Annotated in this window: 51 protein-coding genes, 1 other RNA gene and 1 other annotated feature (1 of these 53 running past the window's edge); of the genes, 6 read left to right on the top strand and 46 right to left on the bottom strand. The window is 54.1% G+C overall.

Annotated elements, in window-relative coordinates:
- From QZQ46_RS05335 to QZQ46_RS05295, 9 genes are all read right to left on the bottom strand, one after another.
- Window positions 1–141 carry the beginning of an aspartate kinase gene (locus QZQ46_RS05335; protein ID WP_296827549.1) on the bottom strand. The gene continues 1,086 nt to the left of window position 1, outside the view, so 141 of the gene's 1,227 nt are visible here — the first part of the coding sequence; it begins with the start codon at window positions 139–141; its stop codon lies beyond the left edge, outside the window.
- A 167-nt stretch (window positions 142–308) separates the two neighbouring features.
- Window positions 309–655: RNase P RNA component class A (gene rnpB / locus QZQ46_RS05330), an RNA gene on the bottom strand.
- Between the two features lie 64 nt (window positions 656–719).
- Window positions 720–1,364, bottom strand: coding sequence for a thiamine phosphate synthase (thiE, locus tag QZQ46_RS05325; RefSeq protein WP_296827547.1), 645 nt, complete (start codon window positions 1,362–1,364; stop codon window positions 720–722).
- 44 nt (window positions 1,365–1,408) lie between these two features.
- Window positions 1,409–2,530 (bottom strand): Nif3-like dinuclear metal center hexameric protein, encoded by a 1,122-nt coding sequence (locus QZQ46_RS05320; RefSeq protein ID WP_296827545.1) that lies wholly within the window; start codon window positions 2,528–2,530, stop codon window positions 1,409–1,411.
- Window positions 2,515–3,204 carry a class I SAM-dependent methyltransferase gene (locus QZQ46_RS05315; RefSeq protein ID WP_296827543.1) on the bottom strand — a complete coding sequence of 230 codons (690 nt, stop codon included), beginning with the start codon at window positions 3,202–3,204 and terminating at the stop codon, window positions 2,515–2,517. The genes QZQ46_RS05320 and QZQ46_RS05315 overlap by 16 nt, the downstream gene beginning before the upstream one ends.
- Window positions 3,205–3,332: 128 nt before the next feature.
- On the bottom strand, window positions 3,333–3,662 hold the full coding sequence (locus tag QZQ46_RS05310) for a hypothetical protein (protein WP_296827541.1): 330 nt from the start codon (window positions 3,660–3,662) through the stop codon (window positions 3,333–3,335).
- Between the two features lie 82 nt (window positions 3,663–3,744).
- Entirely contained in the window at window positions 3,745–5,286 is a 1,542-nt protein-coding gene (locus QZQ46_RS05305) for a glycosyltransferase family 39 protein (protein ID WP_296827538.1), read from the bottom strand.
- Window positions 5,287–5,400: 114 nt separating this feature from the next.
- Entirely contained in the window at window positions 5,401–6,087 is a 687-nt protein-coding gene (locus QZQ46_RS05300; RefSeq protein ID WP_296827536.1) for a response regulator transcription factor, read from the bottom strand.
- Window position 6,088: 1 nt separating this feature from the next.
- The gene (locus QZQ46_RS05295; RefSeq protein ID WP_296827533.1) at window positions 6,089–7,564 is read right to left on the bottom strand and encodes a HAMP domain-containing sensor histidine kinase; all 1,476 of its coding nucleotides are present in this window, start codon (window positions 7,562–7,564) and stop codon (window positions 6,089–6,091) included.
- Window positions 7,565–7,732: 168 nt separating this feature from the next.
- On the opposite strand from QZQ46_RS05295, the gene QZQ46_RS05290 reads away from it, so the two are divergent.
- Entirely contained in the window at window positions 7,733–9,295 is a 1,563-nt protein-coding gene (locus QZQ46_RS05290) for a nitrite/sulfite reductase (RefSeq protein WP_296827531.1), read from the top strand.
- Window positions 9,296–9,424: 129 nt separating this feature from the next.
- Here QZQ46_RS05290 and trxB read toward each other — a convergent pair whose 3' ends face one another.
- Together trxB and trxA are read right to left on the bottom strand one after the other, a co-directional pair.
- Window positions 9,425–10,354 (bottom strand): thioredoxin-disulfide reductase, encoded by a 930-nt coding sequence (trxB, locus tag QZQ46_RS05285; protein ID WP_296827528.1) that lies wholly within the window; start codon window positions 10,352–10,354, stop codon window positions 9,425–9,427.
- Between the two features lie 24 nt (window positions 10,355–10,378).
- Complete coding sequence (gene trxA / locus QZQ46_RS05280; protein ID WP_296827526.1) at window positions 10,379–10,696, bottom strand: thioredoxin; 318 nt, start codon at window positions 10,694–10,696, stop codon at window positions 10,379–10,381.
- A 135-nt stretch (window positions 10,697–10,831) separates the two neighbouring features.
- Between trxA and QZQ46_RS05275 the strand changes: the two genes are divergently transcribed.
- On the top strand, window positions 10,832–11,164 hold the full coding sequence (locus QZQ46_RS05275; protein ID WP_044503483.1) for a helix-turn-helix domain-containing protein: 333 nt from the start codon (window positions 10,832–10,834) through the stop codon (window positions 11,162–11,164).
- A 64-nt stretch (window positions 11,165–11,228) separates the two neighbouring features.
- Here the strand turns inward: QZQ46_RS05275 and QZQ46_RS05270 are convergent, their stop codons facing one another.
- Window positions 11,229–12,578, bottom strand: a complete 1,350-nt coding sequence (locus QZQ46_RS05270) for an MATE family efflux transporter (RefSeq protein ID WP_296827578.1) — start codon at window positions 12,576–12,578, stop codon at window positions 11,229–11,231.
- A gap of 190 nt (window positions 12,579–12,768) precedes the next feature.
- On the opposite strand from QZQ46_RS05270, the gene QZQ46_RS05265 reads away from it, so the two are divergent.
- Window positions 12,769–13,266, top strand: a complete 498-nt coding sequence (locus QZQ46_RS05265; protein WP_296827524.1) for a hypothetical protein — start codon at window positions 12,769–12,771, stop codon at window positions 13,264–13,266.
- Window positions 13,267–13,458: 192 nt separating this feature from the next.
- On the opposite strand, the gene QZQ46_RS05260 is transcribed toward QZQ46_RS05265, so the two are convergent.
- The 7 genes from QZQ46_RS05260 to QZQ46_RS05230 form a co-directional block, all read right to left on the bottom strand.
- On the bottom strand, window positions 13,459–14,217 hold the full coding sequence (locus tag QZQ46_RS05260; protein WP_296827575.1) for a DNA repair protein RecO: 759 nt from the start codon (window positions 14,215–14,217) through the stop codon (window positions 13,459–13,461).
- Entirely contained in the window at window positions 14,207–15,556 is a 1,350-nt protein-coding gene (locus QZQ46_RS05255) for a hemolysin family protein (protein ID WP_296827522.1), read from the bottom strand. The genes QZQ46_RS05260 and QZQ46_RS05255 overlap by 11 nt, the downstream gene beginning before the upstream one ends.
- Before the next feature lie 12 nt (window positions 15,557–15,568).
- Window positions 15,569–16,462 (bottom strand): GTPase Era, encoded by an 894-nt coding sequence (gene era / locus QZQ46_RS05250; protein ID WP_296827521.1) that lies wholly within the window; start codon window positions 16,460–16,462, stop codon window positions 15,569–15,571.
- A gap of 18 nt (window positions 16,463–16,480) precedes the next feature.
- Window positions 16,481–16,954: an rRNA maturation RNase YbeY gene (ybeY, locus tag QZQ46_RS05245; RefSeq protein ID WP_296827519.1), complete on the bottom strand. Its 474-nt coding sequence runs from the start codon at window positions 16,952–16,954 to the stop codon at window positions 16,481–16,483.
- A gap of 47 nt (window positions 16,955–17,001) precedes the next feature.
- On the bottom strand, window positions 17,002–17,904 hold the full coding sequence (locus tag QZQ46_RS05240) for a PhoH family protein (protein WP_296827572.1): 903 nt from the start codon (window positions 17,902–17,904) through the stop codon (window positions 17,002–17,004).
- A gap of 71 nt (window positions 17,905–17,975) precedes the next feature.
- Window positions 17,976–18,926 (bottom strand): TIGR01212 family radical SAM protein, encoded by a 951-nt coding sequence (locus QZQ46_RS05235; RefSeq protein WP_296827517.1) that lies wholly within the window; start codon window positions 18,924–18,926, stop codon window positions 17,976–17,978.
- A complete protein-coding gene (locus QZQ46_RS05230; RefSeq protein WP_296827514.1) occupies window positions 18,923–20,674 on the bottom strand; it encodes a B12-binding domain-containing radical SAM protein in 1,752 nt (583 codons plus the stop codon). Before QZQ46_RS05230 ends, QZQ46_RS05235 begins: the two co-directional genes overlap by 4 nt.
- A 164-nt stretch (window positions 20,675–20,838) precedes the next feature.
- On the opposite strand from QZQ46_RS05230, the gene nadE reads away from it, so the two are divergent.
- Window positions 20,839–22,743: an NAD(+) synthase gene (gene nadE / locus QZQ46_RS05225; protein ID WP_296827513.1), complete on the top strand. Its 1,905-nt coding sequence runs from the start codon at window positions 20,839–20,841 to the stop codon at window positions 22,741–22,743.
- A 100-nt stretch (window positions 22,744–22,843) separates the two neighbouring features.
- Here nadE and QZQ46_RS05220 read toward each other — a convergent pair whose 3' ends face one another.
- From QZQ46_RS05220 to smc, 9 genes are all read right to left on the bottom strand, one after another.
- The gene (locus QZQ46_RS05220) at window positions 22,844–23,404 is read right to left on the bottom strand and encodes a hypothetical protein (protein ID WP_296827512.1); all 561 of its coding nucleotides are present in this window, start codon (window positions 23,402–23,404) and stop codon (window positions 22,844–22,846) included.
- 33 nt (window positions 23,405–23,437) lie between these two features.
- A complete protein-coding gene (locus QZQ46_RS05215; protein ID WP_296827509.1) occupies window positions 23,438–23,953 on the bottom strand; it encodes a hypothetical protein in 516 nt (171 codons plus the stop codon).
- Between the two features lie 387 nt (window positions 23,954–24,340).
- Entirely contained in the window at window positions 24,341–27,493 is a 3,153-nt protein-coding gene (locus QZQ46_RS05210; RefSeq protein WP_296827506.1) for an efflux RND transporter permease subunit, read from the bottom strand.
- A gap of 12 nt (window positions 27,494–27,505) precedes the next feature.
- Window positions 27,506–28,672 (bottom strand): efflux RND transporter periplasmic adaptor subunit, encoded by a 1,167-nt coding sequence (locus QZQ46_RS05205; RefSeq protein WP_296827504.1) that lies wholly within the window; start codon window positions 28,670–28,672, stop codon window positions 27,506–27,508.
- Window positions 28,669–29,265: a TetR/AcrR family transcriptional regulator gene (locus QZQ46_RS05200; protein ID WP_296827500.1), complete on the bottom strand. Its 597-nt coding sequence runs from the start codon at window positions 29,263–29,265 to the stop codon at window positions 28,669–28,671. Before QZQ46_RS05200 ends, QZQ46_RS05205 begins: the two co-directional genes overlap by 4 nt.
- Before the next feature lie 132 nt (window positions 29,266–29,397).
- Complete coding sequence (gene thiW, locus QZQ46_RS05195) at window positions 29,398–29,901, bottom strand: energy coupling factor transporter S component ThiW (protein ID WP_296827498.1); 504 nt, start codon at window positions 29,899–29,901, stop codon at window positions 29,398–29,400.
- Window positions 29,888–30,706: a hydroxyethylthiazole kinase gene (thiM, locus tag QZQ46_RS05190; RefSeq protein ID WP_296827495.1), complete on the bottom strand. Its 819-nt coding sequence runs from the start codon at window positions 30,704–30,706 to the stop codon at window positions 29,888–29,890. The genes thiW and thiM overlap by 14 nt, the downstream gene beginning before the upstream one ends.
- Window positions 30,707–30,772: 66 nt before the next feature.
- On the bottom strand, window positions 30,773–31,717 hold the full coding sequence (ftsY, locus tag QZQ46_RS05185) for a signal recognition particle-docking protein FtsY (RefSeq protein WP_296827570.1): 945 nt from the start codon (window positions 31,715–31,717) through the stop codon (window positions 30,773–30,775).
- A 2-nt stretch (window positions 31,718–31,719) separates the two neighbouring features.
- On the bottom strand, window positions 31,720–35,274 hold the full coding sequence (gene smc, locus QZQ46_RS05180) for a chromosome segregation protein SMC (protein WP_296827491.1): 3,555 nt from the start codon (window positions 35,272–35,274) through the stop codon (window positions 31,720–31,722).
- 244 nt (window positions 35,275–35,518) lie between these two features.
- On the opposite strand from smc, the gene QZQ46_RS05175 reads away from it, so the two are divergent.
- Window positions 35,519–36,472, top strand: a complete 954-nt coding sequence (locus QZQ46_RS05175) for a magnesium transporter CorA family protein (protein WP_296827488.1) — start codon at window positions 35,519–35,521, stop codon at window positions 36,470–36,472.
- Here QZQ46_RS05175 and QZQ46_RS05170 read toward each other — a convergent pair.
- The 9 genes from QZQ46_RS05170 to QZQ46_RS05130 form a co-directional block, all read right to left on the bottom strand.
- Entirely contained in the window at window positions 36,469–37,260 is a 792-nt protein-coding gene (locus QZQ46_RS05170; RefSeq protein WP_296827485.1) for a ribonuclease HII, read from the bottom strand. The genes QZQ46_RS05175 and QZQ46_RS05170 overlap by 4 nt on opposite strands.
- 1 nt (window position 37,261) lies before the next feature.
- A complete protein-coding gene (gene ylqF, locus QZQ46_RS05165; protein WP_296827483.1) occupies window positions 37,262–38,125 on the bottom strand; it encodes a ribosome biogenesis GTPase YlqF in 864 nt (287 codons plus the stop codon).
- 138 nt (window positions 38,126–38,263) lie between these two features.
- Complete coding sequence (gene thrS / locus QZQ46_RS05160) at window positions 38,264–40,171, bottom strand: threonine--tRNA ligase (protein WP_296827481.1); 1,908 nt, start codon at window positions 40,169–40,171, stop codon at window positions 38,264–38,266.
- A gap of 36 nt (window positions 40,172–40,207) precedes the next feature.
- Window positions 40,208–40,426 (bottom strand) — a binding site (T-box leader).
- 143 nt (window positions 40,427–40,569) lie between these two features.
- Window positions 40,570–41,586 (bottom strand): electron transfer flavoprotein subunit alpha/FixB family protein, encoded by a 1,017-nt coding sequence (locus tag QZQ46_RS05155; protein WP_296827479.1) that lies wholly within the window; start codon window positions 41,584–41,586, stop codon window positions 40,570–40,572.
- A gap of 20 nt (window positions 41,587–41,606) precedes the next feature.
- Window positions 41,607–42,422 carry an electron transfer flavoprotein subunit beta/FixA family protein gene (locus QZQ46_RS05150; RefSeq protein ID WP_044503461.1) on the bottom strand — a complete coding sequence of 272 codons (816 nt, stop codon included), beginning with the start codon at window positions 42,420–42,422 and terminating at the stop codon, window positions 41,607–41,609.
- A gap of 73 nt (window positions 42,423–42,495) precedes the next feature.
- A complete protein-coding gene (locus tag QZQ46_RS05145; RefSeq protein WP_044503460.1) occupies window positions 42,496–43,647 on the bottom strand; it encodes an acyl-CoA dehydrogenase in 1,152 nt (383 codons plus the stop codon).
- 350 nt (window positions 43,648–43,997) lie between these two features.
- Complete coding sequence (locus QZQ46_RS05140; protein WP_296827477.1) at window positions 43,998–44,612, bottom strand: CoA pyrophosphatase; 615 nt, start codon at window positions 44,610–44,612, stop codon at window positions 43,998–44,000.
- Window positions 44,613–44,721: 109 nt separating this feature from the next.
- Window positions 44,722–47,202 (bottom strand): leucine--tRNA ligase, encoded by a 2,481-nt coding sequence (gene leuS / locus QZQ46_RS05135; protein ID WP_296827565.1) that lies wholly within the window; start codon window positions 47,200–47,202, stop codon window positions 44,722–44,724.
- 83 nt (window positions 47,203–47,285) lie between these two features.
- A complete protein-coding gene (locus QZQ46_RS05130) occupies window positions 47,286–49,040 on the bottom strand; it encodes a glycosyl hydrolase family 18 protein (RefSeq protein WP_296827474.1) in 1,755 nt (584 codons plus the stop codon).
- A 126-nt stretch (window positions 49,041–49,166) separates the two neighbouring features.
- Between QZQ46_RS05130 and lgt the strand changes: the two genes are divergently transcribed.
- Window positions 49,167–49,961 carry a prolipoprotein diacylglyceryl transferase gene (gene lgt, locus QZQ46_RS05125; protein WP_296827472.1) on the top strand — a complete coding sequence of 265 codons (795 nt, stop codon included), beginning with the start codon at window positions 49,167–49,169 and terminating at the stop codon, window positions 49,959–49,961.
- Between the two features lie 98 nt (window positions 49,962–50,059).
- On the opposite strand, the gene sufU is transcribed toward lgt, so the two are convergent.
- The 9 genes from sufU to QZQ46_RS05080 form a co-directional block, all read right to left on the bottom strand.
- Window positions 50,060–50,494, bottom strand: a complete 435-nt coding sequence (gene sufU / locus QZQ46_RS05120) for a Fe-S cluster assembly sulfur transfer protein SufU (protein ID WP_296827469.1) — start codon at window positions 50,492–50,494, stop codon at window positions 50,060–50,062.
- A 17-nt stretch (window positions 50,495–50,511) separates the two neighbouring features.
- The gene (locus tag QZQ46_RS05115; RefSeq protein ID WP_296827467.1) at window positions 50,512–51,732 is read right to left on the bottom strand and encodes an aminotransferase class V-fold PLP-dependent enzyme; all 1,221 of its coding nucleotides are present in this window, start codon (window positions 51,730–51,732) and stop codon (window positions 50,512–50,514) included.
- On the bottom strand, window positions 51,695–52,831 hold the full coding sequence (locus QZQ46_RS05110) for a SufD family Fe-S cluster assembly protein (protein WP_296827465.1): 1,137 nt from the start codon (window positions 52,829–52,831) through the stop codon (window positions 51,695–51,697). Before QZQ46_RS05110 ends, QZQ46_RS05115 begins: the two co-directional genes overlap by 38 nt.
- 14 nt (window positions 52,832–52,845) lie before the next feature.
- Complete coding sequence (sufB, locus tag QZQ46_RS05105) at window positions 52,846–54,258, bottom strand: Fe-S cluster assembly protein SufB (protein ID WP_154651841.1); 1,413 nt, start codon at window positions 54,256–54,258, stop codon at window positions 52,846–52,848.
- A gap of 56 nt (window positions 54,259–54,314) precedes the next feature.
- Window positions 54,315–55,049, bottom strand: coding sequence for a Fe-S cluster assembly ATPase SufC (gene sufC / locus QZQ46_RS05100; protein WP_296827462.1), 735 nt, complete (start codon window positions 55,047–55,049; stop codon window positions 54,315–54,317).
- Between the two features lie 169 nt (window positions 55,050–55,218).
- Window positions 55,219–55,431 carry a hypothetical protein gene (locus tag QZQ46_RS05095; RefSeq protein ID WP_296827460.1) on the bottom strand — a complete coding sequence of 71 codons (213 nt, stop codon included), beginning with the start codon at window positions 55,429–55,431 and terminating at the stop codon, window positions 55,219–55,221.
- Window positions 55,418–56,854: a thioether cross-link-forming SCIFF peptide maturase gene (gene scfB, locus QZQ46_RS05090; protein WP_296827458.1), complete on the bottom strand. Its 1,437-nt coding sequence runs from the start codon at window positions 56,852–56,854 to the stop codon at window positions 55,418–55,420. Before scfB ends, QZQ46_RS05095 begins: the two co-directional genes overlap by 14 nt.
- A gap of 68 nt (window positions 56,855–56,922) precedes the next feature.
- Window positions 56,923–57,063 (bottom strand): six-cysteine ranthipeptide SCIFF, encoded by a 141-nt coding sequence (gene scfA, locus QZQ46_RS05085; RefSeq protein WP_014017076.1) that lies wholly within the window; start codon window positions 57,061–57,063, stop codon window positions 56,923–56,925.
- A gap of 73 nt (window positions 57,064–57,136) precedes the next feature.
- Window positions 57,137–57,532, bottom strand: coding sequence for a hypothetical protein (locus tag QZQ46_RS05080; RefSeq protein ID WP_296827455.1), 396 nt, complete (start codon window positions 57,530–57,532; stop codon window positions 57,137–57,139).
- Window positions 57,533–57,671 lie beyond the last annotated feature (139 nt).

Raw genomic sequence — 57,671 nt, 5'->3', positions numbered from 1 at the left:
CGTCGTGTCCCCCATTGCAGAAACGACGATGACGATTTTGTCTTCAGGCTTTTTCCCCTTCAAGACCCGTTGCACAATAGCACGCATTTTGTCCGGCGTAGCCACGGAGCTACCGCCAAACTTCTTAACGATTAATGCCAACTTAAATCCCTCGCTTTTGTTTGTTTAAGTATTCCTTGCCGTGGTAATTCATTCTTATGGTAAAGGCCAAGAGAATCCACTTATTGCAATAATATCATGGAAGGCCATAAATGTAAAGGGACTGCCGCATGCTGTCATATCACGCAACAGTCCCCTGTATTTCTACAGTGATGAGTAATCAATAAGCCGAGTTTTGTACTGCTTGCGCAGCAGCAATCATCTATCTAGACATACTGTTGCCAGCATGTTCAAGCGACACAACCCGGAAGATCAGCGGGCCGCTTCATCCCTTCCCTATTCGGTCTTGCTCCAGATGGGGTTTACCTAGCCGGTACATTACTGTACCGCTGGTGCGCTCTTACCGCACCGTTCCACCCTTACCACTTGCGTGGCGGTACACATTTCTGTGGCACTGTCCCTAAAGTCACCTTCGCCGGCCGTTAGCCGGCATCCTGCCCTGCGGAGCTCGGACTTTCCTCTAATGCAAAGCACTAGCGATTGCCTTTCATACTCAACGCCTTATAGAATATCATATTTTCCTATCGCCGTCAATGACGATGACCGATCTGTCCTTGCTTTTACTGCAAGATACGGCGGATGTCGGCAACGGCCTTATTCATGTCTTCTTTTCCGACGATGGCCGAAATCATGGCAAAGGAACGGAAGCCCTCATCGTAGATGCTGCGGATGTTGTCCAGGCTGATGCCGCCGATGGTGACGACGGGCAGGCTGAACTTCAAGGCAAAGGCCTTGGCTTCGTCGCTGACGACTTCATCGGCATCGGCCTTCGATTGGGTCGGGAACATAGGACCAAAGCCGACGTAATCGGCGCCGTCGGCCTGAGCCTGTTTCATTTCGTCGATGGTATTCGTCGAAACGCCGATAAAGACATCCGGCCCTGCCAATTGGCGAACGACTTCGACCGGGGCATCGTCCTGGCCGACGTGAATGCCGTCGGCACCGCAGGCGACGGCCAAATCCGTCGAATCGTTCATGATGAAGGTTACGCCCTGTTCATGGCAGAGCTCGGCAATGATTTTGGCTTCTTCATATTTAGCACGCCATTTCTTATGTTTTTCCCGGTACTGGATGATGGTAACGCCGGCGGCGATCAGCCCCTTGGCGACGTCGACATTGCTCCGGCCCAGGCAAAGTTCTTCATTGCCCATGATGGCATAAACAGGGTCTTCTAATAAATGTTTTACATGTTCTTCTTTAGTCATAATACATCTGCCTTCCTTATCGTCATCGGCTCTTAACGGAACCGTTAGATTAAATACTGAATCATATCCTGCGACGTCGGATCGCGCCGGCAGTCGATACCCCACTGCCGTTCCGCCGATGCAGCCTGAAGTCTCCGGCAGAGGTCGTCAACGACAGGCGATTCCGTTCCGAAGTGGCCGCCGTCGACGACGACGATGCCTTGTTTCCGGGCTTCCTGAGCGTCGTGGTATTTGACGTCCCCTGTGAGATAGAGGTCGGCACCGGCAGCTTTAGCGGCCTTGATGAAGCCGGCTCCGCCGCCGCCGAGGAGGGCGACGCGGCGAACGGTCACGTCCGTATCGCCGGCATAGGACAAGGCGTCGCGATGAAGAAGATTTTTTATCTTCTTCAGGACTTCCCCTGCCGGTTCCGGCGTCGGCCAATTGCCGACACGGCCCATGGTGAAGGGATGGCCGGCATTTTTCAAGGGATAGATGTCATAGGCCGGTTCTTCATAGGGATGAGCCGCAATCATAGCCTGCAGGACCTGATTCAAACCGCTTTCAGGAACGATGGTTTCGATCCGTTCTTCAGCGACGGTTTCAACTTTTCCGACACTGCCGATGAAAGGATCCGCCCCTTCATGAGCTTTGAACCGCCCTTCTCCCTTCGTCGTAAAGGAACAGTCGCTGTAATTTCCGATATAGCCGGCGCCGCTGTCGGCTAAGGCCTTGCGAAGGGCCTCGCTGTGGCTTTCCGGGACGTAGACGGCGATTTTATAGAGCTTGTCTTCCGAAACGGGAACAAAGCCTTCGATATCCGTAAGGCCCAGTAAATTGGCCAGGACATCATTGACGCCGCCGTCGGCACTGTCGAGGTTGGTATGGCCACTGTAGACGGCGATGTGGTGGGCCAGGAGCTTTTGGTACATGGCCCCGTCATAGGTATCGGTGCGCAGCGATTTAAGGCCGTCGAAGATGACCGGATGGTGGCTGACGATCATGGTGACGCCTTGTTCAATGGCGTAGTCGACGGTCTCCATCATGACATCCAGGGTCACCAGCACTTTGTCGACTTTTTCAGCCGGATTTCCAATGAGCAGTCCCGGATTATCCCACGATTCTTTCAGCTCCAAAGGCGCCCATGTATTCAATACCTTTACAATTTCTCCTACTGTAACTGACACTTCATTTCCCTCCAAAAGGACAATTCCTTTTCTAGTTCTTCAATTTGAACGTGCAGGTCGCGGCGGCTCTTCCGGAGGCCCGCTAAAATCCGACCTTTAGTCTCCATGAGGATCTCGATTTTGCGGACGAGGAGCCCGTCGCGGCGCTGCCAATTGACGGGCCCCACTTCATACTGCCAGTCCGGCAAGGCTTCCGCCCTTCCCGGCACCGCCCGCAGCATTTCGTAGAGGCGGCCGTCGTCGATGACCAACCGCTCGTCCTCGATGTGCCAGCCCTGGTCGTAGAGATAACGGCGCAGCACTCCGGCATCGCTTTGGGGCTGGACGACGACAAACTTCAAGGACTGCCAGACGTCATAGGACTGTTGAAGGATCTTGATCATCAGGGATCCCCCCATGCCGCAGATGACGGCCCCGTCGGCTTCACCGGCGGCAACGCAGGTCAAGCCGTCGCCGAGACGGCAGTCGATGCGGTCCGCAAGGCCCGCTCCTGCGACGTGGGCCTTGGCCGCTGCCAACGGTCCCGGTACGATATCGGCGGCAATGGCCGACGGGCACCACCCCGTTTCACAGGTATGGACCGGAATATAGGCATGGTCGGTCCCGATGTCGGCGATGACTGTCCCCTTGGGAATCAGAGACACGGCAGCCTCGAGGCGCGGCGTCAATTGCATAACAAACACATCCTTTATCGTTATATACTATTTTATTATACCCATCGGACCGTCCCTTGACAAGGACGGCCCCCAAAGGTTCCGGGCACAAAAAAGACTGCCCCAAAGGGACAGTCTTAGAATCAAGCTTATTTCGACAAGGCGACGATCGTTGCAATGGCAGCGACGCCGATGGCGATATTGGCTTTACGGTTAGCCTGGTCGACATCTTTTTTAGGATTCGATTTGCTGGGTTTTTCTTTTTCTTTCCAGTCGTTCTTATATTTCTTGTGGTTCTTATCGTTCTTATCTTTCTTGTCGTTGTGGTTGTCACGATGACGATCATTATCCTGATGTTCCCACTGCTGATTATACGGTCTCGGTTCTGCAGCCTGGGCCGTCAGGGCAGCGCCGCTGAAGGTTGCCACCGTAATCACCAGGACTAAGGCCATGCGCATTATATTCTGAAACTTTTTCATAATAATCAACCCCTTCATTTAAGATTGACTATAGTATACGCGCCGGCCGTTACAATTCAGTCACAAGGCCATTCCAGGGGGACTACAAATCGCTTTCTTTTTGGTAAACAGTCCAAATCCCCTTTTGCGTGACCCATTTCCACTTGCCGGGAACTTCCTGCAGGAAGTGGGCTTCATCGCGGTCATTGACCAGGGCCAGGACCTTGTCGTGATCGGGCAGGTCTTCGATAGCCATGAAAGGCATGACATTTTTCGCATTCCAGCTGATATCTCCGGGCAGGAGCTGACTGATTCGATCACCTTGGACCAGGCGATAGGCCGGGTGGCCGGAATAATAGGTCTGGGATACGGAATAGCGGCCGCCGTACATGACGACCGTCGTCTGATCGTCGGCCATGGTACGGACGACTTGGGAGACGCCGTAGGCCGAAGCCTGCTGGCACTGAGGGATGATGACCAAGTAGGTCACGGCCACGTAAAGGGCCAGGACGATGCCGGCCATATTGACGACCAAGCGGTCATACTTCTTTAAATACGAAGCAAAGCCGATGGCAATGGGAATCATATACGGGAAGGTATAGGTCATGTACTTCGTCGCCATGAGCTGATAAGTAACGAAGATCGTGACCGCCCAGACGATGAGGAACTGGGTCTTCATGGAAAGGGCTGGAAGATGCACTTTCTTTTCCTTCCAAAGGGCTGCCATTTTCCGGGTCAGGCCGTAGTCGCGCCAAGCCAGGGGCAGCGTGAATACCCAGGGGATGAAGCCGACTAAGAAGATGGCACTGTAGTAGTACCAAACGTCGTATCGCGGATGTTCCGATACAGTCGCCCGCAGGACGTTGTGGACGCCGATGAACTGGCTGATAAAATTGCTGCCGTGCATGAGGTACATGGGGACATACCAAATGGCTGTGATGGCCAAAAAGAGAAGCAGGCCGGAAATCATTTTAATGTGCAGCAAGGCTTTTAGGTCGCGGCGCCATAAGAGGAACACCAGGATAATGAGTCCCGGCTGCAAGAGGCCGATGGGGCCTTTGGTCAGGACGGCCAGGCCGGCAAAGGCGTAGGCTGCATAATAGAAGGCCGGCCGTTTTTCACTGTAGGCAATATAAAAGGCCATGAGGCAGGCCGAATAAAAGACGAACAGGGTCATATCGGTGATGACCGCCTTGGACAGGTAGAAATATTCGACCGTCGTCAGCAAGATGAGGCCCGTGAAAAATCCCGTTTTCTTGTCATAGAGCCGGGCTGCAAAGGCATAGGCCAAGAGGATGCCGGCAACGCCGAAGAGGGCTGGGAAGAAACGGGCGGCAAAGTTGCTGATGCCAAATAATTTAAAGGCAGCGATGAGCTCCCAATAGAAGAAAATCGGTTTATCATACCAATAATTGCCAAAAATGCGGGGCGAAAAATAGTCGCCAGAAGCCAGCATTTCCTTGGCCGTCAAAGCGTAATTCGATTCGACAGGGTCGGTAATGACCAGCAAGTAATTGGCTGCAAAACAAAGGATGGTCGTCATGACAGCCAGGACGACGGCCGGTTGTGACAAGGCTCTTTGCCAAAGCCGTTGGACGAAGCGAATCATCCCCGGCGTTTCATGTTTCGTCTGATAAGTCTCCATGATATCCTTTCCTTTCTATACCTCTGTGATGATGGCTACAGTATAGGGTGGAAAGTTAAACAAAGATTTAACAGACTGACAATAAATCAGGAATGATGTATAAAAAAAAGCGGCTTATCCGTGGAAGCGGTAGCCGGCCCCCCAGACCGTTTCGATATAGCGGGGTTTGGCCGTGTCTTCTTCGATCTTTTCGCGAATGCGGTTGACGTGGACCGAGACCGTCGCCGTTTCCCCCAGGGCTTCACTGCCCCAGACGCGGTCAAAAAGGGTCTCCTTGCTAAAGACGATGCCCGGATTCTTGGCAAAGAACAACAAGAGTTCAAATTCCTTATTGGGCAGGCTCACTTCCTGGCCTTTGACAAAGACGCGGTGACCGCTTTCGTCGATTTCAAGGCCGTCAAAACAGAGGGCATGGTGATGGACTTCGCGGGACGTCAATTGCTCATACCGGGCCAGGTGGGCCTTGACGCGGGCCACGAGTTCGTTGGGGCTGAAGGGCTTTACGATGTAATCGTCGGCACCGAGGCCGAGACCGCGAATCTTGTCGATGTCTTCCTGCCGGGCCGATACGAGGATGATGGGAATATCCTTGGCTTCGCGGATGGTGCGGCAGATCTGAAAGCCGTCGCGGCCGGGCAGCATGATGTCGAGGATGATGAAGTCATAGGCTTCCTGAAGGGCCTTCTTCTCCCCCGTATCGCCGTCAAACGCCATGTCGACGGCAAAACCGTTGGCTTCCAGGTAGTCCCGCTCCAATTCGGCAATACCCTTGTCGTCTTCAATGATTAAAATACGTTTCATCTTATGCCTCCCCTTTCGGTAATCGAATGCAGATGGTCAGTCCCTTGGGCTCGGTACGACGGGCCCAAATGGCGCCGCCCATGGCAAGGACGATCTGCTGCACCACAGACAGGCCCAGGCCGCTGCCCTTAGCGACGTTGCTGCGGGCCTTATCGGTACGATAAAAACTTTCAAAGATATTGGTCAAATCGCCGTCATCGACGCCGCGGCCGTTGTCGGCAAAGGTCAGGAGATAGTCCGTATCACCGTCAGCCTCGAGGGACACGGCGACCTCTCCCCTATCCGGATCCTTATATTTCAAGCTGTTGCCGAGGATGTTTTCAAGAACCCGCTGGAACTGGATTCGATCCAAGCGGACGACGGCCTCATCGAGAGATGAGGTAAAACGGACGGCAAGGCCCTGCTGTTCATAAAGGGGCCCCTGTTCACCGACATAATCGGCCACATAAGCCTTGACGTCGACTTGTTCCCAGTGGAAGGGAATCTGTCCCAAATCGAGCTTTGAAAAGAGGAACAGGGTCTGTACCAATTCCGCCATATGGCGCGACGTATCCTGGATCATAGTCAAGTAATGGTGCCGCTTTTCCGGCGTATTGGCAATGCCGTCCAAGATACCGCTGGCGTAGCCTTCAATTTTGGTCAGAGGCGTCGACAAGTCGTGAGAAATGCCGGCCAAGAGTTCCTTGCGGTTCTGATCGTATTTTTCCCGCGTGTCCCGAGCTGAGCGGAGCTGGAGCCGCATCTGTTCAAAAGACCGACAGGTATCACCGATTTCATCGCGGGATACGATCGGCACGGGATGGTCCAAATCACCCTGACTGATAGCATCGGCCATGTCCCGCAGCCGTTCGACGGGCTCGACAATCTGGCGGGCCATCCAACGCGATAAAGCGATGCCGACGGCAACGGTCAACAAAATAGCCAAGACGGCCAGGACGTAGAAGGCCAGTTTCAAGATTTCTTTGGAAGATAAATCGATGAATTCCGACTCGGGGTACAAGGGCACGGCACCGGAAACGGCCAAATGGACGTCCGTATGGGGTGAGACGTAGTAAAAGCGCAAGCCCTGGCCGGTCCAGGAAAAACTGGCGTGCCCACGGGCTTCCCCATCCGTCACCTGCCGGCGAAGGTAAGCCTTGTCGATGCCGGCCGTATCGTAGAGATCTTGTCCGTCCTTCCAAATAGACACATTGAGGCCCTGATTCTCCAAGTGATCGGCTACCAGCAGCAACGGCGCCACATTGCCGTCGTAGCGGTCAGCGCGGACGCGAAGGCGGCTCAGTTCAAACTGGATCGACATGTTTTGCCCGCTTTCAGGCCAAATAAAGGAAATGATGCCGGTCCGGTTGATGTTGCCGAATTGAAGGCCCAAGAGGATGACGATGCTGACCAGTCCCGTAAATAAGACGGGAATAAATATCATGATAAAGTTAGAAAATAAAAGCCGTTTGCGCAGCGGCCAATCGCGTAACTGCATATCCCTCACCTGATTTCACTCAAGATTCTTTCATGCTTATCTTATACGTATAGGTTAAACAAATTTGAAAGAAAATGCAATTTTTCTGACAAATATATTTTTGCCCCGACCTGTAAAGTCTGTTATAATAAGACAAAAATCTATTGTTTTATAAGGGGTGGTACTAACATGACTCAGATTACAGCAGAAACCAAGGAAGAAATACGCAGCCGCTTCCCCCAATTCGTCGAAGCGACCAAGGCTTTTTATGCCAAGGAACTGCCGCCCGGAAAATATAAAGGCATTTCCGGCAAATTCGGCAGCTACGGCGAACGAGGCGCTGACAGCAGCATGCTGCGCCTTCGCTTTTCCGGCGGTGCCATCGACCAAAAGCACATCGCCTTTCTGAAGGACGCCCTCGACAAATACGACACGGACCTCGTCCACTTCACGACCGGTGAAGCCCTGCAGATCCATCACCTCGGCCAGGAAGCCGTCCTCAGCCTCTATCAGGACTGTTTCGACCACGGCATCTACTGCATCGGCGCCGGCGGCGACAACCCGCGCAACATCACGGCCAGCCCGCTCCACGGTATCGCTCCCGGCGAATACTTCAACATGACGCCGTACATTAAGGCCGCCGCCAACTTCGTCATCAACCTCATTCCCGTCTTTAAACTGCCGCGGAAGTATAAAATCAGCTTCTCCAGCGGCCGCGACAACGAAGGCCATGCCACCTTCAAGGACCTGGGCTTCGTCGCTCGTCCGGACCACACCTTTGACGTCTATGCCGGCGGCGGATTCGGCGTCAACGGCTCGCGCTTCGGCATCCTCATCGACGAAGGCATCGATCCCATGGACATCCCCTACTACATCTTAGGCTACGGCCGCGACGTCTACATGAAGTACGGCGACTATGAACACCGGGCCAAGAACCGGTCGCGGTTCATCCTCGAACAGCTCGGCGAAGACGCCTTCCGCAAGGCCGTCCGCGACGCCGTCGCCAAAGCCCGTGAAGAAGGCATCCCCGACTTCTCCATCGAAGAAGAACAGCCTCTTGCCAAGAGCGGCGCCGACGATACGATCCTCGCCGATCCCCGCATCCGCAAGCAGAAGCAGGAAGGCCTGTACCACGTCGAATACAAGCCCTTAGGCGGCACGCCGAAGTTATCGGTCTTCAAAGACCTCTTAGGCCTGCTGTTGACCATGGAAGGCGCCGAAATCCGCCTCAATGCCGATGAAACGGCGTATATCATCAACCTTACGGCTGACGAAGCCCGGAAAGTTGCCGCCCTCACGGCAGACGACACGGCGACGACGGCCTTTGAACACTCGGTCAGCTGCATCGGCGCCACCGTCTGCCAGCAAGGCCTGCGCGACTCCCACGGCATGCTCGCCGAAATCGTCAAGACCTTGAAGGACCGCGGCGTCGACAGCCATTTCCTGCCGAAATGCCACTTCTCGGGCTGTCCGTCGAACTGTGCCGTCCAACAAACGGCTGCCCTCGGACTGCGCGGTGCTGCCAAAAAAGTAAACGACGCCATGGAACCGGCCTTCAACATCTATGTCGGCGGCAGTTATGCACTCGGAAAAGGCGTCGTCGGCGAACAAGTCGGTACGATCACCTCGAAAAACCTTCCGGCTTTCTTCCTGGCCTTAAACGAAACCCTCCTCAAAGCTGACCAGCCTTATGATGAATGGTATCCTGCCCATCAAGAAGAACTTCTGGCTTTGATCAACTCCTTCGAATAAAGAAGGCTCCCGGAAAGAGTTCCTTCACCTGAAACGCCCTGCATCTCTTATGACTGCAGGGCGTTTTTTTTTGCTGCAAAGCGCAAAAAAGGCACGCCGACCGTATTTAGTCAACGTGCCTGTCGTATCTTAGTGATTCAAGTAATGGTAAGCTGCCATGGCAGCGATGGCGCCGTCGGCAGCCGCCGTAACGACTTGACGCAGCGATTTATAGCGAATATCACCGGCGGCAAAGACGCCGGGAATGTTGGTGTGCATCTCTTCATCGGTCACGATGTAGCCGTCTTTCAAGGTCAGGACATCGGCAAACATGTCCGTCGAGGGTACGATGCCGAGGAAGACAAAGAGGCCCATGAAGCCGTCTTCTGCGGTTGCTTCTATTTTCGTCGTCTCACCGGTCTTTACATTGCGGACCGAAATCCACTGCAGTTTACCGTCGCCGCCGACATCGTCGATGACGGAATCCCAGATGAAGGACAGCTTCTCATTGGAAAAGGCCTGTTCCTGCAAGGCCGGTACGGCGCGAAGCGTATCGCGGCGATGGACGACGGTGACCTTACGGGCAAAGCGGGTCAGGAAGATGGCTTCCTGAACGGCACTGTCACCGCCGCCGGCGACGTAGACGTCGAGGCCGCGGAAAAATCCGGCGTCACAGGTAGCACAATAGGAAATGCCATGACCGACCATCGCTGCCTCACTGGGGATTCCCAGGGGACGATGGTTAGCACCGGAGGCGATGATGACCGTGCGGCCGCGGTAAGTATCGGACGTTCCGACCAGTTCCTTGACGTCGCCGGACAGTTTAGCTTCGACGATCGAATCGAGGACTCGCGTTACGCCGAAGTTCTTGGCCTGCTGAGCCATGCGCATGGAAAGGGACATACCGCTCTCCCCTTCCAGCATCTGACCGGGATAGTTTTCGATATCCGCCGTCAGCGAAATCTGTCCGCCGTCCTGTCCCTTTTCGATGAGCAGGACCGACTGATTGTTTCGGCCGGCATAGATGGCTGCCGAAAGACCGGCCGGGCCGGCGCCGAGGATTACTACATCATATATCATGGCGTTCCCTTCTTTCATCGGAAATTAAAGCAGTGCGTCGAGCTTTTCCTTCAAGGCGTCAGCCGATACGGCACCGATGGCCTGGTCGACGACCTTGCCGTCTTTGATGAAGACGAAGTTCGGAATGCTCATGACCTGGTAATCTTTAGCCAACTGCGGTTCTGCATCGGTGTTGACCTTGCCGATCTTTACTTTACCGGCATATTCTTCGGCAAAGTTAGCGACGACAGGACCCATCATCTGGCACGGGCCGCACCAGTCGGCATAAAAGTCGATCATGACCGGTTCTTTGCTTTCTAAGACTTCTTGCTGAAAATTAGCAGCTGTGAATTTGTATTCCATGAGGAAGACCACCTTTCTGTAATGACTTGATTTTTTCTTTTGATACGTATATTATACATGGTATGTAAAACTTATCAAGTACGAAGTTTTTTTGGAGGTAGTACGAAAAAACGGACTACGGAAGGAATGAATACCATGAATCACGAATCGATCTGTGAAAATATTGCCGGTCAAGGCTGCGGACTGAAAAAGGTCTTAAATATCATCGGCGGCAAGTGGAAAATCCTCTTGCTCTGCGTCATCGACGACAAGGGGGTCATGCGCTACGGCGAACTGCGCCGCGCCGTCTACGGCATTACCAATACGATGCTGGCCCAATCCTTAAAAGAAATGGAGGAAGACGGCCTCATCGAGCGCAAACAGTACCGCGAAATGCCGGTCCGCGTCGAATACTCCCTGACCGAAAAGGCTCACTCCATGATTCCCATCCTGCTGGAATTGAAGCACTGGGGTGAAAAACATCTCTGATACAAAAAGAATCCCGCCTCCTCTTTAGGAAACGGGATTTTTTTTTGCCTAAGGAATGATTCGGCTAGCCCATGACGCAGCGCTCCTTATTCTTCATGGAGTGCATGACCCAATAGTAGGAACCGCCCGTAAACAAGGCCGCCATGACCCAGCAGATCGGGCTGGCGCAGCAGATGCCGAAATAGCCCCACATGGCAGCCAGGACTAAGGCCGATACGCTGCGGCCGCCGAGTTCCAGCAAGCTGCTGATGAGGGGAACGCTGGAAATGCCCATCCCCTGCAGGGCATTGCGATAGACAAAGATTTGGCCTAAAAAGATGTAGAAAGGAACGGACATCTTTAAGTACAACAGGGCCTGTTCCATGAGGAGTTCATCGTGAACGGTCGTGAACAAGGCGATGACGTTGCGGCCGAAGAAATACATGGCAACGGCTGCGGCCGCACAGAAGGCTAAGGAGACCAGGGAGCATTGGCGAACGCCCTGTCGGATGCGCCCGTACTTTCCGGCACCGTAGTTCTGCGCCGAATAGACGGCCATGGCGATGCCGAAAGAAATCATGGGCTGGAGGGCCAGCTGTTCGATCTTCGTCGCCGAGACGAAGCCGGCAATCGTTTCCGGCCCGAAGGTATTGCAGACCGACTGGAGGATCAAGATCCCCATGGAAATGATGAGGAACTGGACCGCCATGGGAAGGCCCAGGCGCAGGTGCTGCCAGGCAAAGGCCCAGTCAAACTTCCAGTCGTCACGGGTCAGGCGCAGCATGGGAAAGCGCTTTCTCATAAAGGCAAAGCACATGACGGCCGATACGCCTTGAGCGATGACCAGGGCGATGGCCGATCCCGGCACACCCCAGCCGAAGACGACGATGAACAACAGGGCCAGGGCGATGTTCAAAAGGGACGATACGATGAGGAAATAAAGGGGCGTCCGACTGTCCCCCAAGGCCCGGCAGATACTGGACAGGAGGTTGTAAGCCATCATGGCCGCTAAGCCCAGGACGATGATAATCATATAATGGTAGGCATCGTCATAGAGGACACCGGAAATGTTCATGACCCTCAGGATCAAGGGCATGGCCAGACTTACGCCGGCCGTAACCATGAGGGTAATGGCAAAGGCCAGCATGGTCGACGTCGCTACCGACCGGCGCAGGCCGTCCATATCCTTGGCGCCGAAGCGCTGGCCGACGATGACCGAAAAACCGGCAGACAGGCCGATGGTCACCCCAAAGACAGACATATATACAGGCGCGACGGCACCGACAGCCGCTAAGGCATTGACACCAATCGTCCGGCCGACGATGATGATGTCGGCAATATTATAAAATTGCTGGAAGACGTTGCCGATCAGCAAGGGCACCGTAAAGGCTAAGATCAGGCCAATTGGATTGCCGGAAGTCATACTGCGAACCATCAAATCATCCTCTCTTTTCAGTACACAGAACCAAAGGTGAAATACTACTTATTATACCATCTTGCCTGCAAAAAACAAGATTTAATTCATTTTTAATCACAGTCCCGCCTGCACTTACCGTCTCCTCAGAATGGACGCGTACAATGGAAGCATGACAGCCCATCACCACTCTATGCAGGGAGGTATCTCTATGACCCTAAAAGCATTCTCACCGATTCCCTCCTGGCTGCCGCCCTTTTCGACAGTGCCCCGGGGACAGCTGATTACCTTATACAGCAGCGATACAGAAGCCCCTTTCGGAAAAATCCTGAACGACCGGGATCACCTCGTCTGGCAGCCGTCCCAATCGGGCGTAGCCGTAATCAAGGCCATCGACTTGATGAAGGAATCTAATAAAATCGCCGTCGTCGAAGGCTTCCGCATCATGCCCGACCGCATCCAAATCTTCATTCGCTACCGAAAGTACCACAAACGGCTGCCCGCGTGGTTCATCGACCGCTTAAAGAAATTCCTGGCCACGCACATCACGGGCGGAGAGAGCCCCTCATCGTCCATTTGGAAAAAAGAAACGCACACCCAATTAGTCTATGCCGATATGGCCCGGCAGGCCGTCATAGAAAGCCTGCACGATGAGCTCGAACACTGGAGATATAATGACGAGGCCGATGAAAAAGCAGCCAAAGCATAAAACTCCGGCGAAAGGCCGCCCCCGAGCGTCTGCGCTGAATGACCCTGATCTTTTCTTCGATCCTGTTTACGGAAATGATACGTTTTTATACTCGGCTGTCATACGTCGAAGAAAGGATCCGGACGTATACGACACCTCGAACCGTTACTGCAGATGCAAAAAAAGAGTCCGAAAGACGTTCTTTCGGGCTCTTTACGGTTGTGGCGGCAGGCCTGTTTTTAACAGCTCCGGCGTCTTCATTTGCCGCTCGCTGCACTGGTTGACGTAGTTATAGAGCAGGGCTTCTAAAAAGTGCAGGTCGCCGCTGCGCAGGTTTATCTTTTCGTCGGTTCCCCAAGGGTAGCCGATGAGAGTCTGCCACGTTTGGCGCACAGCCGGCGTCAAGGCCAGTTCGGCCATATCGTCCCTGTCTTGGTAGTCGATGTAGTAGACGGGCTGGTCACAGTAGCCCCGGCCGCGGTAAAAGATGCGGGCCTCGCCCGTTTCGGGAAGAAAACCCGTCAGGGCCAGGAGCTGCCAGCCGGCGATGACCGTGACGATGCGGACGTCTTTTACTTCGATGGCCCGCCCGTAAAGCAGGACCAGGCGGTACAATTCGTCATCCTTTTCACCGCTCGCCGTGAGGAAGAGGACCATTTCGACGAAGATCTGGGAATAGACGTAGCCGTCCCAAGTGAGGTCACGAAGGCGCCGATTGGCACGGCAGTCGTATTCGCTCAAGGTGTATACGCCGTCCTTTTCAAAGACGTCGAAGGAAATCTCTGCTAAGGGCGACAAGGAACCGTAGCCCATCTTGCCCTGGGTGCTGCGCCGGGCCAGGACGTGAAGCAGTCCTTCCTGGCGCGTCAAAACGGTCAGGACCAGCTGCTTGGCACTGGTCTTTTTTACAGCCAGGATGAGGCCTTCATAGGACCGCGACGGCTTTTGGCCATAGGAACGGCTATTCCCCATGGCTTTCACCGTCGGCGTCTCCCTGGTCAGCCTCTTCTTCAGGCGGCACGACGAGGGGCACGGCCTTGAGGCGGACGATGCGGAAACGCTGCATTTCAAGGACTTCAAAGCGGTAGTTGCCGATAGTGACCTCATCGTGGATGAGCGGCGTATGGCCTAAGGCGTTGAAGATGTAGCCGCCGATCGTATCGGTATCGACGTCCTCTTCGACGGGAATATGCAGCAGCTCTTCGACGTCGTCGAGGAGGACCGTCCCGGCAAATTCATAAGCTCCATCGGGCAGGGGCTGGATTTCTTCTTTTTCATGGGTGTGCTCATTCTGAATGGCACCGACCAATTCTTCTAAGATGTCTTCTAAGCCGATGAGGCCGACGGTACTGCCGTATTCATCGACGACCATAGCCAAATAGGTCCGGCGCATGCGCATGAGCTGGAGCAGCTTCGAGGCCGGCATGATTTCCGGAATGGTCAGGATAGGCCGCTTGATGAGATTGAGATTGCTGCGCTTATGGATGTAGAGATCCATGATGTCCTTGATGTGGACCAGGCCCAGGATATGGTCCTTGTCGTCTTCACACAAGGGATAGCGCGTGTGCCGCGACTGACGGATGGTCTGCAGATGCTGGTGCATCGTCTCTTCCGTATAAAGGCAGACGATATCCTGACGGGGAACCATGATTTCTTTGGCCAAGAGGTCGGCGAAGTCAAAGACGTTGCCGATGAGTTCGCTTTCGACCTGGTCGATCTTCCCTTCTTTATGGCTGGCCGTAATGAGCATGCGGATTTCATCTTCCGAATGAGCCATGTCGATTTCATTGGTGACGTCCAGGTCGCGGTCGGCCAGGATCAACCGTCCCAGCCCGTTGCCGAGAATGATGAAGGGCATCAGGGGATGACTCCAGGGATGGATGAGACGGTGGACGGCACGGAGGCTCTTTTCCGGACACTGAAGGCCGATGGATTTCGGAATCAGTTCGCCGAAGACCCAGAGGATGAAGCAGAGGATGACGGCCACGACGATGTCGATGAGCCACAACAGCCAGGTATGGCTAATATAGGGCTCGAGGAGACCGTAGAGGCTGTAGAGGATGCAGAACCCGGCAGCGCCGGCAATGAGGCCCGACAAGGCCATGCCGAGCTGAGCCGTGCCCAGAAAGATGATGGGCTTATCGTACAGCGACAGCAGCGGTTTTAAGGACACGTCGCCGTCGCGGATGAGTTCTTCCAGGTATTCCCGCCGCAGCTGGGCAAAGGCGAATTTCCCCGTAACGCAGACGGCACTGATGATCAGGCAGATAAGAAAAACAAGAAAACATTGGACGATTAGTTGTGCTTCCATCTGACCGGCCCCCTACTCGTTTTTATAGCCGAATTCACTGAGGGCTGCCGCTTTGTTGCGCCAGTCCCGCTTGACCTTGACCCAGACGTCGAGGTAGACCGAAGAACCGAGGAGGTTTTCGATTTCCTGACGGGCCAGGTTGCCGATTTCTTTCAGGACAGCCCCGTTCTTGCCGATGACGATGCGCTTTTGCGAATCCCGTTCGACGTATACCGTGACCCGGATGTAGACCTTATGGTTGCCCCGGTCCTTCATTTCTTCCGTAAAGACGGCGATGGCGTGAGGTACTTCGTCGCGGGTGCAGCGGAACAGTTTTTCCCGGACGATTTCCGCAACCAGCAGCCGTTCGGGCTGGTCGGTAATCATGTCATCGGGGAAGTATTTCGGTCCTTCCGGCAAAATCTTGCGCAGTTCTTCGACGACGGCGTCGACGTTGTCCCCGTTGAGAGCCGAAATGGGAATGACCTGGGCAAAGGGATAGAGTTCAGCATATTCGGCAATCTTGCCTAAAATCTCTTCTTTGCTCATGAGGTCGACTTTATTGATGATGAGGAAGACGGGAACGCCCGTATCCTTTATCTTTTCCAGGACGAATAAGTCGCCGGGCCCCTTCTTTTCATTGCCCGAAATGAGGAACAGGACGGCATCGATATCGCGCAGGGACTGGTACGCCGCTTCATCCATGAATTCCCCCAGTTTATGCTTGGGCTTATGGATCCCCGGCGTATCGAGGAAGACGATCTGGCAGGCATCGTCCGTATGGATGCAGAGGATGCGGTTGCGCGTCGTCTGGGCCTTGTCGGAGACGATGGATACTTTATGCTTGATAATACGGTTAATTAGGGTCGACTTGCCGACGTTGGGGCGGCCGACGACGGCGACGAATCCTGATTTAAACGATTCCATAACGATAGAATTTCCTCCTTATAATTCTTCGCCTTGACGGACATAATCGAGACGCTGTAAGATGAATTCTTCTTCTTTGCGCATTTCGGCCTTGTCTTCCGGTTCCATGTGGTCGTAGCCTAAGATGTGCAGCATGCCGTGGATGGTGAGATAGGCCAGTTCCCGTTCAAAGGAATGGCCGTATTCGTCGGCCTGTTCCTGTACTTTTTCGAGAGAAATGATGATGTCTCCCAAAAGGGCCGTGTCCGGACCTTCGTAGCCGTCGTCTTCGCCTTCGTTTAAGGCAAAGGACAGGACGTCCGTCGGCCGGTCGATATTGCGGTACTGTTTATTCAAGGCGTGGATGTAGTCGTTATGACATAAGAGAATGCTGATTTCGGCGTTCGGTCCGAGGCCGTAGACTAAGGCCGCTTCTTCACAGACCCGTTCGATGACTTTTTCATAGTCTTCCTGTTCGAATGAAGGATCTTCATAGTTGATGTTGATATGCACGATTGGTACCCCCTTTGATACAGTGTCCCCCTGTCCTTACGGGCAGATCATTTATCTTTATAATAATTTTCATACGCTCTGATAATGCGGCCTACCATGTCATGACGGACGACGTCTTCGTCGCTGAAGTGGACCATGCCGACGCCTTTGACGCCGTCGAGGATTTTTTCGGCTTCCGTAAGGCCCGACATGCGGCGGTCGACGAGGTCGATCTGGGTGGCATCGCCGTTGACGACGACCCGCGAATGGTTGCCCATACGGGTGAGGAACATCTTCATCTGTTCCCGCGTCGTATTTTGGGCTTCGTCGAGGATGATGAACGATTCTTCCAAAGTCCGGCCGCGCATATAGGCCAGCGGCGCCACTTCGATGATGTTGCGGTCGATCAGCTTTTGGAACTGGTCATAGCCGAACATATCGGCCAGGGCATCGTACAGCGGGCGCAGGTAGGGATCGATTTTTTCCTGCAGGTCCCCGGGGAGAAAGCCCAGTTTTTCACCGGCTTCGACGGCCGGGCGGGTCAGGATAATGCGTTCGACTTCACGATTCTTTAAGTAAAAAGCTGCCAAAGCCACGGCCAGATAGGTTTTCCCCGTTCCCGCCGGGCCGATGCCGAAGGTGACGAGGTTCTTTCGGATAGAGTCGACGTAGCGTTTTTGGCCCAAGGTCTTGGGTTTGATGAGGCGGTGGCGGGCCGATATGCCGACCGTATCTTCATAGAGGCCGTGCAGCTCTTCGCCCCGGCCGGCTTTGATGAGGCCTGCCGAGTAGCGGACGTGCTGCGTCGTAAGGTACGTGTTTTCCCGGAACAGGTAGCGCAGGGCGCCGAAGACTTCCAGTACCTGATTGACCTCTTGCTCACTGCCGACGATCATGGCCGTATCGCCGCGGACGGCAATGCGGCAGTCCGGAAATTCACGCTGCAGCGTCTTGAGGAATTCATCTTTCATGCCCAGGACGGCCCGGGCTTCACGCAAATCGGAAAATTGCAGTTTCTTTTCTACCAAAATATGCTTCTCCTTTATTTCATGAACTTACGGACAGCTTTGCCGTGCAAATAATCGCATAAGGCCCCTTGACGGGTGTCACGGCGTTCCAGTTCTTCGTCGATCATATCGCGGATGCGCCACCAGCCCATGCCCCAATTGGCAAAATCCGTCGCTTCTTTCGGGGCCCTGCCGATGAGGCGCTGGAAGACGATGTCCGGCCGGCTGTATTCGAGGAAGGCCACGACGCGGCGGACGTATTCTTCGCAGGTCACCAGGCTGATTTCGCCCTTGGCGTACCATTCGGCCATGGCCGTGTTCTTTATGATGTACAGGGCGTGGAGCTTGACTTCATCCGTACCGGCAGCCGACACGAGCTTGGCCGTTTCGACCGTATCTTCCATCGTATCCCAAGGGAGATCCAGGATGACGTGGGTGCAGACCCGGAAGGGGTAATCCCGCAGCATCATCATGGCGTCGACGTATTCTGCCGTCGTGTGGCCGCGGTTGATTTTGGTCAGGGTCTTGTAGTTCGCCGTCTGCAGGCCCAGCTCGACGAGGATGTCGACGCCGTACCGTTCTTTGACGTCGGCCATGATGTCGAGGTAGGTTTCGTTAAGGCAGTCCGGCCGGGTGGCAATGGCAAGGCCTACGATGTCGGGCCGGCAGGCTGCCGTCAGGAATTCCCGGAATCGGTCGGGCGGTAAGTAGGTATTGGTAAAATTCTGAAAGTAAGCGATGAATTTATTGGCCTTGTATTTCGGCTTGATGTGAGCCATGTTCTGCTCGATCTGCTGTTCAATGGTGACTGAGGCCGGCAGGTTTTCATAGCCGGCGCCGATGGAGCCGCAGAAGGCGCAGCCCCGGACGCCGAGGGTACCGTCTCGATTGGGACAGGTATCGGGTATGCTGATGGGCAGCTTATATACTTTTTCTCCGTATGTTTCTTTTAAATAGGTCGAATAGACACGGTAGCGTTCGTTCACGAATTCTCTCCTTTAGCCGGGATGACGAACCAGTCAGCCCGTTCTTTCTTCTTCTCGGCAATGACGTAGGCCGGTCCGTCGGGAACGTTCCCCAGGCGGCCCAGTTCGGCCTTCATGGCCTGACTGACAGGCCAGATATAGTATCGCATCTTGATGTCGCGCCAGTTGGTAAAGTGATAGCCCGGGATATACTGCTGAAGCCAGGACTCACGGCGGAAGATATGGTCGGTCTCACTGCGTTCTGCCGGCTGCCAGCCGAGGAAGTCCGGATGGAGGCGGAAGCGGAAAAAGGTCAGCATGTCAAAGGCCAAGAGTTCTTTTGCCAGAGCCCGCTCTTCGTCCGTAAGGGACAGGACGTCGTCAATGCAGTGGCCGAGGAAACGGCACAGGGTATCGTCAGACAAGGCCTTTTGGTCATTATGAAGGACAAGCCACTCATCTGTCAAGACTTCATAGAGTTTCATGTAATCCGGCCCGTACTGCCGCCCCAGCCAGGACAGAAGGCGGGTGAATTTCCCCGAATTATAGGTCCGTTCAAAGACGTCTTCAAAGACCTTTAAATAGGCCACTTTTTCATACGGCAGCCAGGTCGTGGCCAGGACTTCGTAAGGGCCTTTCGGGTCGTAGCGGTAATCATCGGGATAGTCCCGGCGAATGCCCGACCCCTTGAGGAGCTTTAAAAAGCCGATCTGCAGTTTATGGGGCTTTAGGGCATAGATGTCGTTGAAGGATTGGCGAAGATGGGCATAGTCTTCATAAGGCAGGCCGACGATGAGGTCGAGGTGAAGGTGCATCGTATCGAGGGCGACGAGGCGCTCCATGATGTGCGTGATCCGCGGCCAGTCGTTGTGACGGCGGATGGCTTTCAAGGTCGGCTCATACGTCGTCTGTATCCCCATTTCCAATTGAATGCGTCCCTTCGGGGCCTTGGCCAATAAGTCGATGTCGTCGTCGGTCAAGACGGCCGGTTCAATTTCCAAATGAAAATTGACCTTTCTTTCGACACCTATCATGTATTCCACCAAAGGGCGATGGTGGCTCGGGCTGCAGTTAAAGGTCCGGTCGACGAATTTTACCTGGGACACGCCGGCGTCGACGAAGGTTTGAAGTTCCTGTAAGACCAAAGGTACCGAACGGAAGCGGACCCGGTCGTTCATGCCGGACAGGCAGTACTGGCAGTGAAAGGGGCAGCCCCGGGAACTTTCATAGTACATGATGCGGTGGTCGAGCTCGCGAAAGTCCTGGTTTTCATAAGGAAAGGGCAGGCTGTCGAGGTCGTCGATCTCCTGAAACGTTTCGTCGCCCTTGATTTCCCCGTCGACGCGGCCGAGGACGCCGGGAACGGCCGTACCGTCTTCCCCCTTTTCCAGGGCCGTCAAGAAGTCCGGCACCATGACTTCCCCTTCGCCTTGAAGGACGTAGTCGATATCCGGACAATCCATCAGGACCTGACGGGCCGTATAGGAGACTTCCGGACCGCCGACGAAGACCTTGGTATTCGGGAAGACATCTTTCACTAAGGTAATGATATGGCAGGTCATTTCAATGTTCCAGATATAACAGGAAAAGCCGATGACGTCGGCTTTAAAGGCTGCTATGTGACGCAGGATGTCATAGGGATTTTGATTGATCGTATATTCAGCCCGATCGACGGCGACGCCCCGGTGGGCACAGGCCGTCGTCAGACAACGCAGGGCCAGGGATGACTGAATAAATTTCGCATTCAAAATGGTGAGCAGCGTTTTCATCAAAAACCTTCCTTCAATCTTGATAATATATTAAGTATACCGCAAGGACGCCGTTCTGTCATGTTTTTTTCGCTGCCCCCGGCGGGCCAGCCTTTTCGCCGCTGTCGTTTTATGATAAGATGAGGTAGTATATAGATTCTTACCTACGAAAAGGAGGCTTTTCCTTGTTTAAAATAGCACTCGCCCAGACCCAGGTCCATCCCGGCAATCCTCGGCAGAACGCGGCGGTCATGAAAGACTTTATCGCCAAGGCCAAGGCAGCTCACTGCGATATCGTCGTCTTTCCGGAGCTGGCCATTCCCGGCTACTTCATCGGCGATATCTGGGACCAGCCGGATTACATCGATGAATGCGTCCGCTTCGGCGAAGAAATCAAGGCCCTCTCTCACGGCATAGCCATCATCTTCGGCAATGTAGCCAAGGAAACGGACCGTGTCAACCTCGACGGCCGGACGCGCAAATACAATGCCATGTTCATCGCCTACAACGGCCGCTGGCTGTCTCCGGCCCGCTCGCCCTACCCCTTCTACATCAAGACCCTCCTGCCTAATTACCGGGAATTCAGCGACATCCGCTACTTCACGTCCCTCATCGAAGTCGCCCAGGAACGCCGCGCCTTCCCGGAAGACTTCTTATCGCCCGTCCAGATTCCCTTCGACGACGGCCGCAAGTTCCGCATCGGGCCCCTCATCTGCGAAGACAGTTGGGATGAAAACTACCCCTTCAAGCCCATGCGCTATTTAGGAAAGATGTACGACATCGACTTGTTCGTCAACATTTCAAACTCGCCCTTCACCCTGGGCAAGACCCAGCGCCGCCACCGCCTCTTCGGCCAGGCCATCAACGACATCCACTGCCCGGCCATTTACGTCAACTGCACGGGCATCCAAAACAACGGCAAGAACATCTATACCTTTGACGGCGCCAGCAGCACCTACCAAAAAGACGGCAGCCATCACCGGGCCTGCCGGCCTTTTACGGAAGAACTCCTCATGGTCGACTTCGACGAAACGACCCAGTCCTTTACGTCTCCGTCCGAAGTGCCGCCTGAAAAGTCCCAGATCGAAGATATTTACGACAGCCTCCACTACGGCCTGCAGCACTTCATGGATGCCATCGGCGTCCATAAAGTCGTCATCGGCGTATCGGGCGGTATCGACTCGGCCGTCAACGCCGCCCTCTATGCATCGGTCCTGCCGCCGGAAAACATCCTCTTGGTCAACATGCCCAGCTGCTACAATTCGGATATGACCAAGAGCCTGGCTAAGGAACTGGCCGACAACATCGGCTGTCTGTACACGGTCATCCCCGTCCAGGACAGCCTCGAACTGACGCGGCAGCAGTTCAGTACGGCCGAATTGCAGCAAGGCGGAGACAATAAGGGCCACCTGGCCTTAACCAGCTTCATCGAAGAAAACATCCAGGCCCGCGACCGCTCGAGCCGCATCTTGTCGGCAGCGGCAGCCGCCTTCGGCGGCGTCTTCACCTGCAACGCCAATAAGGCCGAAACGTCCGTCGGCTACGCCACCCTCTACGGCGACAGCGCCGGTTACCTGGCAGCTACGGCTGATCTCTGGAAGCATCAGGTCTACGAACTGGCTCACTACCTCAACGACAAGGTCTTCGGCCGGGAAGTCGTCCCTCAGGGCAGCATCGACATCGTTCCCAGTGCCGAACTGTCGAATAAGCAGGACGTCACCAAGGGCCAGGGCGATCCTTTAGTGTACCCCTATCACGACTACCTCTTCGCCGCCTTCGTCGAACGCTGGCAGCGGGCTACGCCGGAATCGATCCTCACGTGGTACCTCGACGGCACCCTGGAAAAGAACATCGGCTGCTCTGTCGACGTCCATAAACTGTTCCCGACGGCCAAGGAATTCATCGATGACCTGGAACGCTGGTGGCGTCTCATCGCCGGCTTTGCCGTCGCCAAGCGGATCCAGAGCCCGCCTATCCTTTCCATCAGCCGCCGCCCCTTCGGCAACGACCTGCGCGAAGCTCAGCTGGCACCGTACTACACGACGCGCTACTTAGAATTAAAAGAACGGATTCTGTCAGAAGAAGCCTGACGGACCACCCCTTACATACCACAAAAGGACTGCTGATTCATCATCTGAATCGGCAGTCCTTTTCTTGTTATTTCATAAAATTTTCAGTCTTATCCAATCCTTAGTCCTTAAAAGAATGACGGTTTTCCGGCGTCATGTTCTTTATAAGGTCTTCTTTCGAGCGGTTCTTGAAGTCTTCAATTTCACCCTTTACAGCCTTATGGAGCTGTACCGTTACCTGTTCATCCTGATGAGAGTAGTCTTTGAAGGACAGTTCCAAGGTCCCGTCTTTCTCTGCATAGGTAAAGGTCAGGGGATTTTCCGTCGTCGTCGTCAAGGTGTTGTCTTTTTCCGTCGCCTTGAGGTTCATTTCTTTCATCGTCGTCCACTCATACTGCTGGTTGTCTTGGTTGACCAGGCTGTCGATCAAGCCCGGGTCGGGAATATCTTTTAATTCCCAGTTGCTCCGTTCCAAGCTGACCGTATAACCATCGTCGGTCTTTTCGATATTAACATCGTAGACGCAGTCCATTTCTTTCGGAAAACCCGTCTTCCCGTAGCCGACCCATTGGCCGGAATAGTCAATACTCTTCGAATTGAAGCAGCCGCTGATAAGGGCGACCACAAAGATGCTGACAGCTGCCAGGACAGCCAATTTCATGAATTTTGACAGTGAACGCATTCGATTACCTCCTTAGGTTGTAACATGATTCCCTTAATCGGTGAAGGAAAAGTTTCTCCCCAATTTATTCAACTTATCGATCAGTTCTTCTTTTTGGCGGTTCTTGAAGGAATCCAAGTCACCCGTCGCATCGTTACTCTTCTGCAGGGTGATGATGGAATCGCCGGTCTTATATTGGAGTTCTTCTTTTTCTTCGTTATAGGTCAGGGATGCCTTGTCGCTGCCGGAAATTTCCAAGGTATTGTTCTGGAGATTCGCCGTCAATTTTTCCGTTTCATTCTGCCAACTGTAAGAGGCGCTGCTGCCGCTTATGCTTTCCTTGGCATTCCAATAAGAGCGGGTCTGGTCGATGGTGTAGCCGTTGCCATTGCCGTCTTTTTCGATTTTCAAATCATAAAAGCAGTCAAAGTCGGTCTGTTTGTAGCGACCGGAACCGGTCCACTCGCCGGCAAATTTGTCGGAGCTGCCGCAGCCGCTGAGGACGGCCATGGCCAAGACGGTGACGGCCACGACGACGGCCAGTTTCATAAATCGTGAGAATACATTCATATGGTTGCCTCCTTTTTTACCACCATAAAACGCTATAAGGACTCTTCCCCTATAGGGAAAAGGCTTACACTATTTAAATCGTGCCGACAGTGATTCATGCCTGTGAAAGGAAAACAGCTGCCATGATCGGATCCCCGGGACTCGCTGTGGAGTCCCTCCGATGTTAGCCATAGTAAAAGACGAATTTCTCATTTATCTCATTACTATATAACATAGAAAGCCGGATTCTGTCAATACAAAGTGTGTCAAAACCGATAGATGTACGGCCTCTGTCTTCCCTTTTCAACGCTTTCAGCAGCTCAAAAAGACGGATGGAAGCAACAAAAAACACGCCCTGCCCAAAAGGACAGAGCGTGCTGATGGTGTAACTAAGATGCGAGACGGAGACTACATGTCTTTCAGCCGTCCGACTTCACTCTTCGGTCTTACCCGTTTATGACCAAAGTTTTCGACGATGATGAACATCATAGGAATGAGGAAGACGCCGACGATGGTCGCAACGGACGTACCGAAGACGACAGTGATACCCATGTTGACACGCGAGGCGGCACCGGCACCGGAGGCCATGGCCAGCGGAATGGAGCCGACGACGAAGGCCAGGGACGTCATGATGATCGGGCGCAGACGGATCTTAGCGGCTTCAATGGCAGCCGACACGGGATCCATGCCGCGCTCATCGACACGGACTTTGGCGTATTCGATGATCAGGATGGCGTTCTTCGCAGCCAGGCCGATGACGGCCAGGATACCGATTTGGAAGTAAATGTTGTTCTGCTGGCTCAGGAGGTAAGCAAAGAGAGCTGCCCCAAAGACACCGGCCGGCAGACTGAACAGTACGGCAAAGGGAACCTTCCAGCTTTCATAAAGGGCTGCCAAGACGAGGAAGACGAAGAGGATGGCCAAGGCAAAGACGTAGACCGTCTTGTTGCCGGCTTCGATTTCTTCACGGCTCATGCCGCTCCATTCGTAGGCATAACCTTCGCCGAGGGTATCCGCAGCGATTTCTTCCAAGGCTTTAATGGCATCACCGGAGCTGTAGCCATTGGCCGGAGCCCCTTGGATGGTAATCGCCGGATAGTCATTGAAACGAGTGATGATCGATGCCGATCCCATCGGTTTCGGACGAACGAAGTTCGATACCGGAACGAGCTGGTTGCTCGAGTTGCGGACATAGATATGGTTGTTGGCATCGACGGTTTCACGGAATTCCGGAGAAGCCTGGACGATAACCTTGAAGTTACGGCCAAAGATGGTGAAGTCATTGACCTGATAGGAACCGTAGAAGGACTGGAGCGTCGAATAGAGGTCGCTCAGGGAGACGCCTTCACGGGCGACTTTGTCGCGGTCGATTTCGAGCTCATAGCCCGGCGTGTCCGCAGCAAAAGCCGTATAGACCGAACCGATTTCCGGACGCTGACGGGCAGCGGCGATGACTTTCTGTGCCGTTTCTGACAGTTCTGCCGTCGTATGGCCGCCCCGGTCTTCAAGCTGCATGGTGAAGCCCGACGACGTACCCATGCCGTCGATTGGCGGCGGGTTTAAGGCGATGATCGAGGCCTGGGGAATCTGGGCGCCGCGGGCCATGATCTTACCCATCAAAGCGTCAACAGAGAGATCCTTCGTCGTTCGTTTATCCCAGTCGTCGAGGCCGATGAAGGCAGCGGCTGCATTCGGCTTCTGGCCGCCTGCCAGAAGGCCGTAGCCGACGATATTCATGGCCGTCGATACGCCGGGCTGTTCTTTGAGCCAGTTGCCCATTTCTTCACTGATTTTCTTCGTTTCCGTCTGAGAAATACCTTCCGGAAGGGTGATATCCATCATGACGAAAGCACTGTCTTCAGCCGGTACGAAGCCCGTCGGCATGACCCGGAAGACGCCGAGGGTGGCCGCACTGATGACGATCAGGAAGACGACGCACCAGCGCAGGTGGAGCTGCAGGTGAGCCAGGATCTTGCCGTAGCCTGCGATGAGGCGGTCAAACCATTCATTGAACTTATTGAAGAATTTGTAAATTTCCTTGGGGTTTTCTTCCGGCTTATGGATATTCAAGATGGTCGCACACATGGCCGGCGTCAGGGTCAGGGCGACGAAGGCCGAAATGAGGACCGAAACGGCAATGGTCAAGGCGAACTGGCGGTAGAGGATACCGCTCATGCCGCTTAGGAAGGCGACAGGGATGAAGACCGAAGCCAAGACGCAGGCGACGCCGATAACCGGGTTCTGTACGTTTTCCATGGCGATGATCGTCGCCTCTCGCGGACTTCGGGCGTTATATTTAATTTCATATTCGACGGCTTCGATGACGACGATAGCATCGTCGACGAGGAGGCCGATGGCCAAGACCATGGCGAACAAGGTCAGGGTGTTGATAGAAAAGTCGAGGACGGAAAAGAGGGCAAAGGTCCCGAGAAGAGATACGGGGACGGCGATCAACGGAATGAGTGTCGACCGGCCGCTCTGGAGGAAGAGGTATACGATGAGGGCAACCAGGAGCAGGGCTTCGATGAAGGTCTGGATAACTTCTTCAATGGAGGCCCGGACGAACTTGGTGCTGTCGTAGACGACTTCATAGTCCATATCGGACGGGAAGGATTCCTTGGCCTTTTCAAGGACGGCTTTCGCACCGCTGACAGACTGCATGGCGTTGGCGTCAGACGTCAGGCTGACCATGAAGCCGGCAGCATTACTGTCATTGAGTTTGGACGTGACGCTGTAGTCTTTCGAACCTAAGTTGACTTCCGCTACGTCGCCGACGCGGACCATGGTCCCATCGGAGTTGGTACGGATGATGACGTTGTTAAACTGTTCGGCCGTTTGCAGACGACCGTCGGTACGCATGGTGTACTGATAGGTCTGGTTGTTGGCCGACGGCTGAGCGCCGATGGTACCGACGGCAGCCTGGGTATTCTGGGTCGAAATGGCCGAGATGACGTCTGTCGGCGTGACGTTCAGGATACTCATCTTCATCGGATTGAGCCAAATACGCATGGCGTAGTCCGAACCGAATTCTTGGACACTGCCGACGCCGGGAACGGATTTCAAGGCATCCATGAAGTACTGGGTCGCATAGTTCTTCATGAACGTAGCGTCGTACGAGCCATTTGGCGAAACGAGGGCGAATACCATGGCCATGGAGCTGGTCGACTTCTGGACCGTAACGCCCGTCGCCGTAACTTCCGACGGCAGGGTCGAAGAAACCTGGCTGACGCGGTTCTGGGTATTGACCGTATCCATGTCGCCGTCACTGCCCGTTTCAAACTGGGCCGTCAGCGAATAGGTCCCGTTATCATTACTGGAGCTTTCCAAGCTGACCAGGTCGTCGACACCGACCATTTGGCGTTCGATGACGCTGGCGACGGTCGTGCCGATGACTTCGGCGTTTGCCCCGGGGTAAGATGCTGAAACGCGGACCTGCGGCGGCGTAACGTTCGGGTACTTCGCCACCGGCAGGGTTGCGATGGAAAGCAGACCGAGGATGGAAATGATCAGGGAAATGACGACGGCGAAAATAGGCCTGTCAATAAAAAACTTTGATATCACGGTCTCGCCTCCCTACTTGTTTGACGACGAGTCAGCGGCCGTATTGGAGTTATCGTTGTCGATATCCGCCTTGGTCAGCAAGTGCTGATCGAGGGTAGCTCCCTTTGCTTTCTGATAGCCGTCGACAATAATGATATCGCCGCTCTGAAGTCCGCTGGTGATGATCCAGAATTTACCGACCTTCTGGCCCGGCGTGACTTCACGAGTCTGAGCCTGTCCGTTGCCGTCGATGACGGAAACGTAGTATTTACCGAGGGTCTGCTGAACAGCCCGCTGCGGTACGGACAAGGCATTGCGCTGAATGCGAGTATCGGAAACGACCGTAGCATACAGGCCGGGGATGAGCAGGTTTTCCGGGTTGTCAAAGACGGCTTTGACGATGATCGAGCCGGAATTGCCGTCCATGCCGTGGTTGATCTGGGCAATGCGGCCTTCATAAGGATACATCGTACCGTCGCTCAGGCGAAGCAGGAGATGGTCGCCCCAATTACTGCCGTCTGCCCCCTGTTTGGTCATCTGAAGGTATTCGGCTTCACTGATGGAAAATTCGACGTAGACCGGATTGCTCGACGAAATGGTAACCAATGCCGTGGAACCGGCCGTCGCAAAGGTGCCGATAGGCACGTCGTCGACGTTCAGCTTGCCGCTGAAAGGTGCATAGACGATGGTATCATCGACGTTATCCTGGGCGGCATCGACCTGGGCCGCGTTAGCCGCGACGACGGCTGCCTGCTGGCGCGTAGCCGCTTCCTGGTCGGTTACGGTCTGCTGGGGAACGGCATCCTGACTGGCCAGAGCCTGGTAACGGCGGAGATTGAGCTGCTGATTGGCTAAATTGGCTTCGGATTGAGCTTGGGTTGCCTTGGCCTGAGCTAAGGCGGCATCATAGGTACGGCTGTCGATGCGGAACAAGGCCTGACCGGCCGTGACATCCTGACCGCCTTGGACGTACTTTTCTACGACGCGGCCGGAAATCTTCGGCTGAACAGGAACCTTATCCATAGCCGATACGGTACCGCTGTATTCGGCTCGAACGGGCGTGTCTGACGCGACGACTTTATACGTATTGACAGCAACGGGCGCTTTAGTTGCGTCTTTATCAGCACCACAGCCGGCCAAGAGCGCCGCAGCCGTCAGGACGGCAACGCTCATCGTCGCAAGTTTGCGTTTTTGTATCATCTTTTTTTTCCTCCTATTTCTTTCGATTCCTGATTTTTAATGCCGTATAATAAGACCTTTATACAACGCTTCATATAGTCACTAAAACTGGAATCTTGATTGACATCATTGAAATAATCGATGATATCATCGGCTGCGCTGTGCAGCATGCGCAATAACAGGAGCTTGTCAAAGGGCTTGAATTCTCCCGTCTGCTGAGCTTCATCGAGGAGCTGTTCCAAGAGACTCCAATCCTTTTTGTAGCGGGACTGCAGGCGTTCCCAGACGTCGGGCATCTTCACTAAAAGATCGCAGACCTTCCGGACCGACAAGACCTGCCAGTTTTCATTGGGCACGTCGAAATAGGCAATCAGTTTCTCTTCACAGGTCAGACGATCGTCGTCGACGAGCTCCCGATGGTATTGGTAGACCCTTTCAAGAAACGAACTGATAGCTTCTTCCACGATTTCCTGTTTTGACGAAAAATATTCGTACAAGGTTCGCTTACTGATGCGCAGCTTGCGGGCTAAATCATCCATGTGAAACTCAGAACCATGCCGGTCGATTTCACGCAAGGCTTCCGCCAGAATCTTGGCGCGGATATCTTCTGTCATTCAAACACATCCTACTCACAAAAAAATATAACATGCTGTCTCTGAAACTCAAACATAAAACTCAGTACCAATTTATAGTTTAATATACCGTACCATATAAGTCAATATACGGCTGTAAACAAGTTGCAATTATTACTTTTCCAGTTCGCCGGCCAATTTCCGGATGGGCAAAAACCGGTATAACAAAGCTCCGCAGGCGGCGCCGAGGCAGGTATTGGGTAAAAAAGCAACGATAAAAAACCACAGGGCCACGGCTTTGGAATCTAAGACGAAGGCCGCCACGGGATAGGCGATGAGGCCGCCTAAAATACCGGTCCCGATGATTTCACCGGCAACGGCACCCCAGATGGAACCGGTCCTTTTATAGAGGATACCGGCCAGGGCAGCGCCGATCATGCTGCCGGGATAAGCCAGGACCGTCCCGACGCCCATGGCCATGCGAATGGACGAGATGCAGAAGGCACCGGCCGTCGAGTAACGCCAGCCGACGAGGACGGCTAAGAGGACGTTGATGAGATGCTGCAGGGGAAAGACCCGGGCCCCGCCGAAGGGAAATGAAACGAAGGGAGCCAGTAAGACCCCGATGGCGATGAAGATAGCCGTCACCGTCATTTTCTTGAGTTCAACATTGTTCATTGGCAATCATAACCTTTCCATACTGTTGCAACAGATCTGTATTCAAGCTGTAAAAGGCGTCGAAGAGACGGGCGTGGAAGGAACCGGGGCCGGCACTGCCCCCATTTTCAAAGGCCAGTTCCCCGCCGATGCCCATGGCCGTGACGCCGGCGACGGCTGCCGTAAAGGCATCGCTGACAGCGGCAAAGGAGCCGATGAGGGACGACGTCATGCACCCCGTGCCGGACACATAGGTCAGCATGGGGCAGCCGTTATGGACGGCAGCCGTCCGTTTGCCGTCGGAAATGAAGTCGACGGCGCCGGTAATGGCGATGGTCGTTCCCAGTTTCTCGGCGAGGTCGGCCGCTAAGGTAGCGTCGACGGGACGGACCAGGCTGTCGACGCCGAGGTTGCGGCCGCTCTGATGGTCAGCCAGGCAGGTGATTTCTGCCGCATTGCCGCGGATGACGGCCATCGGCAGTTCCCGGACCAGGCGCAGGGCCGCTGCCGTGCGAAAGGTCGTCCCGCCGGCGCCGACAGGATCGAAGATGATGGGGACGCCCTTATCCGCTGCAGCCTTTCCGGCCAGGATCATGGCCTCGAGAGTCCACTGCTGAAGGGTTCCCAAGTTGAGGACCAGGGCCTTGGCAGCCCCTGCCATTTCGGCCACTTCTTCGACAGAATTGGTCATCGTCGGCGAAGCGCCGATGGCCAGGGTCGCATTGGCGCAGTCGTCCATGGTGACAAAATTCGTAATGTGATGAATGAGCGGCCGTTCCCGGCGCAGTACGGCCAGGTTCGAGCCGGCTTCTTCGAGAAGCGTCATCGCCCCCTCCCCCTTTATCTATAACTTTTTACAATAAATACCGGATGTAACATAGGCTGCCTCTCCTTACGCTTCGTCGTCGCCTTCATAGGCAGCGGCGTTCTTATCGAAGAGGGCATCGGCAAACTGGGCGGCATCGAAGGGGCGAAGATCGTCGACGCCTTCGCCGACGCCGACCCAGCGGACGGGAACGCCCAATTCTCGTTTAATCGACAGGATGACGCCGCCTTTGGCCGTGCCGTCGAGCTTGGTCAGGACGACACCGGTCAAGGGAACGACGTCGCCGAAGAGCTTGGCCTGGCTGACGGCATTCTGCCCCGTCGTGGCATCGAGGACCAAGAGCGTTTCCTGCGGAGCCCCGTCGATGTTGCGGCCGGCAATGCGGGCCATTTTCCGCAGTTCTTCCATGAGGTTGGACTTGGTCTGCAGACGGCCTGCCGTATCGACCAGGAGGATATCGGCATTCCGCGCCTTGGCCGACGCCGTAGCATCGAAGACGACGGCGGCCGCATCGGCCCCTTCCTGGTGCTTGACGATGGGGACGCCGACCCGTTCAGCCCAAATGGTCAGCTGTTCCGAAGCGGCGGCCCGGAAGGTATCGCCGGCAGCCAGCATGACCGATTTCCCCTGCTCGCTGTAGTATTTGGCTAACTTGCCGATGGTCGTCGTCTTGCCGACGCCGTTGACGCCGACGATGAAGATGACCCGTGTACCGTCCGTTTCCGGTACGGGTTCGTCGTTTTCATTGAGTAAGTTGACGATGCACCGTTCGAGATAAGGGACGACGTCGTTTCCGTCTTTGATGTCCCGGTCTTTGACGCCGGTACGGATTTGGTCGAGGAGGTATTCCGTCGTTTCGACGCCGATGTCACCGGTCAGCATGACCGCTTCCAAGTCGTCATACATGTCGTCGTCGATCTTGGCATAGCCACGGACGACGGTCTCTATATTTTGAATGAGTGAGTTTTTTGTCTTTTCTAAGCCTTTTCGAAGTTTTGAAAAAAATCCCATAATCATGTTCCTTCCTTTAATAATTCATCTACTTTGACCGACAACAGCCGCGATACGCCCTTTTCTTCCATAGTAACGCCGAGAAGGGTATTGGCCGCTTCCATGGTCTTGCGGCGGTGGGTGATGACGATGAACTGCGTCGAGCCGCTGTAATTCTGGAGATAGCGGGCCATGCGCTCTACGTTGGCTTCGTCCAGGGCTGCATCGACTTCGTCGACCAGGCAGAACGGCGCCGGGTGAAAGGCCAGAAAGGCCAGGAGCAGGGCGATGACCGTAAGGGCCCGTTCGCCCCCGGAGAGGAGGGTCAGGGACTGCTGTTTCTTTCCCGGCGGCCGGATGTAGATTTCTACGCCGGACTCTAAGATGTGTTCCTTATCGGTCAGGGCCAAGTGGGCCGTGCCTCCCTCAAAGAGGCAGCTGAAAATCTGCTGGAAATGGACACCGATTTCCTGAAAGGCTTGGGCGAACTGGTCGGCCATGGCCTTATCGATGTCGGCGACGACGGCCCGCAGCTTTTCTCGCGACTCTTCCAAGTCGCGGCACTGCTTCTGATAAAACTGCTGTTTATCAAGGGCAGCCCGGTAGTCGTCTTCCGCCGACGGATTGACGGTGCCTAAGGCAGCAATCTGTTCCTTTAATTGACTGACCTTGTCGTGAAGCTCTTTCAGGGATCCTTCACGGCGCCGGTCCATGGCTTCCTGCCGGCTCAGGCCCTGCATGGCCAGTTTTTCTTCATGATGGCCGATATCGCTTTTATATTTTTCCATCTGGATGTCGGCGGCGTTGAGGCGCTGCTGCCAGGACTGACTGCGCCGGCGCAGGTCATCGACGAGTTCGTCCAGGTCATGGCTCTGCCGGAGCCGTTCGCTGCGGCTCTCATAAAAGGCTTCTTTCTCCTGGTCGGAACGGTCGGTCTCAGCCTTTTTCACTTCTATATTCCGGGCCAGGTCCTGTAAGAGCTGTTCCGTATTCCGTCGGCGCTCACGAAGTTCCTGCTGCCGCTTCTCCAGCGCCTGCTGCTGATTTGTCAGTTCGTCCTGCCACGACGCGTGCTGGGACAGCTGGTCGTCACAGTGGCGGACCTGTTCTTTCAAGGTCGCCGCCGTAATCTGGCATTCCGTCAGATTCTTACGGCAGCGGTCAGCTTCGGCCTTGGCCGCATCGGCAGCAGCCTGCCAGCGGTGGACGTCGGCCTGCGGTTCTTTTTCCATGGCCGAAAGGGCCTCTTCTTTGGAAACGAGGTCGGCTTGGATATCGGAGCGGGCCATATCGAGGGCTTCGACGCGCCGGTCCGTATCGGTCACGGCTTTTTCAAGGTCCGTCAGTTCCTTGTCGAGCTGCTGTACCTGCCAGTCAGCCTGGCCCGCTTCCTGCTCAGCCTTTTTCAGGGCTTCTTCGGCCCCTTCCAAGGCCTTTTTCCCTTCTTCCGCAGCTTGGCGCAGGTCCTTGCCCTTCACCGTCAGGGCCTTAAGCTCTTTTTGACCCTCATCGATTTTCTGCTGCAAGTCTTCCATTAAAGCCCGGCGGCTGATGAGGGATCCTTCCTGATTCCGCGTACTGCCGCCGGTCAGGGAGCCGCCGGCGTTGAACTGCGTCCCGTCGAGACAGACGATGCGCAGACGGTGGCCGTATTTCTTAGCGACGGCCGACCCCGTGTCCATCGTATCGGCCAAGAGGGTCTTTCCCAATAAAGACGTAAAGACCGTCTTATATTTTTCTTCATAGGTAATGACATCAGAGGCAAAGCCCAAGATGCCCTTTTCGGAAACGGCCCGTTCTTCGTCGGCTGTCCGCGTCCGGTTTCTCAGGGTATCCAGAGGAAGGAAGGTCGTCCGGCCGGCTTTCTTTTCTTTCAAATAAGAAATGGCCTGTTTGGCCGCCTCTTCGTCTTCGGCCACGACGTGGCGGGCCGCGGCCCCCAGGGCCACATCGACGGCGACGGCAAATTTACCGGGAATGCGGCACAATTCGCCGACGGCGCCGCAGAGCCGACTCCGCCAGGGCTGCTGCGCCGTAAGGACGACCTTGACGGCCCGGCCCAGCCCTTCGTGTTCCTGTTCCATACTCTCTAGGACGCGGATGCGCTGCAAGGCGCCGTCGACATCGCTGCGCAGGCGGCGATAGTCCTTTTCGACGCCTTCCAAAAGGGCCTGCTGCTCAGCAGCAGCTTCCTTCCGGGAAGAAAGGGCGTCTTGGCAGGCCTTCACTTCGTCCTGCCAATGGCTGCGCTTCTCTTCGACGTCCTGACGCCGCTCTTTGGCGTCTGCCAGAGCCTTCTTCTTTTCTTCAAAAGCCGTCACGGCTTCTTCACCGGCGTCGGCGTTTTCATCGAGGCGGCGCCGCAGATCATCGCGGTCGCGGCGCAGCATGAAGGCGTCACGGCTGCGGTTGGAATTGGCATCGACATGCTGCTGCAGGTCACAAGCTGCCTGTTTCGCCTTGGCTTCGGCTTGTTCCACCAAGGTCTCGGTCAGGGCCAGGGCCTTTTGAGCGGCTGCCAGTTCGGCTTCCTTTTGCTCCTTCTGGCCCTGCAGTGCTTTCTGCCGATCCTGCCAAGAATCCCGCCGTTCTTTGAGCTGGGCCTCTTCCCGATCATCATCGGCCTGGCGCTCAGCCAGTTCTTCCTGATGCTGGACGCAGGCTTCCTGACGATGAATGAGGCTGTCCAATTCGTTGTGGGCGGCCATGGCGGCCTCATCGAGGCGGCGCAATTGTTCTTCTTCTGAAGCCATCGCTGCCATCAGGGCTTTGCGCCGCTGTTCGGCCTCGGCCAATTCTTTGGAGGCTTCCTGTTCTTCCGCCGACGCCGCCTGGCGGCTGTTTTCGGCTTTGGCCAGGAGGCGTTCGCTGTTGCGCAGTTCCTGAAGGGTCACTGTGCCTTCATAGGCCAGCCGTTCGCCGTCTAAGACCCGGAACTGCTGCAGTGTTTCAGCTTGCTGCTGCAAAGGCCCCAGCTGCTCTTCAAGGACGCCCGTGAGGTCGCCGATGCGTTCCAAATTGCGTTCCGTTTCGGCAATTTTTCGCAGGCCTTCGGCTTTCCGGCCCTTAAAGCGGCTGATGCCGGCCACTTCTTCAAAGATGACCCGCCGTTCTTCAGGCTTGCTGTTCAAGATGCGGTCGACGCGGTTCTGACCGATGACGGCCATAGAATCCTGACCGATACCGGTGTCGGCAAAGAGGGTGTGGATATCCTTTAAGCGGCACGACCGGCGGTTGATATAGTATTCGCTGTCGCCGGAGCGGAACAGACGCCGGGTTACGACGACTTCCGTAAATTCCGTATCTAAGGCATGGTCGCTGTTATCAAAATAGAGCGATACTTCGGCCGCGCCCTGCGGACTCCTGCTTTCCGTACCGGCAAAGATGACGTCTTCGGCACGCTGGCCCCGCAGTTGGCGGATGTTCTGTTCCCCCATGACCCAGCGGACGGCATCGGAAATGTTGCTCTTGCCGCTGCCGTTCGGGCCGACGATGGCCGTAATGCCCTCATCGAAGGTTAAGACTGTCTTATCTGCAAAGGATTTGAAGCCTCGCAGCTCCATTTTCAATAACTGCATGATGTTTTACTCACTTCATTCGGCATGGGTACGAATTCTCTTGTCATACGCAGGCCTCCCCTTATTTTTTCGTATAGTTATCATACCATAATTAGCCGCCCGTCGCCAGCCGCACATCTCGCTGCCGCGGCCACCCAAAGATTGTGTAAAATATATTCAAAAGGGTTGACGAACGGTAAATTAATGATTATATTAGAATTTGGGGTTAGAGGCCCTGATTCTGCAGAAAGGGAGAGTACCGTACATGATTCAAGTATATAAGCACAGCAACGGCCATTTGGACGGAAATATTTCCTTGGCATCGGCTGAAAAAGGCTCGTGGATCAACGTCGTAAATCCGGATTCCGACGATTTGCAGCTCGTATCCATGGTCACGGAAATCCCCACAGATGTTTTGAAAACCGCCTTGGACACGGAAGAACGTTCTCACGTCGAAATCGAAGACGAGTACATCTTCGTCGTCATCAACATCCCGATCATCCGGGAAACGGACAGTTATGACACCTTGCCGCTGGGCATTTTCATCACATCGGACTTCATCGTCACCCTCTGTATCGAAGAGACGGAAGTCATGCGCGCATTCACCAAAAACACCTATCCCTTATTCTATACCTTTAAAAAGACGCGCTTCTTATTTCAGATTCTCCATCGTTCGGCTACCTTGTTCCTTCGCTACTTAATGCAAATCAACCACCGAACCGATGATATCGAAGAAATCCTGCGCCATTCCATGCGCAACAAGGAATTCTTCCTGCTCTTAGAATTACAGAAATCCTTGACGTACTTCACCTCGGCTCTGCGGGGCAACGGCATCGTCATGGAGCGCCTCATGCGCCTGCGCCGCAATACGGCCCTTCACCATCTCATCAAGATGTATGAAGAAGACGAAGACCTCCTGGAAGACGTCATCATCGAAAACAAACAGGCTATCGAAATGGTTGAAATGTATTCCAACATCCTCATGAGTATGTCCGATACCTTCGCTTCGATCATTTCCAACAACCTGAACTTAGTCATGAAATTCTTGGCATCGGTCACGATCATGCTGGCTGTTCCGACGATTATCTTCAGTTTATGGGGCATCAACGTACAGGTCCCCTTCCAAGATACGGCGAACGGCTTCTTTTATGTGTCCGGAATCGCCTTAGTCTGTACCATTACCGCCGCAATTTTGCTGTGGCGAAAGGATTTATTCTAAAATACGCCTCGTCCGGCAACCATGGTCTTGATCGGTTCAAAAGACCGCCGGTGAATCGGACAGGGTCCATATTCCCGAAGCGCTTCCATATGCATTTTCGTCAAATATCCCTTGTGGACGGCAAAGCCGTACTGGGGATATTTTTTATCGTATTCGACCATCAACCGGTCTCGCGTGACCTTGGCGATGATCGACGCTGCGGCGATGGACGCGCTTAAGGCGTCGCCGTGAACTAAGGACCGATGCGGCAGGGACAGGTCCCTGAGGGGCATGGCGTCGACCAGGACGGCTTCAGCCGGAACCGAAAGATGTTCTACAGTCTCATACATGGCCTGCATCGTCGCATGGTAGATGTCGAGGCGGTCGATGTCCTTTTCCGACTTTGAAATGCAGGACACGGCGACGGCTTCGGCCATGATTTTATCGTACAGCTCTTCCCTTTTGGCGGGCTGTACTTTTTTGCTGTCATTGAGGCCCGGACAGTCCCAATAAGGGGGCAGGATGACGGCTGCCACCATGACCGGACCCGCCGCAGGGCCACGGCCGGCTTCGTCGATACCGGCCACATGGTACAGGCCCTGGCGGTAATACTGCCCTTCCGGATCATAGAGGTGCAGGACCCGTTCCCGTTCCTCTTCTTCCTTGATTTTCCGCTTCATGTAGGCATCGGCCAGCTTTCGGACCGACACCCGGCCGTCGTCCTTCATGGCCGAGAGCAGGCCTTCGATGTCCCGGCCTTGGGCCAACAGATTTTTCAGGTCAGCCACCTTTAATTTGGCAATGTCCATGTCATTCATTCCCTTCAAATTCACCGAGGCGGTCGAGGGAAATGGCGCCGATCGTACCTTCGCGAAATTCCTTCAAGATGAGCTTATACGTCTTTTCTAAATCGACGACGCCGCCGGAGACGATGCAGCCCCGCTTGCGGCCGATGGCTTCGATCGTATCCAAGGGCTTTTCGCAGAGGTCGTCCAATTTATAGCGGCCCTTCAATGCGTCGGGATACTGGGCCGACAGCTGTTCGATGAGCTGGGCGATGACCGTTTCCATATCGAAGACGGTGTCGGAAATGGCCCCCGTCGCCGCCAATCGGTAGGCGCTGGTCTGGTTTTCCAGTTTCGGCCACAAGACGCCCGGCGTATCGAGGAGGTCGAGCTGGTCGCCGATGTGGACCCACTGCTTGCCCTTCGTTTCCCCGGGCTTATCGGCCGTCTTGGCGGCGCTTCTGTGGGATAACTTATTGATCAGCGTCGACTTGCCGACGTTGGGGATGCCCAGGATCATGGTCCGAACAGCGCGGTTCTTGAGGCCTCGGGCCTTCCAGCGTTCGAGCTTCGGCGCAGCTAAGGAGCGGATGAGGGACACGAGCTGCTTGACGCCCTTGCCGCCCTTGCTGTTGAGGGCCATGACCTTGCGGCCCTGCTGTTTATAATAGGCGACCCATTCGTCGACGACGGCAGGATCGGCCAGGTCGGCCTTATTGAGGACGACGATGGAGGGCTTGTCGCCGATGAGGGATTTTATCATGGGATTGGTGCTGCTCAGGGGGATGCGGGCATCGACGAGTTCGATGACGACATCGATGATCTTGAGATTTTCCTGAATCAGGCGCTTGGCTTTGGCCATATGGCCGGGATACCAGTTGATTATCATGGGAACTCCTTTATAGAAAAAAAGAAAGGGGGCTGTCATAAAAACAGCCCCTTTTCGCTGTCCGCAGACAGCCTTTTACAGTATAACCGATTTCGTCCTTCGTTGGCTTACCACAGGGCATGCTTTCGATAAACGAGATTAACCTTCTCTGGTTGCGCTCAAATGCTGGATGTGGGCGATGACTTCGTCGATCGGCTTGTCGCCTAAATCGCCTTTCGAACGGTCGCGCAGGCCGAAGGCTCCGGCTTCCATTTCCTTATCGCCGACGACGGCCATGTAAGGAACTTTTTCCATCTGAGCCTTGCGGATCTTGTAACCCAGTTTTTCATTGCTTTCGTCGACTTCGACGCGGATGCCTTGAGCTTCCATCTTCTTGGCGACGTCCTGGCAGTAAGCCAGGTGTTTTTCAGAGATCGGCAGGATCTTGATCTGAACCGGAGCCAGCCAGGTCGGGAAGGCACCGGCATAGTTTTCGGTCAAGATGCCGATGAAGCGTTCGATCGAACCGTAGACGACGCGGTGAATCATGACCGGACGGTGTTTCTGGCCGTCTTCCCCGGTGTAGGTAAGGTTGAATTTTTCCGGCAGGAGCATATCGAGCTGGATCGTGCCGCACTGCCAGGTACGACCGATGGAGTCCTTCAGGTGGAAGTCGATCTTCGGACCGTAGAAAGCGCCGTCGCCTTCGTTGATGGTGTAGTCGAGGCCGAAGTCGTCCATGGCCTTGCGAAGGGCGTCGGTCGTCATTTCCCAGGTTGCGTCGTCGCCCATGGAGTTGTCCGGACGAGTCGACAGTTCAGCGTGGTAGGTCAGGCCGAAGGTTGCATAGACTTCGTCGAAGAGGCGGATCGTTTCCTGGATGACGTCTTCGATTTGGCTGGGCATCATGAAGATGTGGGCATCGTCCTGAGTGAAGCAGCGGACGCGGAACAGGCCGTGGAGGGCGCCGGACAATTCATGACGGTGAACGAGTCCCAGTTCGCCGATGCGCAGGGGCAGTTCCTTATAGGAATGAGGTTCGTTGGCGTAGACCAACATGCCGCCCGGGCAGTTCATCGGTTTGATGGCATAGTCTTCATCGTCGATCTTGGTGAAGTACATGTTTTCTTTGTAATGATCCCAGTGGCCGGAAGTTTCCCAGAGTTCGCGGTTCATGATCATCGGGGTCATGACCTGCTGGTAGCCGTAGCGGCGATGAACTTCGCGCCAGTAATCGATGAGGAGATTGCGGACGATCATGCCCTTCGGCAGGAAGAACGGGAAGCCCGGGCCGTATTCGCTGAGCATGAACAGGCCCAGCTGTTTGCCCAATTTACGATGGTCGCGCTTTTCGGCTTCTTCCATCATCTTCAAATAGGCATCGAGTTCGGATTTCTTTTCAAAAGCCGTGCCGTAGATACGCTGGAGCATCTTGTTCTTTTCATCGCCCCGCCAGTAAGCACCGGCAACGGTCTGGATTTTGAAGGCTTTGACCCGGCCTGTCGATTCGCAGTGCGGACCGGCACAGAGGTCGTAAAAGTCGCCCTGGCGATAGAGGGAGATGACGGCGTCTTCCGGAAGGTCTTCGATGAGTTCTACTTTATAGTCCTGGCCGGCATCTTTGAAGAGCTTCAAAGCATCGGCACGGGACAGGACTTCCTTGGTAATGGGAAGGTTTTCTTTTACGATTTTAGCCATTTCAGCTTCAATGGCGCCGAAGTCGTCCTGTGTGAAACGGTGTTCGGTATCGAGGTCATAGTAGAAGCCGTTTTCAATGGACGGGCCGATGGCGAACTTAACGCCCGGATAGAGGTGCTGAATCGCCTGGGCCATGATATGAGAGGCAGTATGGCGAAGGGTATCCTTCCCTTCCTGGTCTTCAAAGGTAAAGAATTCGACTGTCGAGCCGTCGACGATCGTTTCACGAAGGTCCGTGACTTCGCCGTTTACCCTTGCGACTAATACCTTCTTTGCAAGACTGTTGCTCAGTTCTTTAACGGCCTGGGCAAGAGAAATGCCATCGGAAAATTGTTTTTTGCTTCCATCTTTCAACAGTAATTCTGCCATACGAAACATCCTCCTTAATAAAAAAAGCCCCCGTCCCCAAGGGACGAGAGCATTACTCACGTGGTTCCACCCTAGTTCACCGAGAAAAATCCCAGTGTACTCAAGCGCCGTAACGGGGCGTCCGGAGCTCCCTACTCAGTTCGGAAACTCAGCTCTAAGGCGGTAACTCTATCAGTCTTTATAAGGTACTCTCAGCAACGTACCTCTCTCTGCAATAAAGGAGCTGTAAAGTGTTGTCCTTTTCAAAGCTTTTATCTTATATCTAAGGTATGCGTAAATTATACGGCAGGTTCCGGACCTTGTCAAGTCACGGAAAGCATCTTTCCATCAGGAATATGTCTTCAAAAAAAAGCACTGTCTCAGAGAGACAGTGCTTTTATCATGCACGATCAAGTAGCTTATGCGAGGCCTTTCTGTTTCTTGATAGCTGCCGTGAGCATCGGGAGAACTTTGTAGACGTCGCCTACGATACCGTAGTCGCAAACTTTGAAGATCGGAGCGTCTTCGTCTTTGTTGATAGCGATGACGCAGTCAGAGCCGGACATACCAGCCAAGTGCTGAATAGCACCGGAGATAGCGCAGGCAATGTAGATCTTCGGAGCAACGGTTTTACCCGTCTGGCCGACCTGATGGAGAGCGCTGATCCAGCCAGCGTCAACAGCAGCACGGGAAGCGCCGACAGCGCCGCCGAGAACGTCTGCACATTCTTTCAGGATGCCCGTTGCGAACGGTTCTTCACCATTCATGCCGCGGCCGCCGGAAACGATGATGTCAGCGTCTTCGATCTTAACGCCTTCGCCGCCCATTTTAATGAGTTCGACGAAACGAGTCATCATGTCAGCATCGGAAACTTTAACTTCTTTTTCGATAACTTCGCCCGTTGCATTGGGGTCAGCTTCCGGTTTTTTGAAAACGTGAGGACGAACCGTACCCATCTGCGGGCGGTTGTCTTTACAAATGATTTCAGCCATGATGTTGCCGCCGAGAGCCGGACGAGTCCAGACGATGGTCTTGCCGTCGTCGTCAACGCTGAGCTGCGTGCAGTCAGCCGTAAGGCCGGTTTTCAAGGTGTTGGCAACGCGAGGGCCGAGGTCACGGCCGATGTTGGTAGCACCGACGAGGAATACGTTAGCTTTTTCTTCTTCGAAGAAGTCGCAAAGAACTTTTGCATATGCCGTCGTATTGTAATGTTCGAGTTTCGGATCGTCATAGACGAAAACTTTATGAGCACCGTGAGCGATCAATTCCTGTGCCAACGGTTTTACATCCTTACCAATCAAAATAGCGCCGACTTCGTCGCCAATGGTGTCAGCCAAGATGCGGGCCTGACCCAACAATTCAAAAGATACATCACGTAATTTGCCTTCGAACTGTTCAGCAATTACATAAATGCCTTTGCATTCTGCTAAATCCATTTTCACTGTTCCTCCTTGAATTAAATGATTTTCTGGGCAGTCAGTTTTTCCATGAGCTGGTCGACGATTGCCTGTTCGTTGTCGTCTTCAACTTTGAGAACGAGACCGCCGGATCTCTGAGGCGGAGTGAAAGTTTTACGAACTTTTGTCGGAGAACCACTCAAACCGATAAGCGTTTCGTCAACGCCAATAGCAGCGGCGTCTAAGGTCGGGATTTCACGGCGTTTTGCTTTCATCGTGCCGCGAATGGTCGGGAAACGCGGTTCATTCAAGTCTTTTACTGCGGTGATGAGGACAGGGAAATTAGCTTCAGTTACGATGTAGCCTTCTTCATTTTCCTGCTGGACAGTGACTTTGTCGCCTTCAACTTTGATGTCGCGAGCATACGTAATCTGCGGAATACCGAGTTCGCAAGCAATCTGCGGGCCAACCTGAGCGGTATCGCCGTCGATAGCCTGTTTGCCGCAAAGAACCAAATCAAATTTTTCGATGCCTTTGAGTTCAGCAACTTTTTTAACAGCCTGTGCCAAAGCATAGCCCGTGGCTAACGTATCGGAGCCGCCGAGTTTACGGTCAGATACGAGATAAGCATCGTCAGCACCCATAGCGAGACCTTCACGAAGGACATCTTTAGCCTGTTCAGGACCCATGGAGAGTAACGTGACTTTGACGTTATCCTTATCAGCATCTTTCAACTGCAGAGCACCTTCCAGTGCGTTCTGGTCGAAGGGGTTGAAAATGTTAGGAACACCAGCACGAATGATGGTATTTTTTACGGGGTCAATCTTAACTTCTGCTGTGTCCGGAACCTGTTTGACACATACCAATATTTCCATTTACGTTTGCCTCCTAAAGTCTTTTTTTATGCAACAGGCTTGGCTGATGCCAAGCCTGCATCATAAATTTCAATTATCTTAACAGAGCACCTGCGGTAACCATGAGCTGAACTTCGTTCGTGCCTTCGTAGATCTGAGTGATCTTAGCATCGCGCATATGACGAGCAGCCGGATATTCTTCGCTGTAGCCATAGCCGCCGAAGATCTGGACAGCTTCAGTGGAAACGCGCATAGCTACGTCGGAAGCAACGCGTTTTGCGATAGCAGCTTCAACCGTGAACGGTTTGCCTTCCTGTTTCAAGCAGGCAGCTTTGTAAACGAGGTTACGAGCAGCTTCGATCTGCATCTTCATGTCAGCCAATTTGAAGGAAACGGACTGGAATTTGCAGAGCGGTTTGCCGAACTGTACACGCTGTTTGGAGTATTCAACAGCATCTGCCAAAGCAGCTTCTGCGATACCGAGAGCCTGAGCGCCGACGCCGATACGGCCGCCGTCGAGGGTCATCATAGCGATCTTGAAGCCTTTGCCTTCTTCGCCGAGCATGTTTTCAGCCGGAACTTTGACGTCCTGGAATACGAGTTCCATCGTGACGGACGTGTGGATACCCATCTTGTCTTCTTTTTTGCCATAAGTGAAGCCAGGCATGCCGTCTTCGAGGATGAAGGCCGTGATGCCGTGGTTGCCTTTGCTCTTGTCGGTCATAGCGAAGACAATGTAGATATCAGCGTGGCCGCCGTTGGTGATGAAAATCTTGGAGCCGTTCAGGGTGTACGTGCCGTCGTCGTTTTTAACAGCAACAGTCTGCTGGCCGGAAGCGTCGGTACCGGCATTCGGTTCAGTCAAGCCGAAAGCGCCGAGTTTCGTGCCTTCAACCAAGGGAACCAAGAATTTTTCTTTCTGTTCTTCCGTACCAAACTGCCAAATCGGGTTAGCGCAGAGGGAAACCGTTGCAGACAGGGTGATGGAAACGCCGGCATCATACTTAGCCAATTCTTCAACAGCCAGGATGTAGCTCAAAACGTCGCCGCCGTCATCGCCGGCACCGCCGTACTTTTCTTCAAAGTAAGCGCCCGTGATGCCCAAGCTGAGCAGTTCAGCGATAAGTGCGTCATCATAAATGCCCTGATGGTCGCGTTCCATAATCGTAGGAGCCAGTCTCTTTTCACCGAAATCTCTAGCGAGGTTCATAAAATCCTGTTGTACTTCTGTTAAGTTAAAATCCATGATGTGTCCACTCTCCTTAGTGTATAGTTAATTTACAGTAAAGCCTTAAGATAAAAACCTGGAATCTGAGACAATACATTGTCCGGTCAATTCAAATCAGCCTGGATATATATTCACACGGTCTCAGTGCTTACAAGTGCATTGTACAACTTTTCACAAGTTAAATCAATAGCAAAAGTGCTATAAATCACAATATAACCATTCCATTTTCTCATCCTAAAGCATTAACAAGACTTTTTTGTACTAGTGAGGCAAAAAGCAAAAAATAGCCTTGACACGGTACGTCTCATTTTTCGCCGCGGATTTATTTCTTATCCCTAACTATACCTGTTGCAAATATTAAGGAAAGCTTACGGTTGTATTATAGCACGGATACCCCGGAAGTTGTCAAGGATATGTGCCGTAATTCCCCAAATTTTATAATCGCCGTACGTATAAATCTTTACATTGTAGGTCCGGCGCTGCCGCCACTGGCCTCGCATGGGCATGGCCACATCCTGGGGAAAGTCCGTCGCCGGCCGGGTTGCCAGCTCGATGCGGCCGATTTCAGGCTTATGGTCGTCGAACCATTTCAAGGGAACCGTAAAGGTATGGTCCACTTCGCCGGCGCTCAGGGTAAAGTCCGTCGTATCCATATAGGCGGCAAAGGGCCAGACAGTGACGCCGACGGGCGATTCCAGGTAGTCCAGGGGGCCCCAGAGGTGGAGGTGGTCGGCCGTGACGCCCAGTTCTTCCCTCGTTTCCCGCAGGGCTGCGTCTAAGGGACTCTTGTCGGCCGGATCGATGCGGCCGCCGGGAAAGCAGATTTCGCCGGGCTGCCAATCGAGTTTGCTGCTGCGGACTTCAAAGACCAGGTGCTCTTCCCCGTCTTTGTGAATGACCGGAACCAAGACGGCACAGGGAACGGTATTGAGGCAGGGGTTTTGGCGGACAATGCGTTCAGGCCAAGGCGTAAAAGGCTTCATGTCAATCTCCTTTCAGTCATATAAGTCATATATTACGTTACAATAAGTACAATCTAAAGAAAAGGAGACTGCCTGACAGACAGTCCCCTCCTTCTTTTTGAGTGCATTTTTATTTGACGACGATATTGATGATTTTCTTCGGTACGACGATGAATTTGACGACCTTTTTATCGCCGATGAATTCTTTGATGTGCGGCAGGGCCAAGACTTCTGCTTCGAGGGCGTCTTTGTCGGCATCGACGGAAACGGTCAGGCGGTCGCGGACTTTGCCGTTGACCTGGATCGGCAGTTCGATTTCGTCGACGACGAGGGCCGTCTTATCGACTTGCGGCCAGGATTCCTGGTGGACGCTGCCTTCAAAACCGCAGATCTGCCACAGTTCTTCCGTAATGTGCGGCGTGAACGGTGCCAAGATCTTCAGCAGGTTCTTATTGGCTTCGACGGCGACGTCTTCGTGGATCGTCGTATTGGCGCCGGCATAGGCGTGCATGGCGTTGACGTATTCCATGATCGAGCTGACAGCCGTATTGAGGCCGTAGTCTCCGTCTTTGCCGAGAACGTCTTCCGTAACCTTGGCGATGGCCTTGAATTCTTCAAAGCGCAGTTCTTTTTCCCCATCGGTATACTTCTTATCGGCCGCACCGATTTTTTCCATTTCCTGGAACTGGTGGACGATGCGCCATACGCGGTTGAGGAAGCGGTATGAGCCTTCGACGCCCTGATCGGACCAAGCCAGATCGCGTTCCGGCGGAGCGGCAAAGAGGATGAACAAGCGGGCCGTATCGGCACCGTATTTGGCAATGATGTCTTCCGGCGATACGATGTTGCCCTTGGACTTACTCATCTTGCTGCCGTCGAGGAGTACCATCCCCTGGGTCAAGAGGCGTTCAAAGGGTTCTTTCTTATCGACGAGGCCGGCGTCATGGAAGACCTTCATGAAGAACCGGGAGTACATGAGGTGCAAAATGGCGTGTTCGATGCCGCCGATGTACTGGTCGACGTTCATCCAGTGATTGGCCTTCTTGGGATCCCAGGCCTGCTGGTCGTTGCGGGCATCGGTATAGCGCAGGAAGTACCACGACGAGCAGATAAAGGTATCCATCGTGTCTGTTTCCCGCTTGGCCGGACCGCCGCATTTCGGGCAGGTGCAGTTGACGAAGTTTTCGCTCGTCGCCAAGGGCGATACGGCACCGGCCGTGAATTCGACGTCTTCCGGCAGCTTGATCGGCAGCTGGTCTTCAGGGACGAGCTGTTCGCCGCATTTCGGGCAGTAGATGATAGGAATGGGAGCGCCCCAATAGCGCTGACGGGAAATGAGCCAGTCGCGGAGCTTATAGTTGACGGTCTTCTTGCCGAGACCTTTGTCAGCCAGCCACTGGGTGATGGCTTTGCGGCCTTCTTCGTCGGTGAGGCCGTCGAATTCGCCGGAATTGACCAAGGTCCCCGGTTCGTGGTAAGCCCCTTCCATAGTGGCTAAATCGAGATTCTTTTCTTTATTCTGAACGACCAGGCGCAAAGGCAGGTCAAAGGCTTTGGCAAATTCCCAGTCGCGCTGGTCGTGAGCCGGTACGCCCATGACGGCACCGGTGCCGTAGTCGGCTAAGACGTAGTTGGCGATCCAAATGGGGACCTTTTCGTTGTTGACCGGGTTTACGGCATAAGCGCCGGTAAACATGCCTTCTTTTTTGGCATCCGTTGCCGTGCGGTCGATGTCGCTCATGTTCTTCATGCGGGTAATGAAGGCCTGAAGTTCGGCTTCATTTTCCTTGCCCTTGATGAGGCTGGCGACGTATTCGTGTTCCGGTGCCAAGACGATGTAGGTGACGCCGAAGATCGTATCGACACGGGTCGAGAACATGGGAACCTTTTTGCCGATTTCCGGGATGTCGAAGGAGAATTCAGCCCCTTCGCTGCGGCCAATCCAGTTCTTCTGCATGGTCTTGACGCGTTCCGGCCAGCCCGGCAGTTCCTGAAGGTCGTCCAAGAGGCGGTCGGCATAGTCCGTAATCTTGAAGAACCACTGTTTCAGGTCCTTTTTGACGACGGGATTGTCGCAGCGCCAGCACTTGCCTTCAATGACCTGTTCGTTGGCCAAAACGGTGTTGCACGTATCGCACCAGTTGACCTTGGCTTCTTTCCGGTAAGCCAGGCCCCGTTTGTAGAACAGTTCAAAGATCCACTGCGTCCATTTATAGTACTTTTCATGACACGTAGCGACTTCGCGGTCCCAGTCATAGGACAGGCCCAGGGCCTTCTGCTGGCGGGTCATGTTTTCAATATTGCTGTAGGTCCAGTCTGCCGGCGGGATATTGTGTTTAATCGCTGCATTTTCAGCAGGCATGCCGAAGGCATCGTAACCCATAGGATGGAGAACGTTGAAGCCGTTCATGCGGCGGTAGCGGGCGATGACGTCGCCGATGGTGTAGTTGCGGACGTGGCCCATATGAAGATTTCCCGACGGATACGGGAACATTTCCAATACGTAATACGGCGGCTTGCCGTTGTCTTCGCTGCAGCAGTCACAGTGGTGTTCTTCCCATACGTGCTGCCATTTCTTTTCGATTTCCTGTGGAATATACTTTTCCAATATAAGAGCCTCCTATCCTGCCCCATTCAAAATACAGACGGCCTGTCTTACAGGGTCTTGAGTAATATTATAGTGGCCTCATGGCGTCAAGTCAATTCATGTTTTGCAAATCCCTGCCAAAAATGAGCCGGTTCAAATCCTTTTCGCCAAAAAGCTGCGCCCTTCAATCCATAAGTTTGAATGAGGTCAGCCTTAGCTTTTAAAGATTTTTCATCTTCTATCCAAATTTTAACGGTACCCGTTTTTAGGGGCAGTTCCAAGTAGTAGAGGCCCAGGTCCGGCTTCCAGACGACGTAGTTCTTATAAGCCTTGAGGACGGCTTCGCTGTCGGCCATGGTCAGGGTACGGACGAAGAGCCTGGCCTTGCCGGAAGGCACTGCCTGAGGCGCCGTTTCGGCTTTGACGACAGGTTTCACCAGCCGGCCGGAAGCCCGTTGATACAGATCGCCGTCGAAGTCGATGGGAACGACGACGCCCTTTCTGTTTTCGTCAGCCACGAGAGCCGCTTCTTCGGCTGCCGTTTTGACTTCGACCCGCATCGGTTCATTCACCTTGGCCTGATCTTCGTCTTTACGGACGTCGGCCTTGGCAGCTTTTACCGGCGGCGCACCGACGACGGCCGGCCAGTCGGCCAGGTTCTGCGGCAGGTCGCGGCCGTCTTTCGATTCGTACCACAGGCGCATGTAGAGGGGCATGCCCAGGACGATTTTATCGGCCGGCGCCAATTTCAAGGTATTCTGAACGGCCCGTTCTACCCAGGGGTAGGTGGCAACGGGGCCGGCAACGGGACTGGTCCGGCCGACCTGGTCGTAGGCCATGATCATCAGGTAGTCGAGATGAGGCGCCAAGGCAGCCCGGTCGTAGACCATGGACCAATTGGGGCTGTCCGACGGCGGCGTGACGTCCATGGACAGTTTCAGGCCATAGGCATGGGCGGCGTCGGAAATCTTGCGGACGAAGGCCGTCAGCTTGTCTTTGTCGCTGTAATTGATGTTTTCAAAGTCGATGTTGTAGCCTTTAAAATCGTAGAGGATGGCGTAGCCTATGAGCTGGCGGATCATCGTATCCTGAAGGCGGCTGTCACTTAGGATCTGATGGGTCAGCTTGGGGTCAAAGTTATTGTCGACCAGAGGCCACATGGCGTAGCCCTTGGCGGCGTAGGTTTCGGCCAGCATGTCGAAGTCGGGGTTGCGCAGTTCGATGCCCTTGGCGGTCATTCTGAAGGCCGTCGGCGACATGATCGGCTGCTGCGTCCGAAGTTCCGGCAGATCGGCGTCTTCCTTCATGAGGGGATCCCAAAAGAGGACCAGGCCCATCTTCCCTTCTTTCCCGACGGGATCCTTACGGTCCTGTTCCTGACGCAGTTCGGGAGCGGCGTTTACGGGCTGTTCCGGCGGCAGGAGGCTGTTTTTCTCGGTCGGATTTTCAGCCAGGACGTAGCTGATGCCCAGGGGACGGCGGACGTTTTTGATATTGATGGTCCGGCCGCCGCTGACAGCCCGTCCGGGAAGGGTCAGCTGGACCGGTTCGCCCTGCCAGGCCGTCGAGCCGTTTTCAGCCTTAGGCAGGCGGAACCAATAGGTTCCCTTGCTCTTGTCGGCCTCTTTGATGCCGTACTGGCTGAGGGCCTTGTCCGATACCAGCCAGCGTCCCTGATCTTCGACGATTTCAAGGTCTTTGACGACTTCAGCGGGAATGGGGTTGGCCACGGTCGGCACGTTAAAAGCCGGGTCCGTGGCTTTCGCATTATCGTCAGAGGCGGCAGCAAAGGAAAAAGCCGTCAGGGACAAGGTGATCAGTCCCGTCAGGCAAGAAAGTTTCATCGCACGATTATATTTCATCGTTCTTTCCTCCTCGTGAGGATTGGAAAAAAAAGTTCAATCCTGTATAATTCTATGGTGAACGCGAACAATTTTCAAATCCCGTCCATATTTTCTCATTATACCACACCTAAAGGAGGTTTTATATTGCATCAGTATCTATTTTTCATCGGCTCCTTCCCCGTCCGGGCTTACGGACTGTTATTTATGCTGGGCATCATCTCGTCGGGCCTCACGGCGTACTACATCATGAAGCGCGACGGCCGCGGCTGGCACGTCCACATCTTCGACTTCACCATGTACTGCGGCCTGGCCGGCATCGTCGGCGGCCGCCTGTGGGACGTCTTCTTCTTCGACTGGGCCTATTATCAGCATCACCTGACAGAAATCCCCTACGTCTGGCAAGGCGGCATGGCCATCCAGGGCGGTCTCTTGTTCGGCGCCATTGCAGGCTACCTCTATACGAAGCACTACCACATCGATACCTGGGCCTTCGGCGACCTTCTGGCACCGGCCATCATCCTGGGCCAGTCCATCGGCCGCATGGCCAACCTCATGAACGGCGACGCCTTCGGCCATCCGACGGGCGGAAACTTCGGCATCGTCTATCCCGAATCGACCCTGGCCTATCAGACCTACAGCAGTCAGCCTTTATGGCCGGCTGAAGTCTGGGAAGGACAGATCGACGTCCTGGTCTTCGTCGTCCTCCTCTTCTACAGCTCCTTCCCCCACAAGAAGGGCCAGGTATTCAGCCTCTACGTCATGCTCTACGCCATTGAACGCTTCTTCCTGGAATTTCTCCGCGGCGACTACGTCGACCTGACCATGGGCCTGAAATCGGCTCAGATGACCAGCGTCATCGCCTTCGTCATCGCCCTCGTCGTCTTCGTCTACCTCCAATTCAAAGGTACGCAGGATAGGGACGACAAGGCCCAAGCCTAAAAAAATACGTTTCGATACAAAAAGGACAGCTCCATCAAAACGATGGGGCTGTCCTTTTATCGTGCGATGCAGGGCACCGCTGTGTTGTAATGCCTTCCTTAGTTGCCCTTTTCCAAGGCAGCCTTTAAGGTATGCCATGCCAGGACGGCGCATTTAACACGGGCCGGCATGTTGGAAATGTTCTTCAGGGCAATGGCGTCTTCCAATTCTTCCAGCTGATCGTCGTCGGTAATTTCCCGCTTGATCATATCCAGGAAGAGATCGACCAGGCGCAGGGCTTCTTCGACGCTCTTGCCTTTGATGAGGTCGATCATGATATCGGCCGAGGCCTGGCTGATGGCACAGCCGTGGCCCGTATAGGCAGCGTCTTTGACGACGCCGTCCTGAATGTCGGCCTGGAGGGTGATATCGTCGCCGCAGCTCGGATTATGGCCGTGTTCACTGATGTTGGCAACGTCCAAGAGGCGTTTATTCGCTTGCGATTGATTGTGTTCCAGGATGATGTCGGAATACAATTCGTTCATATTTTCCATAACTCGTTGAACACTCCTTAGTCTTTAAAACCCATCTGCTTGCGGACGAGAGGCAGTTTTTCCAGGAAGTAGTCGACTTCTTCTTCCGTATTGTAGATATAGAAGCTGGCCCGGTTCGACGCTTCTACGCCTAAGTGAGCGCCGAGAGGCTGGGCGCAGTGATGGCCCGAACGGATGGCGATGCCGAAGCTGTCGAGGATGGTCGCTGCGTCATGAGGATGGACGCCGTCGATGGTGAAGGTAATGACACCGGTCTTTTCCGACGGATCGGTGCTGCCGATGATGTGGATGTGAGGAATCTTTTCCATCCCTTCCAGGCAGCGTTTGGTCAAGGCTTCTTCGTGGGCTTCGACCTTGTCCATGCCCAGTTTTTCCAAATAGTCGATGGCAGCATGGAGGGCGACGGCGCCTTCGACGTTCTGCGAACCGGCTTCAAATTTGAAGGGCAGTTCATTGAAGGTCGTCGACTGTTCCTTAACGTATTCGATCATGTCGCCGCCGAGGAGGAAGGGTTCCATCCCTTCGAGGATGGCCTTTTTCCCGTATAGGACGCCCGTGCTGGCCGAGCCGCACATCTTGTGGCCCGAGAAGACGAAGAAGTCGCAGTCCATATCCTGGACGTCGGTCTTCATATGCGGTACGGACTGAGCGCCGTCGACGATGGCAATGGCACCGACGGAATGAGCCTTGGCGACGATGTCCTTGACGGGACGCTTCATGCCGAAGACGTTGCTGACGGCAGCGAAGGAAACGATCTTGGTCTTGTCATCGATCTTAGCTAAGTCTTCGTCCGTGAAGTGACCTTCTTTATCGAGGTACATGAATTCCAGGACGGCACCGGTCTTTTCACAGACCCGCTGCCAGGTTACCAGGTTGGAATGGTGTTCGGAAATGGGGATGACAATCTTGTCGCCCTTTTTCAGCTTCGGTTCGGCGTAGCTGCGGGCAATGAGGTTCAAGGCTTCCGTCGTATTGCGGACGAAAACGATTTCTTCCGTCGACGGGGCATTGATGAAGCGGCGGACCGATTCACGAGCTTCATCGTACAGTTCGCCGGCTTCGATGCTGAGGATGTGAGCGCCGCGATGAGGATTGCCATTGTGATGTTCGAGGAGATCTACGATGGCGTCAATGACCTGACGCGGTTTCTGCGTCGTAGCGGCGTTATCGAAATAAACGATGGGATGTCCGTTATGGACCTTAGTCAAGATGGGGAAATCTTTGCGTACATTTAGCATGGCAATCACCTTTCTTGCGGCAGAACTGCATTTTTTCACGTACAGCTTGGAGCGCTTTATTTTCTAAATCCTTATCGCCCAGGGCATCGATGACCGGGCGGATGTTCGATTCGACGATAATCAGCTGGGCGCCGATTTCGTTAAAGCCGCGGCTCATGAGGTAGAACAGCTTGTCCTGGTCGATCTGACCGGCACTGGCGGCATGGTTGCCGACGACGTCGTCTTCCTTGCAGAGCAGGAGCGGTACGGAAATGGAGTGGACCTGAGGGCTGAGGAGGATGCAGATATCCGATTCAGAGCCGACGGCCTTCTTGCTGCCCCGCAGGAAATCGATGGTGCCGCGGAAGTACTTCTTCGACGTGTCGAGGAGGGCGCCTGTCGTCAAGATATCCGTATTGGTCTTGACGCCCTTGGTAGGTACCCAATAGGAGAAGTCGACGATCTGGTCGTCGTCGCCGAGGTACATGGCCTGACTGTTGAAATTGCTTTCGTCGGTCATGAGGTCGGTCTTATAGTAGACGATGGCCGTCTTGCCGCCTAATTCGGCACTGACGTAGTCGATGGTGCTTTCCTTGCCGGCATCGCCGTAGCGGTGTTCGACGTGGCGCACGCCGCGGCCGTTGAGCTGGACCTTGCTGATCTTGACGCGGGCATGTTCGCCGGTCTTGACGTAGGTCAGGAAGTTGACCATGCCGTCTTCGGCGTCGCCGTCAAATTCGAGGAAGACCGTTACATCGCTGTACGGTGCGGCTTCGATTTTAAGCTGTGCCGAAAGCTGGGGCAAATCAGAGCTGACGCTGTATTTCAAATGAACCGTGCCCTTCTGGTGTTCGCCGATGGTGACGGCGACGCCGGAATTGGCCTTGTTCAGTGCACTTTCAAGGGCTTCCTCATTGGAACCCTGAAAATCACCGAGGTCGGGAATGCCGTTGCCGTCATAGAAATTGACGGAAACGTCGCCGTCGTGGCGTTCTTCCGGGCGGTATGCCGAGCCTTTCTGTTCAGGCAGGCGGTCCAATTCGAGGTAATTAACTTTCATCCAGCGAAAAGTCGGGCGCGGGAGTTGGTTATACTGGATTTTATCTGTATTAGCTGCCATAATATTCCTCCTCCCTATTTCAACGAACCCTTGAGTTCGAGGTTAATCAGGTTATTCATTTCTACGGCGTATTCAAGGGGCAAGGCCTTGGATACGGGTTCGACGAAGCCGCGGACGAGCATGGCCCGGGCGTCATCTTCACTGAGGCCGCGGCTCATGAGGTAGAAGATGGCTTCATCGGAAATACGGCCGATGGAAGCTTCATGACCGAGGTCGATGTTGTCGTTCTTGACGATGATAGCCGGAATCGTATCGGACTGCGATTCTTCATCGAGCATCAGCGATTCGCAGCTGACGTTGGCTTTGGCGCCGTCGGCAGGCGGGTTGATGACGACGCTGCCGCGGTAAATGCTGACGCCGCCGCTCTTGCTGAGGGACTTGGAGTTGATGTTGCTCGTCGTGTTGGGCGCGTTGTGGACGACCTTCGAGCCCGTGTCGAGGAACTGGCCGGCACCGGCAAAGGTGACGCCTGTAAACTCGCAGTGAGCGCCTTCCCCATTGAGGATACTCATGGGATAGAGGCACGACGTATGGGAACCGAAGGAGCCCGTGACCCAGTTGATCCGGCCGTTTTTGCCGACGATGGCCCGCTTGGTATTGAGGTTGTACATATTCTTGGACCAGTTTTCAATGGTCGAATAGGTCAGCTCTGCATCGTCGCCGATGAACAGTTCGACGCAGCCGGCGTGAAGGTTGGCCACGTTGTACTTCGGAGCCGAACAGCCTTCGATGAAGTGGACCTTGGCCCCTTTTTCAACGATGATCATGGTGTGTTCGAACTGGCCTGCCCCCGGTGCATTGAGGCGGAAATAACTCTGGAGCGGAATCGATACGTCGACGCCGGCCGGCACGTAGACGAAGGAGCCACCGGACCAAACGGCGCCGTGAAGGGCGGCAAACTTGTGGTCTGTCGGCGGAACGAGCTTCATGAAGTGAGCCTTGACGATGTCTTCGTACTGATCGAGGGCCGTATCGAAGTCGGTGTAGACGACGCCCTGCTGGACGAGTTCGTCCTGAATGCTGTGATAGACGACTTCCGAGTCGTACTGTGCGCCGACACCGGCCAAAGACGTCTTTTCCGCTTCGGGAATGCCCAGGCGGTCAAAGGTATCCTTGATATCGTCAGGTACTTCGTCCCAATTGCCTTTCATCTGGGAATTGGGTCGGACGTAGGTGACGATGTTGTCCATGTCGAGTTCGCTGATGTCAGGACCCCAGTTCGGATATTCCATGCGGTTGAACAGGTCCAGGGACTTGAGGCGGAAATCGAGCATCCACTGCGGTTCGTGCTTCTTTTCCGAGATTTCCCGAACGATGTCTTCCGTCAGACCGGCATCGGTCTTATAGGAATAGGTAAAATCTTTTTTAAAGTTATACATATTGCCGAAATCAGCAAAGGTATCGATGGTCTTGCGTTCGTCAGCCATCTTGCTCTGCTGTGAGGCAAATTTTTCCTTGTTGTCAGCCATAGCTGTACCTCCCACTAACCTTTGTATGCGTCGTAACCGTTGGCTTCAATCGCCTGGATGAGGGATGCGTCGCCGGTCTTGACGATCTTACCGTCGATAAGGATGTGAACGAAATCCGGTTTGAGCTGCTGCAGGATCTCGCTGTGGTGAGTAATGACCATGATGGAATTGTTTTCGTTGTGGTACTGAGCGACCGTTTCCGATACGATACGGACAGCATCGACGTCGAGGCCCGAGTCGATTTCATCGAGCATGGTCAGTTTCGGTTCGAGCATGCACATCTGAAGGATTTCCGTCTTTTTCCGTTCCCCGCCGGAGAAGCCGTCATTGACGTAGCGTTCGGCGTAAGACTTGTCCATCTTGAGCTGATCCATTTGGGCGTGGAGCTTCTTGCGGAAAGGCATGATGCGCTGCTGGCCGGAAATGGTGCTCTTGGCGTTGCGGACGAAGTTTTCAACGGAAATACCCTGAACAGCGATAGGCTGCTGGAAGGCCATGAAGATGCCGGCTTTGGCACGTTCGTTGACGGCAGCTTCCGTAATGTCCTGACCTTCGAAGAAAATCTTCCCGGCCGTGACGACGTATTTCGGATTGCCCATGATGGCATTGAACAGCGTCGATTTGCCGGCGCCGTTGGAACCCATGATGACATGCGTTTCGCCTGTATTGATCGTCAAATCGAGGCCTTTGAGGATTTCTTTGCCTTCGACGGCGATGTGCAAGCCTTCTACTCTTAATAATTCACTCATCATTATCACTCCTACATAAGTTCTACGTTTTACTAAGCATCTGCACGGCGATGCAGAAACGTAATGGTTGCCTATATTGATAAAGTATACCAATTAGATACACTTACTTTACTGTTCTTAATGTACTCCATAAACGCCACAAAGTCAACCTATTTAGTCGCGTTTTTGACTATTTTTTATCTACTTTGTCCTTCATCCAACGGGCCCGTCGTTCACTGTGCATCCAAAGCTGCATGGCACAGACCAGGACGGCTGCCGCCGACAGGACCAAAATCCCTGTCGACGGACCGTCTACGATCACGGCATAGATCAAAAAAGCATAGACGACGACCCACAGAAAGAGCTTGAGCCGCATCAGTTTTGACCACTTAGCCACAGGCATCGCATCCTTTGCAGTCCCCTTCTTCAGGGGCACCGAAGAGACGGGCCTTCTGGCCGCGCATGGCAAGTGTCGCCTGGATGTACATGGCGCATTCGATACGTTTCTTTTGGATCTGACAGCTGAGGTCATAAGGCGTCTTGATGTCGCCGCCGTATTTGATGTTGTTGGCATGGCAGCCGCCGCTGCAGAAGAATTTAGCCCAGCATTCGCAGCAGATGGGCTTGTTGAGGACGTGCATGTCCCGGAACAAGGGCGGCAGGGTCGTATTGGTCACGCCGTCATAGACGTTGCCGATGACGTATTCATCCTGGCCGACGAACTGATGGCAGGGATAGATATCGCCGTTGGGGACGACGCACATGTATTCGTGGCCGGCACCGCAGCCGCGGAGGCGCTTGGCGATGCAGGGGCCGCGGTAGAGGTCCATGATGAAGTGATAATAGATGAAGGGACGGCCTTCGTCGAGGCGCTTCAAGTAGAATTCGGCTAAGTTGTCGTATTCATCGAAGATGCGGGGCAGGTCCTTTTCGGTAATGGCATAGGACAGGTCGTCGCCGACGACGGGTTCCATGGACAGGCCTTCAAAGCCGAGGTCGGCCATGTGTTCGACGTCTTTCGTAAAGTCCAGGTTGTACGTTGTATACGTACCGCGGACATAGTACTCTTCCCCATTGCGATGCTTGGCCGCATAGACCTGATTGTCGGCACAGGTCTTATAGGAGCTGCGGCCGCCGGCGTCGGGACGCATGCGGTCGTGGACTTCGGGACGGCCGTCGAGGCTGAGGATGAGGCTGATGTGATTGTCCGTCAGGTACTTGACCTTAGCCGGGTCGAGGAGCATGCCGTTCGTCGTCAGGGACAGTTTAAAGACCTTGTCATGGATCTTTTCCTGCTCACGGATGTATTCGATGGTCTGCTTGACGACGCCGAAGTTCATGAGCGGTTCACCGCCGAAGAAGTCGATTTCGCAGTGCTGGCGCTTGCCTTCGGTGCTGCGGATCAAGAGGTCGACGGCATTCTTCGCTACGTCAAAGCTCATCAATTCCCGCTTGTGCGTGTCGTAGTCGCCTTGGGAGGCAAAACAGTACTGACAGCGCAGATTGCAGTCGTGAGCGATGTTCAGGCACAGGGACTTGATGACCGGTTCTTCTTCGGCGACGACTTTGAAGTTTTCCGTCATGGGCGCGAAGAGGAGTTCCTTCTTGATCAGTTCATCGAGCTCGCCGAGGATGTCGTCGAGGTCTTGTTTATCGTAAGTACCGGCAAAGGCTTCGTAGACGGCTTCTTTATTGGTGCCGTCGTAGACGTCGAGGACATCGTAGGTCATCTTGTCGATGACGTTGATGATGCCGCTGTTGACGTCGAGGAGCATGTAGGTACCATTTTGACAGTATTTATGAATCATTGGTTTAATTTCAGCCATGAATAATCTTTCCTCCATGCAAAAAGAAGGGGGTGCCGCGTGAGCGACGCCCCTTTTCCTTGAATAACTTATTTTGTGCAGATCTGATTGCCAACGGTGCAAGAAGTCTTGCAGGCGGACTGGCAGGACGTCTGACATTCGCTGCAGCCAGCGTGCTGTGCCGTCTTCTGGATAGATTCCGTATTAATCGTAATGATGTGTTTTGCCATGATCTTCACCTCGCTATCAAAGATTATGCTTTATTTTACCACATTACAGACGATTCTACAACAGAAGTCAAAACTATAAGAGTTTAAAACCTTCAAAGAAGAAGTTCTTCCCGATGCTGATGACCAGGGATCGTTCTTCAAATACGTCATTCGTGTCAAAGAAAACGTCAAAGCCTTCTTGATAGGTGGCATAGATCGAGGTAATGCGCTGTAAGCACCCGATAATGTCCTCAGCTGTCACTTCCGGCTCGCCGTCAGAGCGCCATTTCTTATTCTTGAAGCCGGCGATGAGCGGCGCATGGGAGACGACTTGGGATTGGTGTTCCAAAACCCAGTTCCAGATTTCCTCGCCATACTGCTGTGCCTGTTCCTCTTGGCCTTCAGGGAGTCCGTCGAGGGTAAACAAAACGGGGCGGCCTTCAACCATGATTTCATCCATGTAGCTGCCTTTGACATATTTTAAATTCACAGAAGCACCTCCTGCAAAATCATGTGGAGCATGAAGAATAGTTATGTCTAACGTATTAATTTTATCGTGCATTCAGGAGATTGTCAATCAAAACCACCAGTTTAACTGGTGGTTTGCTCAGGCCCTATAAGGGCCTATC

The sequence above is a fragment of the uncultured Megasphaera sp. genome, assembly GCF_900539295.1.
Lineage (GTDB): Bacteria > Bacillota > Negativicutes > Veillonellales > Megasphaeraceae > Megasphaera.
The sequence above is the reverse complement of the archived record's forward strand: the minus strand, read 5'-3'. Positions and strand labels throughout refer to the sequence as shown.

Coding starts and splice junctions, on each gene's coding strand:
- thiE (WP_296827547.1), bottom strand. CDS start 1,364: ATGACTAAAGAAGAACATGTAAAACATTTATTAGAAGACCCTGTTTAT.
- QZQ46_RS05315 (WP_296827543.1), bottom strand. CDS start 3,204: ATGCAATTGACGCCGCGCCTCGAGGCTGCCGTGTCTCTGATTCCCAAG.
- QZQ46_RS05310 (WP_296827541.1), bottom strand. CDS start 3,662: ATGAAAAAGTTTCAGAATATAATGCGCATGGCCTTAGTCCTGGTGATT.
- QZQ46_RS05305 (WP_296827538.1), bottom strand. CDS start 5,286: ATGGAGACTTATCAGACGAAACATGAAACGCCGGGGATGATTCGCTTC.
- QZQ46_RS05300 (WP_296827536.1), bottom strand. CDS start 6,087: ATGAAACGTATTTTAATCATTGAAGACGACAAGGGTATTGCCGAATTG.
- QZQ46_RS05295 (WP_296827533.1), bottom strand. CDS start 7,564: ATGCAGTTACGCGATTGGCCGCTGCGCAAACGGCTTTTATTTTCTAAC.
- QZQ46_RS05290 (WP_296827531.1), top strand. CDS start 7,733: ATGACTCAGATTACAGCAGAAACCAAGGAAGAAATACGCAGCCGCTTC.
- trxB (WP_296827528.1), bottom strand. CDS start 10,354: ATGATATATGATGTAGTAATCCTCGGCGCCGGCCCGGCCGGTCTTTCG.
- trxA (WP_296827526.1), bottom strand. CDS start 10,696: ATGGAATACAAATTCACAGCTGCTAATTTTCAGCAAGAAGTCTTAGAA.
- QZQ46_RS05275 (WP_044503483.1), top strand. CDS start 10,832: ATGAATCACGAATCGATCTGTGAAAATATTGCCGGTCAAGGCTGCGGA.
- QZQ46_RS05270 (WP_296827578.1), bottom strand. CDS start 12,578: ATGGTTCGCAGTATGACTTCCGGCAATCCAATTGGCCTGATCTTAGCC.
- QZQ46_RS05265 (WP_296827524.1), top strand. CDS start 12,769: ATGACCCTAAAAGCATTCTCACCGATTCCCTCCTGGCTGCCGCCCTTT.
- QZQ46_RS05260 (WP_296827575.1), bottom strand. CDS start 14,217: ATGGGGAATAGCCGTTCCTATGGCCAAAAGCCGTCGCGGTCCTATGAA.
- QZQ46_RS05255 (WP_296827522.1), bottom strand. CDS start 15,556: ATGGAAGCACAACTAATCGTCCAATGTTTTCTTGTTTTTCTTATCTGC.
- era (WP_296827521.1), bottom strand. CDS start 16,462: ATGGAATCGTTTAAATCAGGATTCGTCGCCGTCGTCGGCCGCCCCAAC.
- QZQ46_RS05240 (WP_296827572.1), bottom strand. CDS start 17,904: ATGAAAGATGAATTCCTCAAGACGCTGCAGCGTGAATTTCCGGACTGC.
- QZQ46_RS05230 (WP_296827514.1), bottom strand. CDS start 20,674: ATGAAAACGCTGCTCACCATTTTGAATGCGAAATTTATTCAGTCATCC.
- QZQ46_RS05220 (WP_296827512.1), bottom strand. CDS start 23,404: ATGCGTTCACTGTCAAAATTCATGAAATTGGCTGTCCTGGCAGCTGTC.
- QZQ46_RS05215 (WP_296827509.1), bottom strand. CDS start 23,953: ATGAATGTATTCTCACGATTTATGAAACTGGCCGTCGTCGTGGCCGTC.
- QZQ46_RS05205 (WP_296827504.1), bottom strand. CDS start 28,672: ATGATACAAAAACGCAAACTTGCGACGATGAGCGTTGCCGTCCTGACG.
- QZQ46_RS05200 (WP_296827500.1), bottom strand. CDS start 29,265: ATGACAGAAGATATCCGCGCCAAGATTCTGGCGGAAGCCTTGCGTGAA.
- thiW (WP_296827498.1), bottom strand. CDS start 29,901: ATGAACAATGTTGAACTCAAGAAAATGACGGTGACGGCTATCTTCATC.
- thiM (WP_296827495.1), bottom strand. CDS start 30,706: ATGACGCTTCTCGAAGAAGCCGGCTCGAACCTGGCCGTACTGCGCCGG.
- ftsY (WP_296827570.1), bottom strand. CDS start 31,717: ATGGGATTTTTTTCAAAACTTCGAAAAGGCTTAGAAAAGACAAAAAAC.
- smc (WP_296827491.1), bottom strand. CDS start 35,274: ATGCAGTTATTGAAAATGGAGCTGCGAGGCTTCAAATCCTTTGCAGAT.
- QZQ46_RS05175 (WP_296827488.1), top strand. CDS start 35,519: ATGATTCAAGTATATAAGCACAGCAACGGCCATTTGGACGGAAATATT.
- QZQ46_RS05170 (WP_296827485.1), bottom strand. CDS start 37,260: ATGGACATTGCCAAATTAAAGGTGGCTGACCTGAAAAATCTGTTGGCC.
- ylqF (WP_296827483.1), bottom strand. CDS start 38,125: ATGATAATCAACTGGTATCCCGGCCATATGGCCAAAGCCAAGCGCCTG.
- thrS (WP_296827481.1), bottom strand. CDS start 40,171: ATGGCAGAATTACTGTTGAAAGATGGAAGCAAAAAACAATTTTCCGAT.
- QZQ46_RS05155 (WP_296827479.1), bottom strand. CDS start 41,586: ATGGATTTAGCAGAATGCAAAGGCATTTATGTAATTGCTGAACAGTTC.
- QZQ46_RS05150 (WP_044503461.1), bottom strand. CDS start 42,422: ATGGAAATATTGGTATGTGTCAAACAGGTTCCGGACACAGCAGAAGTT.
- QZQ46_RS05145 (WP_044503460.1), bottom strand. CDS start 43,647: ATGGATTTTAACTTAACAGAAGTACAACAGGATTTTATGAACCTCGCT.
- QZQ46_RS05140 (WP_296827477.1), bottom strand. CDS start 44,612: ATGAAGCCTTTTACGCCTTGGCCTGAACGCATTGTCCGCCAAAACCCC.
- QZQ46_RS05130 (WP_296827474.1), bottom strand. CDS start 49,040: ATGAAATATAATCGTGCGATGAAACTTTCTTGCCTGACGGGACTGATC.
- sufU (WP_296827469.1), bottom strand. CDS start 50,494: ATGGAAAATATGAACGAATTGTATTCCGACATCATCCTGGAACACAAT.
- QZQ46_RS05115 (WP_296827467.1), bottom strand. CDS start 51,732: ATGCTAAATGTACGCAAAGATTTCCCCATCTTGACTAAGGTCCATAAC.
- QZQ46_RS05110 (WP_296827465.1), bottom strand. CDS start 52,831: ATGGCAGCTAATACAGATAAAATCCAGTATAACCAACTCCCGCGCCCG.
- sufB (WP_154651841.1), bottom strand. CDS start 54,258: ATGGCTGACGAACGCAAGACCATCGATACCTTTGCTGATTTCGGCAAT.
- sufC (WP_296827462.1), bottom strand. CDS start 55,049: ATGAGTGAATTATTAAGAGTAGAAGGCTTGCACATCGCCGTCGAAGGC.
- QZQ46_RS05095 (WP_296827460.1), bottom strand. CDS start 55,431: ATGCCTGTGGCTAAGTGGTCAAAACTGATGCGGCTCAAGCTCTTTCTG.
- scfB (WP_296827458.1), bottom strand. CDS start 56,854: ATGGCTGAAATTAAACCAATGATTCATAAATACTGTCAAAATGGTACC.
- scfA (WP_014017076.1), bottom strand. CDS start 57,063: ATGGCAAAACACATCATTACGATTAATACGGAATCTATCCAGAAGACG.